This window comes from Olleya sp. KJ81-1, assembly GCF_055808135.1.
Genome location: NZ_CM147854.1, coordinates 1,680,968 through 1,738,638, shown reverse-complemented (window position 1 = coordinate 1,738,638; position 57,671 = coordinate 1,680,968). Strand labels below are relative to the sequence as shown.

At 31.7% G+C, this 57,671-nt stretch carries 55 protein-coding genes and 1 pseudogene (2 of these 56 running past the window's edge); 20 read left to right on the top strand and 36 right to left on the bottom strand.

What is annotated here, in order from left to right; all coding sequences use genetic code 11:
• Together AC0L3M_RS08315 and AC0L3M_RS08310 are read left to right on the top strand one after the other, a co-directional pair.
• Positions 1-1,127, top strand: the 3' portion of a protein-coding gene (locus AC0L3M_RS08315; protein ID WP_473430424.1) for a DUF8202 domain-containing protein. 1,381 nt of this gene lie to the left of the window's left edge; only the last 1,127 of its 2,508 coding nucleotides appear in the window; the start codon falls outside the window, past its left edge; its stop codon occupies positions 1,125-1,127.
• Positions 1,127-1,933 carry a DNA/RNA non-specific endonuclease gene (locus AC0L3M_RS08310; RefSeq protein WP_473430423.1) on the top strand — a complete coding sequence of 269 codons (807 nt, stop codon included), beginning with the start codon at positions 1,127-1,129 and terminating at the stop codon, positions 1,931-1,933. Before AC0L3M_RS08315 ends, AC0L3M_RS08310 begins: the two co-directional genes overlap by 1 nt.
• On the opposite strand, the gene AC0L3M_RS08305 is transcribed toward AC0L3M_RS08310, so the two are convergent.
• The 4 genes from AC0L3M_RS08305 to gcvP all read right to left on the bottom strand — a co-directional run bounded on the left by AC0L3M_RS08305 (position 1,930) and on the right by gcvP (position 7,427).
• Positions 1,930-2,778: a glycosyltransferase family 2 protein gene (locus AC0L3M_RS08305; RefSeq protein ID WP_473430422.1), complete on the bottom strand. Its 849-nt coding sequence runs from the start codon at positions 2,776-2,778 to the stop codon at positions 1,930-1,932. The genes AC0L3M_RS08310 and AC0L3M_RS08305 overlap by 4 nt on opposite strands.
• A gap of 83 nt (positions 2,779-2,861) precedes the next feature.
• Complete coding sequence (locus tag AC0L3M_RS08300; RefSeq protein WP_473430421.1) at positions 2,862-3,383, bottom strand: class I SAM-dependent methyltransferase; 522 nt, start codon at positions 3,381-3,383, stop codon at positions 2,862-2,864.
• A 38-nt stretch (positions 3,384-3,421) separates the two neighbouring features.
• Complete coding sequence (locus tag AC0L3M_RS08295; RefSeq protein WP_339808360.1) at positions 3,422-4,480, bottom strand: 3-oxoacyl-ACP synthase III family protein; 1,059 nt, start codon at positions 4,478-4,480, stop codon at positions 3,422-3,424.
• 94 nt (positions 4,481-4,574) lie between these two features.
• On the bottom strand, positions 4,575-7,427 hold the full coding sequence (gene gcvP / locus AC0L3M_RS08290; protein ID WP_473430420.1) for an aminomethyl-transferring glycine dehydrogenase: 2,853 nt from the start codon (positions 7,425-7,427) through the stop codon (positions 4,575-4,577).
• Between the two features lie 162 nt (positions 7,428-7,589).
• Here gcvP and AC0L3M_RS08285 point away from each other — a divergent pair, with 162 nt between their 5' ends.
• Positions 7,590-8,417 (top strand): UbiA prenyltransferase family protein, encoded by an 828-nt coding sequence (locus AC0L3M_RS08285; protein ID WP_473430419.1) that lies wholly within the window; start codon positions 7,590-7,592, stop codon positions 8,415-8,417.
• A 207-nt stretch (positions 8,418-8,624) separates the two neighbouring features.
• On the opposite strand, the gene AC0L3M_RS08280 is transcribed toward AC0L3M_RS08285, so the two are convergent.
• The 6 genes from AC0L3M_RS08280 to purE form a co-directional block, all read right to left on the bottom strand.
• Positions 8,625-9,212 carry a sigma-70 family RNA polymerase sigma factor gene (locus AC0L3M_RS08280; protein ID WP_473430418.1) on the bottom strand — a complete coding sequence of 196 codons (588 nt, stop codon included), beginning with the start codon at positions 9,210-9,212 and terminating at the stop codon, positions 8,625-8,627.
• Between the two features lie 318 nt (positions 9,213-9,530).
• Entirely contained in the window at positions 9,531-9,866 is a 336-nt protein-coding gene (locus tag AC0L3M_RS08275) for a hypothetical protein (protein WP_473430417.1), read from the bottom strand.
• Positions 9,867-9,871: 5 nt separating this feature from the next.
• A complete protein-coding gene (locus AC0L3M_RS08270; RefSeq protein ID WP_473430416.1) occupies positions 9,872-10,309 on the bottom strand; it encodes a hypothetical protein in 438 nt (145 codons plus the stop codon).
• 387 nt (positions 10,310-10,696) lie between these two features.
• The gene (locus AC0L3M_RS08265) at positions 10,697-11,200 is read right to left on the bottom strand and encodes a GbsR/MarR family transcriptional regulator (RefSeq protein ID WP_028283705.1); all 504 of its coding nucleotides are present in this window, start codon (positions 11,198-11,200) and stop codon (positions 10,697-10,699) included.
• Positions 11,201-11,321: 121 nt separating this feature from the next.
• Positions 11,322-13,352, bottom strand: coding sequence for a M3 family metallopeptidase (locus tag AC0L3M_RS08260; protein ID WP_473430415.1), 2,031 nt, complete (start codon positions 13,350-13,352; stop codon positions 11,322-11,324).
• 545 nt (positions 13,353-13,897) lie between these two features.
• On the bottom strand, positions 13,898-14,380 hold the full coding sequence (gene purE, locus AC0L3M_RS08255; protein ID WP_473430414.1) for a 5-(carboxyamino)imidazole ribonucleotide mutase: 483 nt from the start codon (positions 14,378-14,380) through the stop codon (positions 13,898-13,900).
• Between the two features lie 363 nt (positions 14,381-14,743).
• Between purE and AC0L3M_RS08250 the strand changes: the two genes are divergently transcribed.
• From AC0L3M_RS08250 to AC0L3M_RS08225, 6 genes are all read left to right on the top strand, one after another.
• Positions 14,744-15,187, top strand: coding sequence for a hypothetical protein (locus AC0L3M_RS08250; protein ID WP_341588084.1), 444 nt, complete (start codon positions 14,744-14,746; stop codon positions 15,185-15,187).
• A gap of 4 nt (positions 15,188-15,191) precedes the next feature.
• Positions 15,192-16,763, top strand: a complete 1,572-nt coding sequence (locus AC0L3M_RS08245; protein WP_473430413.1) for a hypothetical protein — start codon at positions 15,192-15,194, stop codon at positions 16,761-16,763.
• A 6-nt stretch (positions 16,764-16,769) separates the two neighbouring features.
• A complete protein-coding gene (locus AC0L3M_RS08240) occupies positions 16,770-17,276 on the top strand; it encodes a hypothetical protein (RefSeq protein ID WP_473430412.1) in 507 nt (168 codons plus the stop codon).
• Between the two features lie 143 nt (positions 17,277-17,419).
• The gene (locus AC0L3M_RS08235) at positions 17,420-17,794 is read left to right on the top strand and encodes a hypothetical protein (protein ID WP_473430411.1); all 375 of its coding nucleotides are present in this window, start codon (positions 17,420-17,422) and stop codon (positions 17,792-17,794) included.
• Positions 17,795-18,319, top strand: a complete 525-nt coding sequence (locus AC0L3M_RS08230) for a hypothetical protein (protein WP_473430410.1) — start codon at positions 17,795-17,797, stop codon at positions 18,317-18,319.
• Positions 18,316-19,218, top strand: a complete 903-nt coding sequence (locus tag AC0L3M_RS08225; protein ID WP_473430409.1) for a LytR/AlgR family response regulator transcription factor — start codon at positions 18,316-18,318, stop codon at positions 19,216-19,218. Before AC0L3M_RS08230 ends, AC0L3M_RS08225 begins: the two co-directional genes overlap by 4 nt.
• Here AC0L3M_RS08225 and AC0L3M_RS08220 read toward each other — a convergent pair whose 3' ends face one another.
• Entirely contained in the window at positions 19,219-20,373 is a 1,155-nt protein-coding gene (locus AC0L3M_RS08220; RefSeq protein WP_473430408.1) for a 5-(carboxyamino)imidazole ribonucleotide synthase, read from the bottom strand.
• Positions 20,374-20,493: 120 nt separating this feature from the next.
• On the opposite strand from AC0L3M_RS08220, the gene AC0L3M_RS08215 reads away from it, so the two are divergent.
• Positions 20,494-21,609, top strand: a complete 1,116-nt coding sequence (locus AC0L3M_RS08215) for an adenylate kinase (protein WP_145002784.1) — start codon at positions 20,494-20,496, stop codon at positions 21,607-21,609.
• A gap of 77 nt (positions 21,610-21,686) precedes the next feature.
• On the top strand, positions 21,687-22,682 hold the full coding sequence (gene obgE, locus AC0L3M_RS08210) for a GTPase ObgE (protein WP_341588091.1): 996 nt from the start codon (positions 21,687-21,689) through the stop codon (positions 22,680-22,682).
• Between the two features lie 375 nt (positions 22,683-23,057).
• On the opposite strand, the gene AC0L3M_RS08205 is transcribed toward obgE, so the two are convergent.
• The 6 genes and pseudogenes from AC0L3M_RS08205 to AC0L3M_RS08180 all read right to left on the bottom strand — a co-directional run bounded on the left by AC0L3M_RS08205 (position 23,058) and on the right by AC0L3M_RS08180 (position 33,424).
• Positions 23,058-24,164, bottom strand: a complete 1,107-nt coding sequence (locus AC0L3M_RS08205) for an alpha/beta hydrolase family protein (protein WP_473430407.1) — start codon at positions 24,162-24,164, stop codon at positions 23,058-23,060.
• 10 nt (positions 24,165-24,174) lie between these two features.
• Positions 24,175-24,807, bottom strand: coding sequence for an SdpI family protein (locus tag AC0L3M_RS08200; protein WP_473430406.1), 633 nt, complete (start codon positions 24,805-24,807; stop codon positions 24,175-24,177).
• Between the two features lie 4 nt (positions 24,808-24,811).
• Positions 24,812-25,065, bottom strand: a pseudogene (locus AC0L3M_RS08195) (autorepressor SdpR family transcription factor).
• Between the two features lie 108 nt (positions 25,066-25,173).
• Entirely contained in the window at positions 25,174-25,650 is a 477-nt protein-coding gene (locus tag AC0L3M_RS08190; protein WP_473430405.1) for a hypothetical protein, read from the bottom strand.
• Between the two features lie 20 nt (positions 25,651-25,670).
• Positions 25,671-26,729, bottom strand: a complete 1,059-nt coding sequence (locus AC0L3M_RS08185; RefSeq protein WP_473430404.1) for a hypothetical protein — start codon at positions 26,727-26,729, stop codon at positions 25,671-25,673.
• Positions 26,730-26,929: 200 nt separating this feature from the next.
• Positions 26,930-33,424: an alpha-2-macroglobulin family protein gene (locus tag AC0L3M_RS08180; RefSeq protein ID WP_473432461.1), complete on the bottom strand. Its 6,495-nt coding sequence runs from the start codon at positions 33,422-33,424 to the stop codon at positions 26,930-26,932.
• A gap of 174 nt (positions 33,425-33,598) precedes the next feature.
• Between AC0L3M_RS08180 and AC0L3M_RS08175 the strand changes: the two genes are divergently transcribed.
• Positions 33,599-34,543, top strand: coding sequence for a tetratricopeptide repeat protein (locus AC0L3M_RS08175; protein WP_473432460.1), 945 nt, complete (start codon positions 33,599-33,601; stop codon positions 34,541-34,543).
• Between the two features lie 2 nt (positions 34,544-34,545).
• On the opposite strand, the gene AC0L3M_RS08170 is transcribed toward AC0L3M_RS08175, so the two are convergent.
• Positions 34,546-35,292, bottom strand: a complete 747-nt coding sequence (locus tag AC0L3M_RS08170; protein ID WP_473432459.1) for a hypothetical protein — start codon at positions 35,290-35,292, stop codon at positions 34,546-34,548.
• 159 nt (positions 35,293-35,451) lie between these two features.
• Here AC0L3M_RS08170 and AC0L3M_RS08165 point away from each other — a divergent pair, with 159 nt between their 5' ends.
• From AC0L3M_RS08165 to AC0L3M_RS08150, 4 genes are all read left to right on the top strand, one after another.
• Positions 35,452-36,807, top strand: coding sequence for a UDP-N-acetylmuramate--L-alanine ligase (locus AC0L3M_RS08165; protein ID WP_473432458.1), 1,356 nt, complete (start codon positions 35,452-35,454; stop codon positions 36,805-36,807).
• A 193-nt stretch (positions 36,808-37,000) separates the two neighbouring features.
• On the top strand, positions 37,001-38,299 hold the full coding sequence (locus AC0L3M_RS08160) for a DEAD/DEAH box helicase (RefSeq protein ID WP_292949927.1): 1,299 nt from the start codon (positions 37,001-37,003) through the stop codon (positions 38,297-38,299).
• Between the two features lie 13 nt (positions 38,300-38,312).
• Positions 38,313-38,528 carry a DUF6500 family protein gene (locus tag AC0L3M_RS08155; protein ID WP_473432457.1) on the top strand — a complete coding sequence of 72 codons (216 nt, stop codon included), beginning with the start codon at positions 38,313-38,315 and terminating at the stop codon, positions 38,526-38,528.
• Positions 38,528-38,758 carry a VF530 family protein gene (locus AC0L3M_RS08150; RefSeq protein ID WP_473432456.1) on the top strand — a complete coding sequence of 77 codons (231 nt, stop codon included), beginning with the start codon at positions 38,528-38,530 and terminating at the stop codon, positions 38,756-38,758. Before AC0L3M_RS08155 ends, AC0L3M_RS08150 begins: the two co-directional genes overlap by 1 nt.
• On the opposite strand, the gene AC0L3M_RS08145 is transcribed toward AC0L3M_RS08150, so the two are convergent.
• The 13 genes from AC0L3M_RS08145 to AC0L3M_RS08085 all read right to left on the bottom strand — a co-directional run bounded on the left by AC0L3M_RS08145 (position 38,755) and on the right by AC0L3M_RS08085 (position 48,421).
• On the bottom strand, positions 38,755-39,669 hold the full coding sequence (locus AC0L3M_RS08145; RefSeq protein WP_473432455.1) for a YitT family protein: 915 nt from the start codon (positions 39,667-39,669) through the stop codon (positions 38,755-38,757). The two genes, AC0L3M_RS08150 and AC0L3M_RS08145, sit on opposite strands and share 4 nt — an antisense overlap.
• A 3-nt stretch (positions 39,670-39,672) precedes the next feature.
• Positions 39,673-40,125 carry a tRNA (cytidine(34)-2'-O)-methyltransferase gene (locus AC0L3M_RS08140; RefSeq protein ID WP_473432454.1) on the bottom strand — a complete coding sequence of 151 codons (453 nt, stop codon included), beginning with the start codon at positions 40,123-40,125 and terminating at the stop codon, positions 39,673-39,675.
• On the bottom strand, positions 40,118-40,342 hold the full coding sequence (locus AC0L3M_RS08135) for a hypothetical protein (protein WP_145002747.1): 225 nt from the start codon (positions 40,340-40,342) through the stop codon (positions 40,118-40,120). The genes AC0L3M_RS08140 and AC0L3M_RS08135 overlap by 8 nt, the downstream gene beginning before the upstream one ends.
• 67 nt (positions 40,343-40,409) lie before the next feature.
• Positions 40,410-40,559, bottom strand: coding sequence for a hypothetical protein (locus AC0L3M_RS08130; protein ID WP_186439202.1), 150 nt, complete (start codon positions 40,557-40,559; stop codon positions 40,410-40,412).
• Between the two features lie 234 nt (positions 40,560-40,793).
• On the bottom strand, positions 40,794-41,129 hold the full coding sequence (locus AC0L3M_RS08125; protein ID WP_473432453.1) for a GNAT family N-acetyltransferase: 336 nt from the start codon (positions 41,127-41,129) through the stop codon (positions 40,794-40,796).
• 9 nt (positions 41,130-41,138) lie between these two features.
• Positions 41,139-41,903: a tryptophan synthase subunit alpha gene (trpA, locus tag AC0L3M_RS08120; RefSeq protein ID WP_473432452.1), complete on the bottom strand. Its 765-nt coding sequence runs from the start codon at positions 41,901-41,903 to the stop codon at positions 41,139-41,141.
• 187 nt (positions 41,904-42,090) lie between these two features.
• The gene (locus AC0L3M_RS08115; protein WP_473432451.1) at positions 42,091-42,369 is read right to left on the bottom strand and encodes a GIY-YIG nuclease family protein; all 279 of its coding nucleotides are present in this window, start codon (positions 42,367-42,369) and stop codon (positions 42,091-42,093) included.
• 507 nt (positions 42,370-42,876) lie between these two features.
• Positions 42,877-44,058 carry a tryptophan synthase subunit beta gene (gene trpB / locus AC0L3M_RS08110; RefSeq protein ID WP_473432450.1) on the bottom strand — a complete coding sequence of 394 codons (1,182 nt, stop codon included), beginning with the start codon at positions 44,056-44,058 and terminating at the stop codon, positions 42,877-42,879.
• Entirely contained in the window at positions 44,048-44,683 is a 636-nt protein-coding gene (locus AC0L3M_RS08105; RefSeq protein ID WP_473432449.1) for a phosphoribosylanthranilate isomerase, read from the bottom strand. Before AC0L3M_RS08105 ends, trpB begins: the two co-directional genes overlap by 11 nt.
• A gap of 4 nt (positions 44,684-44,687) precedes the next feature.
• A complete protein-coding gene (gene trpC / locus AC0L3M_RS08100; protein WP_473432448.1) occupies positions 44,688-45,473 on the bottom strand; it encodes an indole-3-glycerol phosphate synthase TrpC in 786 nt (261 codons plus the stop codon).
• Positions 45,473-46,465, bottom strand: coding sequence for an anthranilate phosphoribosyltransferase (trpD, locus tag AC0L3M_RS08095; RefSeq protein WP_292949905.1), 993 nt, complete (start codon positions 46,463-46,465; stop codon positions 45,473-45,475). Before trpD ends, trpC begins: the two co-directional genes overlap by 1 nt.
• Position 46,466: 1 nt before the next feature.
• The gene (locus AC0L3M_RS08090; RefSeq protein ID WP_145002723.1) at positions 46,467-47,030 is read right to left on the bottom strand and encodes an anthranilate synthase component II; all 564 of its coding nucleotides are present in this window, start codon (positions 47,028-47,030) and stop codon (positions 46,467-46,469) included.
• Entirely contained in the window at positions 47,027-48,421 is a 1,395-nt protein-coding gene (locus AC0L3M_RS08085) for an anthranilate synthase component I family protein (RefSeq protein ID WP_292949902.1), read from the bottom strand. The genes AC0L3M_RS08090 and AC0L3M_RS08085 overlap by 4 nt, the downstream gene beginning before the upstream one ends.
• A gap of 324 nt (positions 48,422-48,745) precedes the next feature.
• Here AC0L3M_RS08085 and AC0L3M_RS08080 point away from each other — a divergent pair, with 324 nt between their 5' ends.
• The 4 genes from AC0L3M_RS08080 to AC0L3M_RS08065 all read left to right on the top strand — a co-directional run bounded on the left by AC0L3M_RS08080 (position 48,746) and on the right by AC0L3M_RS08065 (position 50,734).
• The gene (locus AC0L3M_RS08080; protein ID WP_473432447.1) at positions 48,746-49,282 is read left to right on the top strand and encodes a TlpA family protein disulfide reductase; all 537 of its coding nucleotides are present in this window, start codon (positions 48,746-48,748) and stop codon (positions 49,280-49,282) included.
• A gap of 3 nt (positions 49,283-49,285) precedes the next feature.
• Positions 49,286-49,906 carry a thioredoxin family protein gene (locus AC0L3M_RS08075; protein ID WP_473432446.1) on the top strand — a complete coding sequence of 207 codons (621 nt, stop codon included), beginning with the start codon at positions 49,286-49,288 and terminating at the stop codon, positions 49,904-49,906.
• Between the two features lie 113 nt (positions 49,907-50,019).
• A complete protein-coding gene (locus tag AC0L3M_RS08070; protein WP_145002711.1) occupies positions 50,020-50,328 on the top strand; it encodes a rhodanese-like domain-containing protein in 309 nt (102 codons plus the stop codon).
• A 10-nt stretch (positions 50,329-50,338) separates the two neighbouring features.
• Complete coding sequence (locus AC0L3M_RS08065) at positions 50,339-50,734, top strand: rhodanese-like domain-containing protein (protein WP_292949895.1); 396 nt, start codon at positions 50,339-50,341, stop codon at positions 50,732-50,734.
• A gap of 45 nt (positions 50,735-50,779) precedes the next feature.
• Here the strand turns inward: AC0L3M_RS08065 and AC0L3M_RS08060 are convergent, their stop codons facing one another.
• From AC0L3M_RS08060 to AC0L3M_RS08040, 5 genes are all read right to left on the bottom strand, one after another.
• Positions 50,780-51,757, bottom strand: a complete 978-nt coding sequence (locus AC0L3M_RS08060; protein WP_473432445.1) for a type I phosphomannose isomerase catalytic subunit — start codon at positions 51,755-51,757, stop codon at positions 50,780-50,782.
• 1 nt (position 51,758) lies between these two features.
• Complete coding sequence (locus AC0L3M_RS08055) at positions 51,759-52,892, bottom strand: glycerate kinase (RefSeq protein ID WP_473432444.1); 1,134 nt, start codon at positions 52,890-52,892, stop codon at positions 51,759-51,761.
• 8 nt (positions 52,893-52,900) lie between these two features.
• Complete coding sequence (locus tag AC0L3M_RS08050) at positions 52,901-54,508, bottom strand: sodium:solute symporter family protein (protein WP_292949890.1); 1,608 nt, start codon at positions 54,506-54,508, stop codon at positions 52,901-52,903.
• A 22-nt stretch (positions 54,509-54,530) separates the two neighbouring features.
• A complete protein-coding gene (locus AC0L3M_RS08045; RefSeq protein ID WP_473432443.1) occupies positions 54,531-55,841 on the bottom strand; it encodes an MGH1-like glycoside hydrolase domain-containing protein in 1,311 nt (436 codons plus the stop codon).
• A 102-nt stretch (positions 55,842-55,943) separates the two neighbouring features.
• Positions 55,944-57,671 carry the 3' portion of a TonB-dependent receptor domain-containing protein gene (locus AC0L3M_RS08040; RefSeq protein ID WP_473432442.1) on the bottom strand. The gene runs 939 nt beyond the window's last position, so only the last 1,728 of its 2,667 coding nucleotides appear in the window; the start codon falls outside the window, past its right edge — the gene reads right to left on this strand; it ends in the stop codon at positions 55,944-55,946.

The window sequence follows — 57,671 nt, the reverse complement described above, 5'->3', positions numbered from 1 at the left end:
CATCAGTGGATCAAAATTATGTATTTAGAGGTACAGCTAATGATGGCGATTATAATGTGTCAGCCTTAGGTGGAAATCAAATTTTAATAGGAAATCCTTATCCATCTGCAATTGATGCTGACCAGTTTATTACAGATAATTTATCAGTACTTGACGGAACTTTATATTTTTATGAACATTTTGAATCTAACAACTCTCATATTTTAGCCAATTATAAAGGTGGTTATGCAACTTACAATTTGTTAACGTCTATAGGTAGTCCTGCTCCTCCAACAAATGGAGGTACAACAACTAAAGGTGCTCCAACAAGTAATGTAGCTGTAGCGCAAGGCTTTTTTGTAAAGATTGCCAATTCTGGAACCATAACCTTTAATAATAATCAGCGTATTTTTGCTAAAGAGTCTGCAGGTGAAACTACTTTTTTTAGATCTGCTCAAGCAACTTTAGCAGATAACCGTATTAAATTTTGGCTTAAGTTTAAAGATAATAATGATAACGAGTCTACTATTGCTTTAGGTTATGATACTAATGCTAGTACAGATTTTGATAAAGGTTACGATAGTAAAATGTTTAACGATTTACCTAATGATTTATATTGGGTTATTCCGGATCAAAGATTAAGTATTCAAGGTCTAAATACTTTTGATGTTTCAGATGAGATTCCTTTAGGAATTGATATTTCAAATTCAGGTAATTTTACTTTTGAAATTAGTGAAACTTTGAACTTTCCAACAAATCAGAAAATCTATTTAAAAGATAATCAAACTAATACGTTATACGATATTAAATCTAATCCTGTAACATTAAATTTAGTGTCAGGTGTTGATGAGTCTAGATTCTCTATTGTATATCAATCATCAGAAACTTTATCTACCGAAGATTTTATAACCACACAGTCTTTAGTATACTTTGATAGTTCTAAAAATGCTTTAGTATTTAAAGATATTGAAAACCTGAATAGTATTAAAAGTATAAATGTATTTAACCTATTAGGTCAAAATGTTAAAACTATAAATTCTATTGAATCTCAGGAAGTTGATTTGTCAAACATAAACTCAGGAGTATATATTGCTAAAATCACAAAAGCTAATGGACAGTTGGTTAATCTTAAATTTATTAAACGTTAATGTCTAATAAAACTAAGTATTCTATATTAACAGCTTTAGTCATTATAGCATCGTATGGTGTAAATAATTATTTAGATTCCAAAGATAAAATAGACACTGTAATACAAGGTACAACAGTAAAAACCAATACAAACGAATACTTTTTACCAACAAGCACAACAGGACAAATTATACACCATAATGGTTATAGTTTAAGTTATAGCGAGCCACATGAACAAGCAGAATGGGTAGCTTACGAGCTAAAAAAATCTCATTTAAGTAATGCGGAGTATAAACGTCCTTATTTTGAAGTGGATCATGCTGTAAAAACAGGTGCTGCACATTGGCGTAATTATAAAAAGTCAGGTTACGATCGTGGACACCTTTGTCCAGCAGGAGACAGAAAATATAGTCAAGAAGCACATGACGAAACTTTTTTGACTAGTAATATCGCTCCTCAAAATCACGATTTTAATGCAGGAGTTTGGAATAGATTAGAACAAAAAACACGTTATTGGGCTAGTAAGTACGATGGTGTTTTTGTAGTTACAGGAGGTGTTTTAGAAAATGGATTAAAAACAATAGGAGAGGAAGAGGTGTCTATTCCTAATCAGTTTTATAAAGTACTAATTGACAATAATAATGGAACTACCAAAGTGATTGCTTTTTTATTACCACACCTAGAGTCTGAACAACCTTTATATAAATTTGTAACCTCTGTAGATCATATAGAACAATTAACTGGTATTGATTTCTTTTCAGAATTAGATGATGCTATTGAAGATAGGTTAGAAGCATCAAGCAGTTATAAAGGATGGAGCTTTTAAAATAATTTTTGTTTTACACCTTTCCATCTTAGATCTCTAACAAACCGTCCTTCAGCCTTAGTAATTAAGCGCTCAGGTTTGTTACTTGTGGCTTTTAAATACCCAACAATATAATCTTTAAAGTATCTAAAGCTTTTCTTTTTTACACTCATTTTTAAAGCAGTAATTAACGTCAGTGTAAAACCATAACGCATTTTATACATGGCTTCGCCTTGCAGGTGTTTTGCACCTTTATTGTAGCTAGCTCCTGTGGGTTTTAAATGCTTAACATGTAAACTTTCATCTAAGACAATAGACCAGTTGTTATACTTTGCTAAAAGCTCGTCAATGGTATCCCAACCCATAGATTTTTTTAATTGTCCTATGGCTTCAAAACAATCTTTTCGGTAAGATTTAAGTGCTCCTCTTATGTGATCTTTACCAGTAATAGATTCTAAAACCCAATCGTTATTTTTTTCAATATAACAATAGCCAGCAACCATCCCAATAGATGCATCTTTATTAAAATGAAAGGCTAATGTTTCTAAATAATTTAAAGGAAAAATTAAATCGGCATCAAATTTACAAATCACATCATAATTTTTATTTACGACCTCATAGCCTTTATAAAAGGCATTGATTATTTTAGTGCCTGGCAAGTGTTGGTTTGATGAGGTAACATTAACTAAAGTGATGCAATCGTGTTGTTTCTGAAAGTCTTCTACAATAGTTTTTGTGTTATCTGTAGAATTATCATTAACCACTACAATTTGCTTGGGCAGCAATGTCTGACTAACTAAAGATTGCAGTGTTAATCCAATTGATGAAGCTTCGTTATGTGCAGGAATGATTATACTGAAATTCAAGGTTTAGTAGTTAAAATTCAAAGTTAAATGATTTTAATTTAATGAAAAGATTGCTCCATTATGTTCGCAATGACTAGATTTACTTAAGCCCTTTCAGCATAAATAATATAATATCTAGGTGTAAACCATCTTAAAATAGGTCTGATTCCAATTTTTTTGGTGGGATTAGTCCATTTTTGTCTGTCAATAATTTTCCAACCTGTTTTTTCTAATAACCAATCTAATTGCCAATCTTCAAACTCGTGATAATGTCTATCCCAAGGATCTGTTTTGCTTCGGTAAGCCGAAGAAAACCATAATTTAAGTGGTACGCTAATTACTAATTTGTCCGCTTTTATACTTTGTAAAACAGTAAAGGGGTTTAATAAATGTTCAAAAATTTCAAAAGCTGTAACGACTGTGGTTTCAGAGTTTTTGATACTTGAAACATCAAAATCTAAATCTTCACCTTTAGTGTTTTCAACATTGTAATTATTGTCTTTTAATATTTTAGTAAATGGGTTTTCTACTCCTAAGTCTAAAATTGTTTCAGATTTAGAAATATGTTTTTCTAAAAATTGATACGTTAGTTTAAAGCGTTTATGCGGAAAAGTTTGTTCGTACACAAAAAAATGATTTAGTTTTATAATAAAATGCAGACGTTTTATTGTTTGTAAACTATAGCATTAATGTTCATACCAGCACCAACACTAGCAAAAAGTATAACATCACCTTTATTAATCTCTTGGTCTTTTAGTTTGCCTTTTAAAATTAAATCGTACAAAGTAGGTACAGTTGCTACGCTAGAATTACCTAAAGTATTAATACTCATTGGCATAATGCCTTCTGGCATTTTCATGTCGTGTAGCTTGTAAAAACGTTTTACGATAGCTTCGTCCATTTTTTCGTTAGCTTGATGTATCAATATTTTTTTAACATCATTTATATTGTAGCCACTTTTTTCTAAACATGATTTTAAAGCTAAAGGCACGTTGGTTAAAGCGAATTCGTAAATTTTACGACCATACATTTTAATGTATCTACGTTGACTTGTAGATTCTAAATTATTGGTTTCTCCAAAAAAGATAAAATGAGCTTCATCTAACGCATAAGTAGCGGACTCGTGTGCAATAATTCCACTATCGTCATTGGTTTCTTCGACAATTACAGCTCCAGAGCCATCACTATAAATCATGGAGTCTCTGTCATGTTTATCTACAACGCGAGATAATGTTTCCGTACCAATAACTAAACAGCGTTTTGCTATTCCTGATTTAATAAAAGCATTGGCTTGTATGACACCTTCTATCCAACCTGGACATCCAAATAGTAGGTCGTAACCCACACATTTAGGGTTTTTAATTTGTAATAAATGTTTTACGCGTGAGGCTATACTAGGGACAGTGTCACTTTGTTCTGTATTGTGTTTTATGTCACCATAATTGTGGGCAACAATAATATAGTCTAAAGTTTCTTTGTCGATTTTAGCATCAGCAATTGCTTTTTCAGCTGCATAAAATGCAATGTCAGAGTTTAATAATTCTGATTTTATGTAGCGTCTTTCTTCAATACCTGTAATGGCTTTGAATTTATCAACGATAACTTCATTTGTGCTATTTATTTTAGAACCATCAGCATTTAAAAACTCATGATTATAAAAATCTTCATTTTTTTCAATAGTACTTGGAATGTAACTTCCTGTTCCAATAATCTTAATATTCATAAAAAAAGGATTGCCTTTAATTGTTTAACTGCTAAGATAAGCAGTAAAAAACTAAAGGCAATTTTATTGGTTAATTATTTACGATGTCCAACGTTTAGTTAGCATCCATATAAGCTTCAATTGGAGCGCAAGTACATATTAAATTACGGTCTCCATAAGCATCGTCTACACGACGTACAGAAGGCCAAAACTTGTTGTCTACCACGTAATCCAAAGGATAAGCAGCTTTTTCACGAGTGTATGGTAATAACCATTCGTCACTTGTTAACATAGCTAATGTATGAGGTGCATTTTTTAAAGGATTATTATCGTCATCCTTAGTTGCAGCATCAATTTCTTTTCTAATAGAAATCATAGCGTCACAAAAACGATCCATTTCTGCTTTACTTTCACTTTCTGTAGGTTCAATCATCATAGTTCCTGCAACTGGAAAAGATACTGTTGGAGCATGAAAACCATAGTCCATTAAACGTTTTGCAATATCCACAACCTCAATACCATGCTCTTTAAATGGACGACAATCTATAATCATCTCATGCGCAGCACGACCTTGTTCTCCGGAGTATAAAGTTTCAAAAGCACCTTGTAATCTGTGTTTGATATAATTAGCGTTAAGTATAGCTATTTCGGTTGATTTTTTTAATCCTTCAGCACCTAACATTTTTATGTAACCATAAGATATTAAACATGCTAAAGCAGATCCAAAAGGAGCAGCAGAAATAGCAGTTATAGCTTGGTCACCACCAGTTTTTACAACAGGGTTACCAGGTAAAAATGGCACTAATTGTTTAGCAACACAAATTGGTCCAACACCAGGTCCACCACCACCATGAGGAATAGCAAAGGTTTTGTGTAAGTTTAAGTGACAAACGTCTGCACCAATATTTCCAGGATTAGTTAATCCAACTTGAGCATTCATGTTGGCTCCATCCATATAGACTTGACCACCATTATCGTGTATTAATTGTGTGATAGCTTTAATTCCAGACTCATAAACACCATGAGTAGATGGGTAAGTTACCATTAAAGCAGCTAGATTGTCTTTATGCAATTCTGCTTTTTCGCGTAAATCCTCTACATCAATATTACCATCTTCATCAGCTTTAGTAACCACAACTTTCATTCCAGCCATTACTGCACTTGCAGGATTGGTTCCGTGAGCAGAACTTGGTATTAAACAGATGTTTCTGTGATGATCGTTTCTAGATTCGTGATACGCTCTAATAACCATTAATCCAGCATACTCACCTTGAGCTCCAGAGTTAGGTTGTAAAGAGGTACCTGCAAAACCAGTAATTTCAGTTAATTGATCTTCTAATGCTTTTAACATTTGTTGGTAACCTTCAGCTTGATCTAAAGGAACAAATGGATGGATGCTTCCCCAATTTGGAGAACTTAATGGTAACATCTCTGAAGCAGCATTAAGCTTCATTGTGCAAGATCCAAGAGAAATCATGGAGTGGTTTAATGCTAAATCCTTACGTTCTAAACCTTTTATGTAACGCATTAATTCGGTTTCAGAATGATGCGTGTTAAATACGTCTAAAGTTAAAAACTCAGATTGACGTTGTATGCTGTTTTGTATATTGTTTGCTTCTGTAAAACTATCGATTGTTGTAGTCGGCTTTGTTTCCGCTTCAGCGAAAATTGCTATAATTTGATTGATATCTTTAACAGAAGTTGTCTCGTTGATTGAGATTGTAACTGTATTGTCATTAGGATAATAGAAGTTAACCTCGTGCTTTTCTGCAATTGTTTTTACAGCTGAAGCATTAGCCTTAACCTGAAGCGTATCAAAAAATGAAGTATTTAATTGCTCAACACCCATTTTAGTTAAGGCATTGGCTAATGTTGACGTTGCATTATGTACTTGATTTGCAATAAAAGTCAACCCTTTAGGTCCATGATACACAGCATACATACCAGCCATAACTGCTAATAATACTTGCGCTGTACAAATGTTAGAGGTTGCTTTGTCACGTTTAATGTGTTGCTCTCTGGTTTGTAAAGCCATACGTAAAGCTCTGTTACCATTTGCATCTTTGGTTACACCAATAATACGTCCAGGAATATCACGTTTGTAAGCCTCTTTTGTAGCAAAATAAGCTGCATGTGGTCCTCCATAACCCATTGGGATACCAAAGCGTTGTGTAGTACCAACGACAACATCTGCACCAAATTTACCAGGAGCTTCTAATTTTACTAAGCTTAAAATGTCTGCAGCAACTGCTACTTTAATGTTATTTGCGTTAGCTTTTTCTATAAAGGTTTTGATGTCTGTAATTTGTCCATCTTTACCTGGATACTGTAGTATTGCTCCAAAAAAGTCTGTAGAAAAATCAAACGTATTTTCATCACCTATTACTAACTCTACACCAATTGGAGTAGCACGTGTTTGTAATAAAGATAGGGTTTGAGGTAAAATAGTATCGCTAACAAAAAATTTAGAAACACCAGCTTTTTTCTGATCACGTTCTCTAACAGCAAATAGTAAGCTCATTGCTTCTGCAGCAGCAGTACTTTCGTCTAATAAAGACGCATTTGCTAACTCCATTCCAGTTAGGTCAGTAACCATAGTTTGGAAATTTAGTAATGCTTCTAAACGACCTTGAGCAATCTCGGCTTGGTAAGGCGTGTAAGCAGTATACCAACCTGGATTTTCTAGTATGTTACGTTGTATAACAGCAGGTAGAATAGTTGGATGGTATCCTAAACCAATATAGGTTTTGTAAGTTTTGTTAAGTTTTGACAGGTTATTAATATGATTTGAATACTCATATTCTGTCATAGCTTCATCTAGCTGTAAGTCTTTTTCAAGACGAATTGGAGCAGGAACAGTCTCAGATATTAATTGTTCAATGGTATCTGCGTTTACTGTTTGAAGCATTAGTTTTTGATCATTTTCTCTTGGACCAATGTGACGTAATGCGAATGCGTTTGTGTTCATTTGTGTTGTGTTGTTATTAACCTTTTTTACAAGGTTTGAGAAAAAATATAGTTGTTTTTTAATGTTTGCAAAATTAACGAAAACTAATAGTAAAATTTTGTTAAAAATTGAAAGTTTTCAACTAATCGGCTGCTTTATTAACAGATTAATTATTTTTGTCTAATGAAGGTCCTAAAACAGCTTTTAGATTTTTACATAAATAGTAGCATTCATGTTGCTTTAGCAGTCTATGCGTTAAGTTGGATTACTTTAAAAAAGTTGAACATAAATTATGACGCTACCATCCTTTATTTTAATTTTTTTGCCACTATAACGGGTTATAATTTTGTAAAATATTTTGGTATTGCTAAATGGCACCATCGTAGTTTGGCTAATTGGTTAAAAGTTATACAACTGTTCTCTTTTATATGCTTTAGTTTGATGTTGTATTTTGGGTTGCAATTACAACAAAACACTGTCTTGTTAATTTTAGGTTTTGGTGTTGTTACATTTTTGTACGCGATACCTTTTTTACCAAAAAAATGGTATTTAGATACGCAACAAAACTTAAGGGATATTAGTGGTTTAAAGGTGTATGTTATTGCTTTGGTCTGGAGTGGTGTTACGGTAGTCTTACCACTATTAGATAGCAATGGAGTATTTAATCAAGATGCTATTATTACAATTTGTCAAAATTTTATTTTGGTTATAGCATTAATGCTGCCTTTTGAAATAAGAGATTTAAGCTATGATAGTTTAAAGTTGGCTACCATACCACAGAAAATAGGTGTAAAACGCACGAAGTTATTAGGTTTTACTTTTATTTTAATTTTCTATTTTTCAGAATTTTTTAAGGACAGTATCTCTGTTTTAGGATTGCTACTGCAAGGTGTTGTAAGTGTAAGTTTGTGCTTTTTTATCTACTTTGCTAATCAAAATAGAAACACCTATTATACATCGTTTTGGGTAGAAGCCTTACCCATATTTTGGATGTTATTTATGCTTTTGTAATTCTTTGTCAAAAGAAGATTTAAGTTCTTTTTTTCGGTTACCGATAATTGGTTTCCTTTTATGCTATTTATTAAATGCGTTAACTTGGTATTGTTTTTAGAGTGTTGTCTACAAACCGCACACATAAATGTGTGAAATTTAAACTTCACTTTTTCTAAAATACTAGCTTCGTGATACTGAGCTTTATCGCAGATATGACTTGATTCCTCACAAGAAATCATAAATTTTTTCATAAACATAATTAAAACCAATTTTTTCTAAACAACCTGCCATAGCAGTTCTTGCTCTGTGGATTATTACCCAAAGATTAGACGCAGTTATTTCTAATTCATTACAAATTGTTTCGGTTTCATAATTTAAAATGGTTTTCATTTCAAATATTTGAGCTTGTTTTTTTGGTAATTTAGACAGGCAATCATCAATTGCGCTGGCTAATTCAGTATTTTCAATTTGGTCTTCTGCAGTTTTATCAAAAGGATCTGCAACGCGCTCTTCTAACCAATCACCTTCTGTTTCGCTGTCAGAATTGTAAGACATTCTAACTTCAGCTTTACCTTTATTAGAATTAGATTTACGGTAATGGTCAATGACTTTTCTTTTTAAAATAGATACTAGCCAAGTACGCTCACTAGCTTCTCCTTTAAAGTTTTTCATGCTTTTTAGACCAGCTAGAAAAGTGTCAGAAACTAAGTCTTGCGCTATTGCTCTGTCATTTACACGTGTTATGGTGTAATTAAAGAGGTAATCGCTGTATAAATCTATCCATTTATTAGGATTAATTGTGTGATCTGACATGTTTAAGATTTCTTTTTCGTGCTAAAAATACTAAAATTACAATTAAGTAATTACGTTTTTTTACATCTAAATAATGGAATACCTAAAACTTTGATATGTAAACTAGATAGCAAAGGGTTGAAAGAACCGTTATAATAGTTCGTTTTAAAAGGTGAGGAATAGTCAAAATGAATAATATTAGCTTTACTCCAAAACATGTATTCTTCTTTTGCCTGATTTTAAAAATCTACTATTCTAACTTATTTTGCTATGCATTTTTGGTTGTGCTAAAAGGGATAGTTTTATTATAATTGCCTTTTAAATTTTAAAATGTATTGACTATTCTGTGGTATTATATTTTGAAATAAAATGTGTTATTGTTAAATGAAATCCAGCCAATATGATAGCCATTAATGACCAAATAAAAAAGATTAGTAATTGATTTAATACTATTATTTTGATGACAATTAATGCAATTACGACGCTAAGTAAATAGATAAAGCTTGATATTTTAATTGACTTAGGTAGTTGTTTAAAATTAATTCCAATTTTTACACTTATAATAATTTGAATAATGCCTAATATGGGTAATGCTATTATTGCTCCATAAATAGTAAAGCTAATCAAAACACAAATTATAAACGCCCAACTATTAATAGTATATAGATTTTTCATTGTAATTAGTTTATAATTGTCTGTAGGTTTAAGATAAATAGCCACGTGTAAATTATTGCAAAGCTTACAAATAGTGTATTCATAAAATAACTTCCTATTTTAAAAATTATTTTCTGAGGAATTTGATACATAGGGTAATATGCAATTTGAGTGGCCACTTTACCTACCCAATACATACCTATTAAAGCGGTTAGTGCTAATGCTAAATGACTTCCGTTTTTTAAATCTGTAGGTATTAGTATTGCAATCAATCCAAAACAAAAATTTAATCCTTGTATATAACGACCATAAGTTTTTGCTATTTCTTGATTTAATGGTTTAAGTTGTTTAACATCATTATACCAATCAAATACTTGGTGTCTTATATATGGATAAATTAATGCTGTAAATATTTGACCACATCCACCAAGTATTATTAACCAATTAGGAATTTGATATTTCATAGTTCAGTTTTTTTAAGATTATTTAATATCCATGTGAAATAATATGCAAGACTCAATGGCATTATGATTATAAGTAAAATAAATAGGAATAATCCATTTAAATCTTTAACGATTAACCAACCTAAACCATAGCACAGTGTTAAAATCCAATACAGTGTAATATGCTTTTGTTGTTTATTATTATACTGTTTCCACAGAAAAAGGATGCCTAACGCACTTATTATTTGAACAGCACCTAGTAATATTTGAGCATATAATCCTAGATAAAGAGTTAAGTATAAAATGGTAGTAGCAATGACTAGAAATTTGTTGATGTTAAATACTGTTTTCATAATTATTAAGTGTTTAAAACTTTCAATAATTATTGAAAGTTAATTTTAAATTTTTTTATTTAAATAGTTTAAGTAAAGATTTAGTAATCCAGTTTTGTTTTTGATTTACTAATTTATTTATCATCACGTCCATAGTTTCTGTTAACTCGTGAAGTGCTTTTGTCTGTTTGATTAGCTCTTTAGTTTTTGCAGTGCCATCATCTTTAATGCTTGAAACTTCATCTAAAACTTTGACTACAGGTTTAATTTCTCTTCTGCTACGTTCCACAGCAACAATCCTAGCTAATTCTTGTACATCTTTTTCAGTAGTAAAAAACTCTTTACGTTCTCCAGCCACTAATGTTTTGGTTACAATTCCCCAATCCATCAATTGTCTTAAATTCATACTAGTATTTCCTCTAGAGATTTTAAGATCTTCCATAATCTCTTCCATAGATAATGGTTTGGTAGAAATAAAAAGAAGTGCTTGTATTTGCGCCATTGCTTTATTGATTCCCCAAAGTGAACCTAAACTTCCCCATGTGCTAATAAATTTATCTTTTGCTTCTTGATATTCCATGACACAAATATATTAATAATTTCCAAACTTTCAATAATTATTGAAAGTTTATTTTTTAAACAAAAAAAAGCCATTCTTAAACGTAATCAAGAATGGCAGATTTTAAATTATGATAACTAAATTACTTTATTAGTCCTGCGCGTTTTAATAGTGCCTCAGGTTTAGGTTCTTGACCTCTAAAGCGTTTGTATAATACCATTGGGTTATCTGTACCACCTTGAGATAATACATTGTCCTTAAATTTTGTTGCTACTTCTTTATTAAATATACCTTTTTCTTTAAAGTAGTCAAACGCATCTGCATCTAAGACTTCTGCCCATTTGTAGCTATAATATCCAGAGGAGTAACCACCTTGAAAAATATGCGCAAAAGCAGTACTCATACAATTCTGTTTAACATCAGGATACAGGTTTGTGTCTTTAAAAGTTTTGTTTTCATGTTGTTTAACGTTAGTAATACCTGTTGGGTTTATACCATGCCAACTCATGTCTAATAAACCAAAACTTAGTTGTCTAAGGGTTTGCATTCCTTCTTGAAATGTGGCGCTTTCTTTAATTTTTTGGACTAAGTCCATTGGAATGATTTCTCCAGTTTGGTAATGTTTAGCAAATAATTCTAAAGCTTCTTTCTCATAACACCAGTTTTCTAAAACTTGGCTAGGTAGCTCTACAAAATCCCAAAACACACTTGTACCAGATAAACTTGGGTAAGTTGTGTTAGCTAACATACCATGTAATCCATGACCAAACTCGTGAAATAATGTAGTAACTTCATTAAACGTTAGTAATGACGGTTTGCTTTTAGTTGGTTTTGTAAAGTTACATACGTTAGATATTTGTGGTCTTTGGTTTATGCCATTTTTAATAAATTGTGGTTTAAAGGATGTCATCCATGCGCCATTTCTTTTTCCTGCTCTAGGGAAAAAATCAGCATAAAATATGGAAACTAATTGATTGTCTTCATCTAAAACTTCATAGGTCATGACATCTTCATGGTACTTATCTATTGTATCAATTTTTTTAAACTGAAGTCCAAATAATTTATTTGCAACTTGAAAGGCACCATCAATAACATTTTCTAATTTAAAGTAAGGTTTAAGTTGCTCGTCATCTAAATTAAATAGTTTTTGTTTTAATTTTTCAGAATAGTAAGCGGAATCCCATTTTTCTAATCGATCTAAGTTATCAAGTTCTTTTGCAAAATCTTCTAATTCTGTAAACTCACGTAAAGCAGCAGGTTTTGCTTTAACTAATAAGTCTTCTAAAAAGGTATTTACTTTTTCCGGTGTTTGAGCCATGCGTTCTTCTAAAACAAAATGTGCATGTGTGTCATAACCTAATAAATTAGCACGTTCAAAACGCAGTCTAGCAATGTCTAAAACGTTTTGTTGGTTATCTAATTTGTCATTATTAAATCCTTTGGCTCCAAAAGCTAGCGCTAATTTTTTACGTAATGCTCTATTATCTGCATACGTCATAAATGGTATATAACTTGGGTAATCTAAAGTTATTAAATAACCCGCTTTGTTTTTAGACTCAGCTAATTGTTTTGCAGCTTCAATTGCACCTTCTGGTAATCCTGATAAATCAGCTTCATTGGTGATTAGCATTTCAAAAGCATTGGTTTCTGCTAAAATATTTTCTCCAAACTTTAATTTTAAACTAGCTAATTGTTTGTCAATAGCTCTTAGTTTTTGCTTTTTATCTTCAGGAAGATTTGCTCCATTTCTAGAAAAGCTTTTATATTTTTTATCCAATAATGTAGTCTGTTCTATATTTAAATCAAGACTATCTTTATTGTCGTAAACGTGTTTTACTTTTTTAAATAACGCTTCGTTTAATGTTATATCATTACCAAACTCGGTTAAAATAGGAGAGATGTCTTGTGCTATTTTTTGAAGGTCATCATTAGTCTCTGCCGAGTTAAGATTAAAAAATATACTGGTTACACGGTCTAGTTGTTGTCCAGAAAACTCTAAAGCTTCGATTGTGTTTTTAAAAGTAGGAGCGTCAGTAGTGTTTATAATTGTCTCTATCTCTAATTTAGTATCCTCAATTAGTTTTAAAATTGCAGGTTTAAAGTCCTCATTTTTTATAGATTGAAAAGGTGGAGTGTTAAATTTTGTGCTAAAATTGTTTAAAAGTGTATTCATTATAACGTTATAGTAAAATTTTTGATGTTAAAATTAATATTTTTATTGCATATTAATTATTTAAATGATTATTTTTGCAAATGATTTTTTCCCGTGAGTTGGTTACTCACATAAAAATTATTGATTAATAGCGATAAAAAGCCTCAGACATGTCTGAGGCTTTTTTTTACATCTTGTTATTTAACGATTTATTAAGACTCTTTAACTAATATTCTAAAATAATACAAAATGTTGGTTGGTTTTGTAAGAAAACATACTTTTTTGCAACTGTTTTTTGGATATGAGTATACATTCTCATAAATAGAAAATAATAGCGATGGAAGCCTCAGACTTATGTTTGGGGCTTTTTTTTATTATAAATTATCGTTAAACCGATAAAAGTGTTGTTTGTCGAAACCTCTAATATTATTGGCTGTTAATTGTACATATAGAGGCTTAAGTTGCAACTTTGACATAAGTTTTTTTGATGTGAGAATATATGTCCACATATAGAAAGATTAATAGCGATTGAAAACCCCAACCTAGTTGGGGTTTTCTGTTTTTGACTATTTAATATCTTTTGAAGCTTGCTCTACTTTTACTTTTAAAGCTTCTTTGTAAGCTATAATTTTATCCAATACTGATGCATCAGATGTTCCTATAATTTGTGCAGCTAATATTCCTGCGTTTTTTGCTCCATTTAATGCAACAGTAGCAACAGGAACACCTCCTGGCATTTGCAGTATGGATAATACCGAGTCCCATCCATCTATAGAATTACTACTTTTTACTGGTACTCCAATAATTGGTAATGGACTTAAAGAGGCTACCATACCTGGTAAATGTGCTGCACCACCTGCACCAGCAATAATGACGCTAATGCCTCTTTTATGAGCGTTTTTACTAAAATCAAATAGTTTTTCTGGTGTACGATGTGCTGATACAATATCAACTTCTATATCTATTTTAAATTCTTTTAATATATCAATAGCGTCTTGCATGACTGGCATATCACTATTGCTTCCCATTATTACTGCTACTTTGCTCATAAATTGTGTTGTTTCAAAATTTAGTTGTTTTGCAAAAGTACGTTTTTTAGTACTTTAAATTAATGTCAAATTTATGATTATTTCCGCTTCTTAATCATTTACAAAAAGTGTGTCTACTATTCATGACATATAACATGCATTTCACGACATTTATTTTTATACACCTTGATTTTATTGCAGTTTTGGATTGCTATTAATCAATAATAATAAAACCCTTTACTTGATTTCTGGTATTGGGTTTTATTTAAAATAGTTAAAAATCTGATTCTAAAATTTCTTTTAGAAATCGCCAAAACCAAATGTCCCATCATAATTAAATCTAACACACTACAATAAATAACTATCAACCTTAAAACAAGAAAAATGAAAAAATTAATTTTAATAGGATTAACGCTTTTTACTATTACAGCTGCAATTGGACAAGAGCCTACAATGGAGCAAACACTTAGTTATTTAAATGCTAATATAACCGACTTGCCTTGTATGAGTGATTGGAAGTATAAAAACATAGCTTATAATGAGTCTAAAAATGCTATTGAAATATTTTTTGATGTTGAAAATGGTGTCTTAAAATATTCTGTCAATATGAATAAAGAGTATACGATAACTGACCATAAAGAAAAAAATTATGTTAAAGTGAAATTTAAAACAGAATCTATCACTTGTGTAGGTTCTGATGATGAAACTTTTTATAGAAATTACTTTTTATTTAGTAGCGCTATTCCTAAAACTGTAAGAGCAGTAAAGCATTTATTAAAATTAGGATATGCTAATAGAGATACAACCTTTGATGATATTAAATTTTAGGAAGATGAAAGAGCTAAAAATACTAAATCTAATATCATTTGTTTTCTTTTATGGTGCTTTTGCTTTTGCGCAAGACAATAATAATACACCTATCGAAAACGTAAAATTATATAAAATACCACTTACCAATACTGTTGTTTCTACATATGAAAAACTGTTACTTTTTAAAGTTTCAGAATATGATTTTGGTAAAAACTCTAACGGTATTGCTATACAACCTCAATTGTTAAATGAAAATATTAATAAAATATTTAATACAGTTGTACTTGCTAATTCGGATGTAGCTTCAAATGGATCTGCTATAGGTTACCAAAAAAATGACTCTAAAGAAACAGTGTCTGTTAATAGTATTTCTAAAATAAGTGCATCATATAGTCATTTCTTAAAAGTAGGTATTCATGCAAAGGGATCATCATCTCCATTTAACTTGTATGATGATAATACTTGGAGTAGTGGTGTTGGTGCAACCTTGGGTTACATTTATAAGCCTCAAAACTCTTCGACTTCTTATATTGATAATGAAGCAGAAAAAGTTAGCTTAAAGCGATTAAAATTTGTTGATTCTTTAATAAAGATTAAGATATCCTATGCTAAAAAATTAGAATCTATTGAATCTTTAATTAGTGAATTAGATAAAAGTAAAGCAACTTATTATCACAAAAAAGATAGTTTAAATGCTATTAAAAATGAAATAGAGACATTTAATTCTGTGTTTAAAAATGTGAATCCAAATTTTACTTTAACGGATTACTACAATAAGTTACTTTATAATCCAAACGTTTTACCTGATTCTGTATTTATTTTGGAAAACCAAAGAGCTTTAAACGAGTTAGAAAAATCAGGAAGTACTGCGTTTAATAAAGCTATAGATTATATTATTGAAGAGTTAACAGCTTTTGATAAAAAACATGACATTACTTATGGTTATTCATTGCATTGGTTTGATGGAGATTTTACTTTAACTAATGCAACCTATAAGTTTGAAGAAGCTAATATCGATAATACATTATATGCAACCTTAAATGATAGTTTAAAGTTTGATAAATCTCAAAATAAATTAAAACTCTCTACACAGATTAATTATAATTATACTAAAAAAAGTAGGAGAAATTTAACGTTTTTTAAAGCGGGAACAGCATTGCATAGTGGATCATTTTTAAGTTCTAATTTATTAAATGGAACACCTAAAATAGATGAAAACCAAAATGTAATTGATGAAAGTAATAGTGAAGAGAACACGTTAAAAGGTGATTTTAATGCAATAGATAAAACACTTACTTATGGAAGTTTTAGTGCTTATGGAGCTATGTTTTTTGGATCAAACCAAAAGTTTGGAATAAATTTAAATCTTAGCCATAATTACTTAATAAATAAACCGGAAAATGTTTTTTATAAAAACAATTTTACAGCTTTAGTAGGACCAATTTTTAAAGCGACAGGAAAAGAAGGCAAAGGTGTTGTACTAGGTATTGATATCGGTTTTGACAATGCTATTTACAATACTAAAATAAACAACGATTTTACCGCCAGATTACGCGTTGGAATACCTTTTGAAATATACACAAAATCAAAATAATTAACTATGAAAACTATTAAACTATTTGCAACATTATTTATACTTACTTTAAGTTTTGTTAGTATCGCACAATCTAAGCAAGAGACAGGTAGTGCCATGTTTCCATGGACTGACGGTCAAAAAGAAATTACAGCGTTTTACGGAATGAAAATATATGTTAAGGATAATACAGAATACTTATTTATTACAGATGCTATCAAATTATGTAATAGTGTTGAAAAATCTGATTCTTTTAAGTTTAATGAAGATTTTGAAGCTTACATAGAAGCTAATTATGCAGGTACAATTAAAGGCGCTAATAAGTTTGTCAATTATGGTGGTTTAAGCGGTTTTACACACATGTGTTATTTTTTTAATAAAAAAAATGATACAGCTTCAGAAAATTATAGTGATGCTAAACGTGGTATAACAAATGCTATGGCAGTGTTTAATAACACAAATCATAACAACAGAGAAAAGAAAATTATAAAAATAAGTCGTTTAGATTTTGACTTTAATCTGCCTTGTTATTAATAAAACATAGTACTAATTGGGTTACAATTAAAAAGTACTGTTGTTACCTCAAAAGTGTAGCTAAAATATTGTAAATAAGTCACAAGCGTGATAAAAAAGCAAATATTTATTATATTTAAAATCTAACCATCAAAACTAAAAAAATGACTCAATTTAAAGCAAAAGTAGAAGTATGTTTAAAAGATAGTGATGTTAATTTTACAATTGAACTGAATATCCCAATCGAAGTTGATATAAACTGTAAAGAGTATATTACTTTTTTAGACAGTAAAAATCAAAGACACCTAGTGCTTTTTATTGAAACAATGGATGGAAGTAGAATAGGTGTTGGTGGTAATATCAAAAAAACAATTAATAGCACATTTGTCAATAAAGATTTAAAGGAAGGAATGGACGTTGATATAGCACTTTATAACGATAACTCACTTTTCAAAGCTAAAAACAGTAGTGTGAATTTTGAGGAGCCTAGAGAGTCTGGTAATGGAGGAGTAGTTGGAGTGATAAGTTGTTCTAATTAATTGAAAAAACTAATTTTCATACTATTCGCACAATTTGTTTTAGCACAACAAAATCCACAAGATTCTATTTCATACGAGTATTTTTATGAGAAAGAATTACAACAAATAGTGTCTTTAAAACAACAACAAATAGGACGTTCTTTTAATCCTAAAAAGCAGCTTGAAATTGCCGACATTTATAAAAGAATTAACTGCGAGGATTCTGCTTATGCAGCTTATTACAAGGTTTTTGATAAAGAATTTAAAAAGCTAACGTTATCCGACGATGCTTTTAATGAGTTATTATTCTCGTTACACACAACCGAGTCTAGTAAGCATAATTATAACAAAGATAGACGCTACTTTCTAGAACTTTTAAAACAACGAACCATTAAGGGAACTAACGATAAATGGTTAGCTAAAATAGAAAACGAACGATTTAAAGACTATTTTATTGATAGCTTAAAATTAGACAAAGCAAAAGAAATAATTTACGGTATAAAAAAACAAATTATTACCAATCAAACAGCACGTTTAGGTCTGTGATTTTATTAAATGAAGGTAACCTAAACACCAAAATAAATAATTTTAAGATTGCAGAAAGTAATTTATTTCATGCCTTAGACTTGGCTAAACAAAATAAAGATTATCTGAGACAAGTGTATTGTCTTATTAATCTTGGAGTAAATGAAAATAAACAGAAAAATTATACAAAAGCATTAAGTTACTTTGATCAAATTAAAAGTATACCTAATAGCAAATACAATATCAAAATAGCCAGAATTATAGCAAGTAATAAAGGTAATGCCTACTATGGGTTAAAAGATTCTGTAAATTTAAAACACCAAGATGATTTGTATTATAAGTTAGATAATGTAATAAGTGATTTTAGTAAAAACAGTAATTTTTACGAGATTGACGTTGCCTACCAAACTAAAGAAAAAGATAAAAAAATACAGGAGTTGTCATCTTTTAAAAAGACATTTAATACTAACAAAATAGTCTATAGTGTTTTATTGTTTTTAGTGTTTTTGTTAGCGCTTTATTCTTTTGTACGATGGAAAAAATCAGACAAAACAAAAAAGCTGCTAAATAAAGAAAATCAATCTCTAAGTATAGAAAATAAAAAGACAAAACACGAGTTAGAAACCGTAAAGTCTATCGTTACTAATGACTTTATTTTACTTAAAAACAAATCCAAAGTTTATCTTGAAGCATTAATTTACGTCAAATCTGATGGGCATTATCTTAACCTTTACACAACTTCCAAAAAGGAATTTGTAAGAGGTAAAATTTCGGAAATTGAAAAACAATTACCACCTAACTTTGTTAAATGTCATCGCTCTTATATAATTAATAAAAATTATATCAAGCAGTATAATAGCATGGAGGTTATTATGACAAATGGTCAAGATATTCCGCTTTCTCGTGGGTTTAAATTTTAGTTATAAACTTATCACTTCAATACTATTTTTAACCTTTTCAGCAATTTGACGTGCTGTATTTAAGTCCTCATCTACAATGGTAACATGACCCATTTTTCTAAATGGTCGCGTTTCTTTTTTACCATAAATATGAGGTGTCACACCATCCATAGCCATTATAGATTCTATGTTTTTGTAGTGTACTTGACCTGTATAGCCTTCAGCACCAACAAGATTAACCATAACACTTGCCACTTTATTCTCAGTTTTACCTAAAGGTAATCCTAAAATAGCACGAATATGTTGCTCAAATTGAGACGTGTAACTCCCTTCAATCGTTTGGTGACCAGAATTATGTGGTCTTGGTGCAACTTCGTTAATTAGTATTTTATCATCTTCGGTTTGAAATAACTCAACAGCTAATAAACCAACGTGATTAAAAGCTTCAGATGTTTTTAATGCAATATCTTGCGCTTTTTTAGCAACTTCTGCACTTATTCTTGCAGGACAAATAACATATTCTACTTGGTTAGCTTCTGGATGAAACTCCATTTCTACCACAGGATAGGTTTTCATTTCGCCATTAGCACTTCTAGCAACAATTACAGCTAATTCATTTTTAAACGGAATTAATTGTTCTGCTATGCATTCGCCTTTAGGCAAATCTTTTAAATCCGCAATGGATCTTACTATTTTCACACCATTACCATCATAACCAAATTGTGCAGCTTTCCATACAAATGGTAAGTTTAAACCACCATTATCAATAGCATCTTCAATCTCAGACACATAAGCAAACCTGCTAAAAGGTGCAGTTGGTAAATTATGGTCTTGATAAAATAATTTTTGAGTCGCTTTATTTTGTATGCGTCTTAATGTTTTTGACGATGGGTAAACGGTTATACCTTCATTCTCTAATTTTTCAAGTGCAGCGACATTTACATTTTCAATCTCGATGGTTAAGACATTGACCTGTTTACCAAAATTATAAACAGTATCAAAATCCATCAAGTCACCTTTAGTAAACTCATTACAAGCCATACGACTTGGTGCCTCATTACTATTATCTAAAATACAAGTGTAAATATCAAATTTTCTAGTATTATAAAGTAGCATTTTGCCTAATTGGCCACCACCTAAAATACCTAATTTAAAGTCTGAAGAAAAATAATTCATTGGTCATAAATCGTGTTAGCCACAAAAATACATTTTAAAACCAAAACAGGACCTAAAAATCGAATTCAAATATCTGTTAAGCAGTCACAAATGCGTATATTTGCGCTTTAAATTTATAAAATGCAAACTATTACGCTTCACGACAAACAGTTTAAGCCATTTATTTCTGAACAAGAATTAGATGATGCTGTAACAAGAATGGCTAATCAAGTCGCTCACGATTTAGGAGACGAAGTCCCAGTTTTTGTTGGGATTTTAAATGGATCGTTTATGATTGTAAGTGATTTTGTGAAAAAATATCCAAAACCATGTGAGGTAACTTTTATTAAGCTTGCCTCTTATGAAGGTGTAAAATCTACAGAGGATATACAACGCTTAATTGGTTTAACACAAGATTTAACAGGACGCACTGTAGTTATCCTAGAAGATATTATTGATACAGGAAACACGTTAGAAGAAGTACACCGCATTTTTAAATCCGAAAACGTAAAACAATTGTTAATCGCAACACTGTTTTACAAACCGGAAGCTTATAAAAAAGACTTTAAATTACACTATGTTGGTATAGAGATTCCTAATAAATTTATAGTAGGCTACGGTCTAGATTATGATGGGTTAGGTCGCGATTTACCAGCAGTATACCAACTAAAAACAACACAACACATGACTAATTTAGTGCTATTTGGACCTCCAGGAGCAGGAAAAGGAACGCAAGCTAATTTTTTAAAAGAAAAATATGATCTAGTCCATATATCTACAGGAGATGTATTTAGATACAATATCAAAAACGAAACTGCTTTAGGTACGTTGGCTAAGTCTTACATGGACAAAGGTCATTTAGTACCAGATCAAGTAACTATTGATATGTTAGAGGCAGAGGTAGAGCGTAATGCTGGAGCTAAAGGATTTATTTTTGATGGTTTTCCAAGAAACGAAACGCAAGCGATAGCATTAGATAAAATTATGTCAGATAAAGACTCTGAAGTTAGCGCAATGGTAGCTTTAGAAGTAGAGGATGAGGTGTTAGTACAACGTTTGTTAGAACGTGGTAAAACTAGTGGAAGAAAAGACGACTCTGACGAGGCTATTATTAGAAACAGAATTAAAGTTTATTATAACGAAACTGCAATTTTAAAAGACTACTACGCAGCACAAAATAAATATTTTGGAGTAGATGGTATTGGTGGTATAGAAGATATTACCAAACGCTTAAACACTGTAATTGACAAATTGTAATACAAACAAACGTGTTTGAGTTAATAAGTATTAGTGAAAACTTTTAACTATTAACGTTTTAACTTTTTAACTAAATTATGACTGAGGGAAATTTTGTAGACTACGTAAAAATGCATGTCTCTTCCGGTAACGGAGGAAAAGGATCTGTGCATTTACATCGCGAAAAATTTATTACAAAAGGTGGACCAGATGGAGGAGATGGTGGACGTGGAGGACACGTTATATTAAGAGGTAACTCTAACCTTTGGACACTATTGCATCTAAAATTTAAAAGACATATTAGAGCAGGACATGGTGGACATGGTAGTAAAAGTAGAAGCTCTGGAGAAGATGGAGAAGACATGTACGCAGACGTACCTTTAGGTACCGTCGTTAGAGATACAGAAACTAACGAGATCCTTTTTGAAATCACTGAGGATGGAGAAGAGCGTATTGTGGCAGAAGGTGGAAAAGGTGGTCTAGGTAACTGGCACTTTAAAACATCTACTAACCAAACACCACGATATGCACAACCAGGAATACCTTTAGAAGAAAAATTTATAACCCTAGAACTTAAAGTTTTAGCAGATGTAGGTTTAGTTGGATTTCCAAATGCAGGAAAATCCACATTACTATCTGTAGTAACCTCAGCAAAACCAAAAATTGCAGATTACGAGTTTACAACTCTTAAACCTAACCTTGGAATTGTAAAATACAGAGACTTTCAAACCTTTGTAATGGCTGATATTCCTGGGATTATTGAAGGTGCAGCAGAAGGTAAAGGATTAGGGTATTACTTTTTACGTCACATAGAGCGTAACTCGATTTTACTATTTTTAATACCAGCAGATGCGCCAGATATTAAGGCACAGTATGAGATTTTGTTGGACGAGTTAAGACGTTACAATCCAGAAATGTTAGACAAAGATCGTATGATTGCCATCTCTAAGTCAGACATGTTGGACGACGAGCTTAAAGCAGAACTGAAAGCCGAATTGGATAAAACACTTCCAATTCCTTACCAATTTATATCAAGTGTAGCACAACAAGGTTTAACCGAGTTGAAAGACACACTATGGAAAATGCTTAACTAAATTATTTTGGGCGTTACCCACTTTTGATTTTAAGTAGCAAAAGTGGGTCAGGCTGTCCATTATATCTTTTTTTGCCATATATGGCAGCAAAAAAAGGATGTCATTTCCATCCTTAACGCAAAGCCAACCATTACCATAACAGCCAAGTATACTTTAAACGAATAGTAATTATTTAATGAATATAATTAAAAATTTAGCCATTCGTTTTTTTATTAGCCTTTTGGTTGCAGGACTAATATCCAAACAATTTCCGCAATTCGAGTTTATCCTATTAATAACAATAACCATTGCAATGTTTTTGTTATTAAGCAAAATGGCAAATAAATTTTAGAATCCTAAAATGGGTTTTGTGCTATGATGCAAAATTAATAGTCACTAAAATCTAGCATGAATCCAATCTGATATTAATTTTAAAGCAACAGGAGAAAAAGTTTCCTCAATTTTAGCATACTCATTAATATTTCCCGTTTTTGCAGTTTGAAACAAGTGATTTAAACCTTCAATTTCGTGTATAGTTACATCATTATTCTTAGCAGTCTCAAGGTGTTTTTTAATGGCAGGTAAATTTATTTCTGGTAATACTTGTACATCTTTAGTTCCGTTAAGGACCAAAACAGGACACGTTACTTTTTCTAAATATGCTTTAGGGTCTAATGTAATAAACGCATAAAGCCAAGGATTAGTTAATTGTGAAGCTAATTGCTTAATTACTATATTATTTACATAAACCGCAAACGGACTTTGATCTGCTTCTAATTGTTTTTTATAGTTTTCTAAAGCTAAAGTTATAGCAGCTTTTTGTTTATCCATTTCAGTTTCAGAATGTAAAGCATCATAAGCTATAGTTGTTAATTGGTGATTAAAAGCAATACCTTCTTTAGTAGTCCCTTGTAATTCTGCAATTTTTTTGCTTTGTGACTGTAGTACTTCTTGTCCATTAACACCTGTACCAGCAAGCATGACAATAAAAGCGACGTTTGTATTGGTAGATGCTACTATTGGTGCAATTAATCCGCCTTCGCTATGACCAATTAATCCAATTTTTGATGCATCAATATCTGTGCGTGATTTTAAAAAATTAATACCAGCTTCAACATCTTTAGCTAAATCAAAAGTGGTAGCTGTACTAAAATCACCTTGGGATTGTGCTGTACCACGTTCGTCATAACGTAAAACAGCAATTCCGTTATTAGTTAAATAATCTGCAATTACCCAAAAGGATTTGTGACCCATGATGTTGCAATCTCTATCATGTGCTCCAGACCCATTAATTAAAATGGCAACAGAAGGATTGATAGTATCTTTAGGTAACGTTAACGTACCAGCTAATACTATGCTGTCTGCTGCTGTGTTAATAAAAGTAACGTCTTCAATTTTATAGTTAAAAGGTCCTTTTGGTGTCTGAGGTTTTTCGGTTTGTGCAACAGTCAAACTTGTAAATAATATAAACAGCGCAACTGATAGGTTATTTAAATACTTCATAATAACTATTTTATTTTTTAAATTCAATATAAGAATGCACTAATGGTATTATGGTAATTAATACTGCAATTATGACAAACAACGTAGCAGCTGTTTGTGCATCAAAGATTAAACTCATGCAAACAATTAGTAAACCACCAACAAACCATATTTTACCACCTAAAAGATGCGTTTTTTTCCAGACGGTTTCGTTTTCTAAAGTCCAAGGTGTTTTGATACCAATAAAGTAATTTGGTTTTACCGTTTTCATAAAATTACCAAGACCAGCAAATAATAATCCTAGTAGTATGTATATAATGTTTGGGCTAGAAAAGCTTTGTGTTTTTGAGCTGTAAATTATAAATAAGGCTAGTACAGACATAAACAAGACTAAGAAAAATTTTAATTGCTCATACTTTTTTCCCATTGTAGCAATCTTATTTTTTGGATCAATTTTGGGTGCAATAGTCATAATAATATAAACTAAAACAGGTAACATAAACGGAATTAATAGTAACGTGTTTTTACTATTATAACCATCAATTTCTCCGCTAGCATTCCAGTGGGTTGGTACTGTTTCTGGTAATGCATTCCAGATGTAAGCTAAATATATAAAAGGCAAAGCTATTAATAATATATACGGAAATTCTTTTTTAAGATTCATAATTCTATTGTTTTAAAGTTATAATCCATTGGAGTACATCTTCTAGGATGGTTGTATTTATGGCATATTCTACAAACTGACCTTTTTTTCACTGGTTACTAAATCTGCACGTTTTAAAATATCTAAATGATGTGATATGCTAGGTTTGCTAATATTAAAGGCGTCAGCAATTTGTCCTGCTGTAAGATTATCTTCTTTTAAAAGTTCTAAAATTTGACGTCTTGTGTCGTCGTTTAATGCTTTAAATAATAAATTCACTAATTAGGTATTTAGACAAATATCTAAATATTATTTTAAATAGCAAAAAAAGCTTCCTAGAGTGGAAGCTTTTAATCTGCATCTTTTAAAAAAATTAAAACTTAATTTTTAAAATTCGTGTATTTTTTTCTTTTTACCTGGTAAAATAACTGTGCGATCATTAAGGTTTACAACACCATCATTAACCTTGTAATAGACTTTAGAGTCTTTATCGTCGATTAATTTTTCAAAATCAAAAGCACCATTTTGATCAATAGATATCATGTAAAGGTTGGACTTTTTAGCTTTAGTTTGTTTAAAAGCAATACGGTCTGCACTAAGTTTTTTAATATTGTCAGAACAGTTTATAAAAAAGTAAGTTGTTTCGCCTACTGGAATTGAAGTGTAAGAGCTGTTAGTAAGCCCTGTTTGTGCTTTGTTGATGTTTCTTGCCCATTTTAAGCCTCCATCTTTATCTAATCTAACGCTCATAATATCATTAAAATGATAGATGGTATAAGTAGACATTCCACCACTACCATTCATGGAAGTATGTGTGGTAATAAAAAACTCTTCTGCGTTTACAATAATGTCACCATTATCCATTGTAAAAATGCCTTTAAAATCTATGTTTTTAATACCCTTTTTCTGTTTTCTTTTTTTCTATTTTCTTTATTACCATATTTATCAGTCATAAACTCATCAGAGAAAGGTGTAAATTTTTCAGTCTCCATAGCAAGCGTATCTGGATTTAAATTAAACAAACAAACACCATTATAATTACCTTGATCTTTAACTCCGTAAAAACCAACACATGATAATCTGTCCTCTGTTTTGATTAACTCCATTGACGAGATAAATTTATCTGCCTTCTTAAACGCTGTTGTTTTTTGCCCATTTGCATTTACTTTTAGCAATTCGAAGTGGTAATTAGCTTCGCCTTTTTTCTTAGATTTTCTAGAGTTGTTTTCAAAAGCTTTACCTAAAAAGTAAACGGTTCCGTCTTTGTCATCGACATCAATACTATTGTATTCAAACAATTTGTCCTTAATATCTTTTTCTATTAATTTATCATATACACTTTCAAAATTAGTATTAAAAACAAATATTTTGTGGGTCTCTTTATCTTTATTGTTAAAGTCAAAGTTGATAGCAAAAAACGCATTGTTTTTAGACATAATTACTTCTCCCATATGGTTTCCATCCATTTGAGAAAAGTTATTTATAAAAATGGGAAAAATGCCTATTCCAAAATACTTTTGCATGTTGTCTTCAGAGAAGGATAACAGTTCTTTTTTGCTAAATTTTAGGTCTTTAAGATTAGAAGACACCACATTAAATACGATTTTATCTGCTTTTTTGTCGTGGTCAAATTCTATGATATGCAATTGTCCATCTTTAATAAAAGCATTTTGAATAAAATTATTGTCTACCTCATATTCAACCTCTTTGATTAGCTTTAATTTAGCGTCAAAGTGCTGGATGTAATACCCTTTTAATTTAGGTATAAAGCCACCTATAAAAGATCTGATAGTAATTAGTCCTCCATTATCATCTTCTAAAGAAAAGACTAATGAGCTGTTTTTTTTGGAGTCTTTAAAAATTTCACTTTTAGTTAAAGACACGGTTTGTGCGCTTATTGAAAATGCAAAAAGCAAAGCAATAAGTAATACTGATTTTTTCATTATGGTTAGTTTAGTTTGGCCTAAAAATATAATTTTTAACCCTTTTGTAAACTATTATATCTATTTTTTATAGTCAAAAGTAGGTTGGTTAAATGCCTAAATCATTTTTTAGCCACTGTAGTTTATTGTGGTTAAGTGAGTTATATGTATAAAAAAAGCTTTCAAATTATTGAAAGCTTTTTTGTTTATTTAAGCTAAATTTATTCGACCTTAATACGTACACCTTCACTATGACTACTAAATTCTGGAGCATACATACTTTGTATAGTTGTAATACCATTACTCATATTACCAGCATTATTAACACGTAAATCATATTCAAAGACAAAAACACCTTTTGGTAAATAGTCAAAAAAGAAGTTGGTAGATGCATCTTTAGTCGCTTCGTAATACCCTAAACCATCTTGGTATTTATATTGACTAAGTACATTAATAGGTTCTAATCCTGCTGCACGCATATCTTTCATGTGTACAAATTCCATTGCGCGATCGCTTCGTAATTCTATACGTACTCTTATTAAATTTCCAACTTTAAGTTTAGTGTTTTTAGTAATAGCAGTAATGACTTCACCTTTATCTGTATTGGTTTTTAAGTATAATTGTTTTTTTAGTTTTAAAGGCGTTTCTGCTGATGTAATTTTATCTAAATCCTCAAAATATTGCCAGTATAAACTTCCCCAAGCAATGCCATTTCCTTTTTTAGTTAGTTTAACTTCAGCCATTTTAGGAGTAATGTCTTCTCCTGACCAAGAGGTTTTGTAGTAACCTGTTCCTGCTTCTACTTTTATATCTTCTAAAGTAGCAGGTGTTATTTTTTCGTCACCTAAAACCACATCAACCATTTCTGTTACACTTAGCCAATCGTTACCTTGTAATAATAAAGCATAGACAGCATCTGTGGTTGCTTTTGTTGTTTTCCATTGGTTGGTCTGTTTGTTTTTAAGTAACCATATTTTAAGGTTATCAATCGTTTCAATGTTTTTAGCTTCGGTTTGTAGTATTGTACCAACTTCAGCAAAAGCTTCAATCATTAAGGCTTGTGTTTCAATGGATGCTTGATACCAATAGTAAGAGTTTGTGTTTTCTTTCCAATACATACCTAACTCGTCAGACGTAATACTGTTTTCGCTAACCGATTTTAAAATGGCTTTAGCTGTTGTCGTATCGTCATTACGTTTCATTATTAAAGCCATCATCCCTTTAGCATATAATGGACGCTGTAACCAGTAATTTCTAATTTGTGACAAGTAATAGTTGTGTATCTCTTGTTGTTTTTTAGACAACTTAAATTCTGGAAAAAAGCTTCGCATGTATAAATAATGTAACTGCGTATAACTTAAATGGTCTTTGGTGTAATCTATAGTGTTACTATATTTTGTTAAGTCGTTGTATTCTTTTTCAAATTCATCATCCAAATACTGTAATGCATTTTCCACCATATCTGTAATGTCTTCATCTTTATCACTTACCACATTTAGTTTTTTAAGATGTCCAAAACCTGTAATAATATGTTGTGTGATGTAACGGTTAACACGATAATCTCCAAACCAAGACCAACCACCATTATTCATTTGGTTGTTTTTTAATTTTGTTTTAGCACGTGCTAGCTCATTATTCATTTTATTTAAATCAAACAGTAAAGCAATACGTTTTTTCTGTTCTGTCTCTGACTGTGCATCACGTAACCAAGGTGTTTCTTGTATTAAAATAGATTTTAATTCTTGGTTTTTTTCAAGATTACTTAATAACGCATCTGTATTTTTCCATTGGTTAAACACTTCTTTAACGCGTGGATTACTATTAACAATATGGCTAGCTAATGCGTTGGCGTAAAACCTGCTAAAGGTTTGCTCATTACACTCATATGGATATTCCATTAAATAGGGTAATGCTTGTATAGCATACCAAGCAGGATTGCTAGTCATCTCTAATGTTAATTTGTGATGCTTTAAAGTAGCCGACGTATTGGTCTTTAATTTATCCAATGTAAAGGTTTTGGTTTGGTTGCTTTTAATCCACATTGGAAGGGTTTCAGTCACCAACATTCTATTGGTTAAAACAGGTAAGGCATTTTGTTCACCATCACTAAAATCTCCAGATTTTGCTAATATTTTATATTGAATCGCACTAACGTTATCCGGAATGGAAAGTGCCCATGTGACTTGTGTGTTACCTTTTGCTTTCGCGGAAAACGATTGCTGGTTTAAAGTATTGGCTAATTCCGAATCTATAGCTTTTCCAGTCAATGCATCAAACAACTGAAGCACTGCTGTACCTGTTAAATCCTTTGTACTAAGATTTGCAATTTTTGTGCTAATCTGTATTTGGTCACCTTGACGCAAAAAACGTGGCACATTTGGTAACACCATCAAGTCTTTTTGTGTAACGGTTTGCAGCGTGTTTTGAGCATAATTACCTTGTTTGTCATGTGCAAACACATTAAGATTCCATCTAGTTAATGCTTCTGGTGTTGTAAAGTTAAAGGACACATTACCGTCTTTGTCTGTAGCTAATTGCGGAAAGAAAAAGGCAGTTTCTTGTAAATTTGTTCTTGCTTTAACTTGAGAGAAATCCACATCTGGTGAAATGATAGCACTTGGTAAATTTCTTGCAATTATTTTTCCGTTAGGTAAAGTATCGTATATTATTTCATTGCTTTCAATTGTTTTAACAGTGCCATCTTCATTTAAAGCTTTCTTTGTGTAATCATTTCCTCTATAATAATCGGATTCAATTTGAAGTCCACTTGCTTTATCAGACAAGCTTTGTACTACATTTGGGTTTGATGCTTGATCAAGGTATTCTGTAGACATTATTGGAGTTGCACCTGTAAGTTCATCAGCCTTTCTCTCAACACCTAATGCAGTAATAACCACTTCATCTAAAGTGTTGTCAGGTTTTAGGGATATGTTAATGACGTTATCAACTCCAATGGTTTTTTGGATAGTTCCATAGCCAACATAACTAAAAGTTAAAATAGCGCCAGTTTTTGCTTTGATAATAAAGTTACCATCAAAGTCAGTCGTTGTACTTTCTGTACTACCTTTAACTGCAATTGCAGCAGTGGGTAATGGTAATCCGTTCTCGTCAATTACGGTTCCTTTTACATAACCATCTTTTACATTACCATCGTAAGAGGTTCTAGTTTTGCTTACTCGAAGTGAATTGATGTAATTGTTATAAAACCAACCGTTATTATTAATAGAAAACCCAAAATAATTAAATTGATCAAAGCTTTTTAAATTATTAAAACTATGGTATTCATAAACCCTATCTACTCTAAAATGGGTTACTCCAAAACTGTTCCCATTATTTTTTCTAAAAGACATGTAATAGGTTAGCGGTTTAAATGGTAAGTAATTCCAGTTGTGTGATTTAAACTGATCAAGAGACGCATCATACATGCTAGCTAAAAACTCGGATGCAATTTTTTCGCCTTTTGTTCCTTTAACTTTAAAGCTCCAAGTTTCGTCTGTTCCTGGTTGAAGTTTGTCTCTAAACGTAAGTGTTTCAATCTCTAAGTCTGTTTGAGGATAAGGCACATTTATGGTTAGACTACCATCTGAGTAACTGTTAAATGCTGCCAAACTATAATGAACACCAAAACCGCCTAAATCGTTTTTGTCAATAGGTATACTTATCGTTTTTTTATTTTGGTTTAAAGTAACAGTATAGTTTTTTGTGATTTGATAATCACGTTCTATACTAACTGTAACAGTTATGTTTTTGGCAGCGCTTGCAAAGGTTAAAATTGCTTTGTCACCAACATTATAACTGCTTTTATCTGTTGTAACTGTAATTAATTGCTGGTCTGCAAGGGTTTTATCCTTATCCGAAAACAACATGGTTTTAGCAATATCCTTAACCTCTTGACCAAACTTGTCTTTAGTTTCTAGTTCTAAAATGTAGGCTCCAGACAGCCATTTTTTGGTGTTTTTTAAGTCTATAGTTTTAGATTTTTCTGTGTCAAACGTTTTGGATAAAACTAAGTCGCCTTTTTCCCAATGTTCTGGATTATCCTCATTGGTGTAAGCATCATGCGGAAAGTAGTTTTTAAATTCTGTTTTGGTAAAACCTTCATAATCCGGAATGCTCCATGGTCGTGGTCTTAACACATTATCAGGAGCTTGTAATTTGTAAATTTTTATAGTTCCTTTGGCTGCTACAAATTGACCATTTAAGTTTTGTGTAGTTATAGTAATTTGATTGTCTTTTTTTGTTTTGTCAAGGGTAGACCCAATGTCAATAGTCGCTGTTAAGGCATGATATCCTACTTTTACAATTGTTGAGGTGCTTCTAGTTTCGCCATTAATGTCTGTAACGTCTGCTGTGACTTTATAACTAAAAATTGGTAAGCCAGATTTATCAACTTTTTCGTCTGGAATAGCTTTAAATACAAGCTCATAATTACCATCTGCATTTGTTGTTGTTTCGCCATGTGTTATTTCTTGCGATTCACTAGTATAACTTGGTCTATACCATCTATACCAAGCAGGATATTGTACGTTTCTAACCACACGATATACGACTTTTGCATCTGTGATTTTACTACCTGCAAAAGCAATAGCTTCACCTTTTACAGTAATGCTGTCATTAACTTTAAACGTTTCGGTAATGGGATTAAAATTGGTTTCAAATTTAGGACGCTTATATTCTTCAACCGAAATAGAAGTCTGACCATAAAGATCCGCATCGTTAATTTGTATGCTGTAATTACCTGTTAATCCATCGTTAGGTAAAATAAATTCGCCAGAAACAGATCCAAAATCATTAGTAATTAAATCTAATGTGCTTGCTTTTTCGCCATTAGTATTATATAAAATGACTTGTATTTTTTTATTAGTATATACCTCAGTTTTGTTGTTTTTGTTTTTTAAAGCAATTGCTTTAAAGTAAACGGTTTGGGATGGTCTGTAGATACTACGATCGGTAAAAACAAAAGCTTGATAATTGGTGTCATTATCTTCACGACTACGTTTGTAATTATACATGTAATAGCTGCCAAAATAGGCAGTATCATCATTAGATTTTACCGTTAAATTAATATTACTGCGATTATAATTATTGGTTTTGCTTAAAGCAATAATACCTTTTGAGTCAGTGGTTGTGGTTTTAGTGTGTATTTTCTCGTTACGGTAGGTATAGTCAAGGTCTACTTTTGTGTTTGCTAATGGTGCTCCGTTATTACGATTAATGACTTGGAAAAAATCTTGATTATTATCTTGGTAGTTTACAATAGCTATATCAGTTACTTGGGTTAAGGCTGTTGCAAAAAAATCTGATTTTAAATCTGTAGTTTGTCCTACAATAAGATATAATCCATTATCTAATTGAGGTACTAAAGTTTCAATGGTGTGTTGTTGGTAATCATTTTCATCCTTTAAGGTAGACGACCAAGTTTTTGTTGTGCTTAGTTTTTTGATAAAGTCTTTTTTATCTTCCTCTTTGTATAATTTTAAATACGCATCATATTGTTTTTTGCTGATTATATAAGCGTTAAAGGTTAAGTTTTGAATGTTTTTATAGCTAATTAAAAAACGCGAATACGTATTAATTGGTATATTTTGTTCGGTTTGAATGGTTAAATTGGGCTCTAAAATTTGAGCTTGTAAAGCATTGCATAAGCCAGCACCTTTACTATCAGGAAACTTAGCAGTAACTTGTTTGCAAATGGCTAAAGCCTCTTTAATTTTAAATCTTACATCAGCATTTGTGTCCTTATCATAGTTATAACCTTGTGTGTTATAAAGCGTGGCAATTTTAAAAAGGTACAGCCCAGAAACTTCATGATTTTTATATTTTTCAGCTTCGGTTTGTAGTGCTTTTAAATATTGGTCGTCTTTATTTTCAAAAGTCGCATTGTAGTAGACGTAGTCTAATCGCTCAGTATTTAATTCCGTTAAGGCATAAGGTGTTTTATCTTTTAAGTGAAATTTAATTAAATCCTGATATACTTTTAAAGTTTGTAATTGTAATGATGTCGAATCTTTAGAGGTGATTTTTAAGTCAGAAAACTGTTTAGAGTCCGTTAAAAATTGATCATCATCAATATTAAATTTATAGGCTGGTTGCGTGATTCTGTTTTCTGGTGTTTTATAAAATTCTAAAGCATTATGACTTAAAAAGTCAAATAAAGTTGGTCTGTAAACTTCAGCGTCTTTTCCTTTAGTAATTATAGCTTCAAATTGAAGTGTTGGCGTTTGTTGAAGTATTAATCCATTTTGTAATGAGCTATCAAAAAGTGTTTGGATTTCTGTAAAAAGCGTTTCTAAATCCCAAGTTCTAAAATCAATAGCATCTGATTTTTGTGCAGTTTTTGTGCGTCTATAAAATTGATATCTGTTTTGCTGAAAGTATTGCCAATACAACGTTGCCAACATGTTTTCTAGTACGTTTTTTGTAGGTGCTACTGTTTTAGCAATTTCTGCTTTAAAATCGTTGATAATGCTAAGTTGTGCATCTTCCTCTAGCAATAATGCAAACTTGCTTTTAAACAGTAAAACTTTTATACGTTGCTCTGTGTTATTGTCTGCTAAGGCTCTGTCGTGTATGGTATTAACAACTTCTAGCGCACTTTTTGGAAGACCATTAATTTCGTGATTTTCTACAGTTTCCCAAAGTTTGGAATAGTTGTTGGTTTGTGAGTGGGACGTTGCAAAAAGTAATACCATTAATAGCGATAATATATGTTTCATTTTATTAATTTTTAAACAAGTTACTTTGCTTTTTACGATTTTAATAGCATAAATGTGTAAAGTAAACGTTTCAATGAGTGACGCGTGATAAATTTAAAGTTAAATAATATTTAACCAAATTAATCAAAAACAATACCAAGAGAATACTATTTTTGTAAACCTTTAACATTCAATATGAAATCATTTTTAGTAACCTTATTATTACCGTTAACTATTTTTGCTCAGACCTCAATAGAGAAAGGGAAGACCTATATTGATAGTAAACAATTTGCTAAAGCAGAACAAGAATTATCTGCATATGTAAATTATCATTCTGCAAATCTAGAAGCTATTGAGTTGTTAGGTGATGCGTATGGTCATCAAAAAAAATGGGATGAAGCTGCTGCAGAATATAAAAAGCTAGTAAATACTAAACCTAATACAGCAAACTACCATTATAAACTAGGAGGCGCTTTAGGGATGAAAGCCTTATCTGTAAGCAAAATATCTGCTTTAGGAATTATAGGAGACGTAAAATCGTCTTTTTTAAAAGCTGCAGAATTAGATCCAAATCATATTGAAGCACGTTGGGCTTTAGTAGAGTTATACATGCAATTACCAGGTATTATTGGAGGAAGTAAAAGTAAGTCCTTTAAGTATGCAAATGAGCTTGAAAACTTATCTAAAGTAGATGGCTATTTGGCTAAAGGTTATATTTATGAATATGACGATGAGCCAGAATTAGCAGAAGAATATTACCTAAAAGCAATAAAAGTTGGAGGCTCTTTAACGTGCTACGATAAGTTAACAGCGCTTTACGAAAAAGAAAAGCAACCAGAAAAAGCAGTCTCTAATTTAGAAGCAGCTCAAATAAAACACCAACGCAACAGTTTGCATTACCAAATAGGTAAGGTGTGTGCAGATTATAACGTGCAATTGGATAAAGGAGAGCGATGTTTAATAGTTTATATTCAAAATTATTCGGCTAAAGATGGTGTTCCAAAAGCTTGGGCAAATTACAGATTAGCGCAAATATATAAGCATAAGCAAGACTTGACAAATGCTAAAAAATATATTGATTTGGCTATAGCCGAATTACCAAGTATTGATGTATTTAAAACGTTTAAGCAAGGATTGTAAATTTATCCCATGCGTCTAAATAGTTTAAATAAAAAATAGGTAATACCTAAAGCGATTAAGGCGTAATAACCAACGCCACGCTTTTTAACTTTTTTCTCTAATATTGGCTTTTGACCTCTAAATGTTGCGTTATCTTTACCTTTTTTTGAAGCTAAGTAAATGTGGCTTTCTGAAGGAGAATAACTATCTATTTTCTGAAGATATTTTAAAATGTCCTCTCTAGCAACATAAATATCTTTATAATGTTTAGGACTAATGTCTTCTAAAACATCACAGATATATAAGCAATATGCAATAAGTTGATTTTTATCTTTTTTTATAATTTCAGAGCTGTCCAAACGGTTACAGATATTTAAAATAGTAACGTTTAGAGCATTTTTAACCAACGGAACATTAAAGTTTTCTGGCTTTTTATCTACTGTTTCTTTAGCATGTTTTAAAACGTCTAAAGTTTTAACTAGTTCTGGATGGTACTGGATTGCAATAACATCAATTGCTTTTTTTGTGGCTAAAAATTGGGTAGACCTTAAAAAAGCATTTGTTTTTGCAGTGTTACTAGATTGTACTGCATAGGTATTGTAAATAGTTTTAAAGCTTTCAATATATTGGTTTTCGATATATGTTTTAAAAGCTTCATCAGCAAAATCAATTTTTGAAAAATCCGAAAAACCCGTAATTTCATTCTCATTTAAAAGTAAATGTAATGCTTTATCATTATTTATCAAGGTACTAAACGTCTCCGAAGTCATAGGGTATATCTAAAATTATTAAACAATAATACCCTTAATATCATTTAACCACAAATTAATTTGCCATAAGTAATTAAAAAAAGATATTAAAAAGGGCATTTGCAATCCGTGATTTTTGTTGGCAATCACTATCTTTGAGTACTCTACAAAATAAGGATAATGAAAGTACATTTTATAGCTATTGGCGGAAGCGCAATGCACAATTTAGCGTTAGCATTATATAACAAAGGTTACCAAATTACAGGAAGTGATGATACCATTTTTGAGCCCTCTAAATCTAGATTAGAAGCAAAGGGATTATTGCCAGAACAATTTGGTTGGTTTCCGGAAAAAATTAGTGATAATCTGGATGCCATAGTTTTAGGTATGCATGCTAAAGCGGATAATCCTGAGTTGCTAAAAGCACAAGATTTAAGATTAAAAATTTATAGCTATCCAGAGTTTTTGTATGAACAATCTAAGCATAAAACTAGAGTAGTTATTGGCGGAAGTCATGGTAAAACCACAATAACATCCATGATTTTACACGTCATGCATTACCATGATCGTGATGTGGATTACATGGTTGGTGCACAATTAGAAGGATTTGATGTTATGGTAAAACTAACAGACGATAACGACTTTATTGTGTTAGAAGGTGATGAGTATTTAAGTAGCCCAATTGATAGGAGACCAAAATTTCATTTATACAAACCAAATATTGCTTTGTTAAGCGGAATTGCTTGGGACCATATTAACGTGTTTCCTACCTATGAAAATTATGTAGAGCAGTTTAGCATTTTTGTAGATAGCATTGTAAAAGGAGGAAGCATAAATTATAACGAAGAAGACGTAGAGGTTAAGCGCGTAGTTGAAGCATCTGCAAATCCAATACGTAAGATTGTTTACCATACACCAGAATATACAGTGGAAGATGGCGAAACGTTATTAGAAACTCCTGAAGGACCAATGCCAATTGAAATTTTTGGAAAACATAACTTAAATAATTTAGCAGGTGCTAAGTGGATTTGTCAACATATGGGAATTGATGAAGACGATTTTTATGAAGCCATTTCTACTTTTAAAGGCGCAAGTAAACGTTTAGAGAAAATTGCCGAAAGTAAAACTAGCGTTGCCTTTAAAGATTTTGCGCACTCACCAAGTAAAGTAGAGGCGACTACTAACGCTGTTAAAGAGCAATATCAAAACCGTACGTTAGTGGCTTGTTTAGAGTTACATACTTATAGTAGTTTAAATGCCGAATTTTTAAAAGAATATAAAGGCGCATTAGATGCTGCAGATGTAGCAGTAGTGTTTTATAGTCCACATGCTGTAGAAATTAAAAAATTAGATGCAGTATCTCATGAGCAAATAGCCAACGCTTTTCAACGTGAGGATTTAATTATTTACACTAATGCAGAAGCGTTTAAAGACTTTGTCTTTAAACAAAATTTTGATAACAAAGCCTTGTTATTAATGAGTTCTGGAAATTATGGTGGTTTAGATTTTGATGAGGTTAAAGGGTTGATAAAGTAAAGTTTAGATAGACTTACTTTGTTGTTTAGGTATATAAAGTAAGTCTATTTTGATTTTGTTTTAAGCGATGTAAATCCACTAAAACACAAACAAAACCTAATAAAAATATTAAAACCATAATTTAGCAGTACCTTTGCATTAAATTAAAAGAGGTAGCCTAACTAAATAGTGTTTATCTCAATAAACAGTATTTATGTCATTTCAATCTTTAGGCCTATCCGAAGCCTTACTAAAAGCAATTAGTAAAAAAGGGTACACTACACCAAGTCCAATTCAAGCAAAAGCAATTCCACCAGTATTACAAGGTCATGATGTTTTAGCATCTGCCCAAACTGGAACAGGAAAAACAGCTGGTTTTACACTACCATTATTACATATTCTATCGGAAAACCCGAAAGAAAAATATAGACCTATTCGTGCTTTAATTTTAACGCCAACGCGTGAGTTAGCAGCACAAGTTTATGCTAATGTAAAAGAGTATAGTGAATTTTTAAACTTGCGTAGTGCAGTAATTTTTGGAGGAGTTAATCAAAAGCCTCAAGCAGCAACCATCCGTCAAGGTGTTGATGTATTAGTAGCAACTCCAGGTCGTTTAATTGATTTAGAAAGTCAAGGATTATTGTCTTTAAAACGTGTTGAGATTTTTGTTTTAGATGAAGCAGACCGCATGTTAGATATGGGTTTTTTGCGTGATATAGAACGTGTCATGAAACTTATGCCTGATAAGAGACAAAACTTAATGTTTTCTGCAACGTTTTCTAAAGATATTAGAAAATTAGCAAACGGGATTTTAAATCGTCCAGTTCAAGTTGAAGCTACACCAGAAAACACGACTGTAGAAGCAATTACACAAAAGATTTTTAGAGTAGCTAAAGGAAAAAAAACCGACTTAATTATTAAGTTAATTACAGATGGTAATTGGAAGCAAGTATTAGTTTTTACGCGTACTAAGCATGGTGCAAATAAGTTAGTAGAAAAAATGATTAAAGCTGGTATTAAAGCAGCTGCAATACATGGTAATAAAAGTCAAGGTGCACGAACAAAAGCTTTAGCTGGTTTTAAAAGCGGAAGCGTTAGTGTATTAGTAGCAACAGATATTGCTGCACGTGGACTAGACATACCATTATTACCACACGTTATTAACTTTGAAATTCCTAATATCTCTGAAGATTATGTACATCGTATTGGTCGTACAGGTCGTGCAGGAGCAAATGGAGAGGCCATTAGTTTAGTAAGTGCAGATGAAACTACTTTTTTACGCGATATAGAAAAGTTAATTGGTATGAAACTACCAGTAGAGATTCTGGAAGGTTTTGAGCCTGATCCAAACGCATCAACTGCACCAATTAAACCAGGTCAAAATAGAAGACAACAACCTAGAAATAATAAGCCTAAAGGCGAAAAAGGCAAATCTAAAAGTAATACGTCATCTAATTCAGGTGGTCGTAATAGGTCAAGAACTAAAAGCAGAAACAACGACAGTAGACGTTAATTAATTACAAATTATGACTAGTGCTTTAAAAGATAAAATAATTGAAGTTTGTAATAAAAAAATAGCTCAAAAAGGAGACACTGTTGGTGTCTCTTTTTATGCTTTTTTTAAAAATAAAAATGATAATCCAAAGTTATTAATGGAAGCAGCAACTTGGTGGATACAAACACACCAATTAGATCATTTTGAAAAAGCAGTCAAAATTAAAAGCTTAATAGAAAATAGTTAGTGGAAACACAAAAGAATAATCCTTTACACGGAATTAAGTTAGAACAAATCATAACGGATTTACAATCACATTATGGATGGGAATATATGGGTCATGTTGTGAAAATTAAATGCTTTACAGATAATCCTTCTATTAAATCTAGTCTTAAATTTTTGCGTCGTACACCTTGGGCTAGGACTAAGGTAGAAAATATGTATTTAAGCTATTTGAAAAAAACAAATAGTTATTAAAAAGGATTTTGCGACAAAAAGTTTGCTAGTTTTTCTCCCTTTTTTCGGTCTAAATAGCGTCTTAAAACGCCACCTTTTACGTTGTTTACATCAAACTCGACAATAAAAGCATCATCATCTATATCAGATATAATGCGGTACATTTTTTTGATATCAATACGGTTAATAATCGTATGAATAATATCTAATTCTTCGTTTTCATTTTTATTTACAAACCCTTTTTTTCCTTTGTAAATGGTCATTCCAGCACCAAGCTCTTTAATAATTGCAACTTTAATCTTTTCGTAATCTTTAGATACAATGGATACACCTATAAAGTCTTCAAAACCTTCAATAACCATATCAGTTACTTTAGCAGTTACAATATAAGTAAGTATAGAATACATGGCTATTTCTTTTGAAATAACAAAAGCTGTAATTGTAAACAATATGACATTAAAAAGTAGGATGACTTTTCCAATACTTATTCCAAATCGGTCGTTAATAAAAACACCTAAAATTTCTGATCCATCTAAAACAGATCCATTTCTAATGGCTATTCCAATTCCTGCTCCTAAAAACAGACCACCAAAAATGGATATTAAAAACTTGTCTTCTGTAATTATTTCGAAATTTTCAAAATGAATAAATAGTGCTAATCCAATTATACTAATAACAGACTTTAAAATAATGCGTCTTGAAACCGTAAAATAACCAATAATTAAAAACGGAATACTTAGCACAACTAATAATAAAGATATGTTTATATCTACTAGTCTACTTATTAATAATGCTATTCCAGTTACACCACCATCCAAGAAACGGTTTGGAAGTAAAAAAGCTTTTAATCCAATACTAGCCAATATAATACCAAGTGCAATTTGAGCATATTCTGACAGTGATTTAATTATTTTACTTCTTTTTGAATCCATAAGTTATTTTTGTAGTTTTCTTAAGCCTTCATACACAACAATCCCAACAGAATTTGCTAAGTTTAAACTTCTTATATGCTCACTGTACAGAGGGATTTTATATAATGATGTTTTGTGCTTTTCTATTATAGTGCCTCCTAGTCCAACGGACTCTTTCCCGAAAACTAAAAATTGATTGTCTTTAAAAGGAATGTCCCAATGAGATTTTGTTCCATGACTGGAAAAAAATGCAAAATCTGCGTCTTTATTAGTCTCAAAAAAGTCATCAACCGAGTCGTACATCACGACGTTTAAATGTTTCCAGTAATCTAATCCAGCACGTTTTAAACGTTTGTCACTTAGCTCAAAACCAAAAGGTTTTACTAAGTGTAATGTGCTTCCGGAAGCTAGTGCTAATCTGCCAATATTCCCTGTGTTATTTGGTATTTCTGGTTCTATTAAAACAATGTTAAGCATTGGATTTGGTTGTTAATTTAACAATTATTACTCTAACTAAAAGTATCCAAGGGAATCCATGTAAAAGTACATCAAACCAATCTTTAAGTTGCATACCTTTTGCACCACCTGCAATCCATTGTAATTTTCCCCAGATATGAGGTTCTGGAAAAAAAGGCGCTAAACCTAGGGTTAAACAGAGTAATATAATTAGTCGGAAGTCGTTGAGTAGTTTCATGAAATTGAATAAAAAAATGCCTATTCAAATATACTGAATAGGCATTTAATAAATAGGCTAATTTGGATTAGCTATTTGTTTTATTTTGCTGTTTTTTAATTGTCGATTTATCGATATCAAAATCATTTGTTTCCAACTTTGTATTTGCAGTTGGATTTGTAGGATTTGTTTGTCTAACCTTAGTTTCAAATTTCTTTCTATCTTTTATCATTCCCATAATTGTATTGTTTTTTTGGTTCGTAATAAAGATACTATTAACTTAAGTTGTTGTCTCACAAGGCTTAGTTAAAGTCTTGCCTCTAAGTGTTAAACTCTCTTAAAAGGTTTATTTAAGATCCATTTTCATTTCAATCATTCTGTTTTTAAACCCTTTTTTAAGATATGCTTTTATTGCAGATTCGTTATCACTATAAACTTCTAATCTAGTTTCAAAAATATTTAAACTAATTGATCATTGTTTTAATTGCTCGATTATATTTTGAATGACACCTTGACCTCTAAATTCTGGAACTACATACATAAAACCCATATAAGTATATCTGTCGATGGTATGATACGGTTTTGCTTTTATAATTTTGGCGTATCCACACGCTATTAAATGGTTATTAGCTGTGGCTACAATTAATTTTGCTTCATTAGATTGTATTAAATAATCTAAGTCATAATATGTGCAATCTTCTTTTAAAATGGAATCAAATGGACGCTCATAGGCAATTAATTGTTGTTCAAATTGTAATAGTTTTGGTTTGTCTTCCAAAGTTGCTTCTCTAAACGTAATTGCAGCCATACTTGATTTTTATTTTAAAATTGAATTTGTAAAAGTGTCAATTTTAGTATTACCGTGTTTAGTTAAATGTTTTATAAAAGCACTTCCAATAATTGCTCCTTTGGCATATGTTGTGGCTTGCGTAAATGTTGTATTGTCCGAAATACCAAAACCTACAATTTGAGGATTGTTTAACTTCATGTCTGCAATACGTTTAAAGTACTCTGTCTGCTCTGTTCCAAAACCAGAATTACCTCCTGTTACACTCGCGCTACTTACCATGTAAATAAAGCCATTAGATATAGAGTCAATAAAGTTAATACGCTCTACGCTAGTTTGTGGTGTGATTAAAAAGACATTTATTAAACCATATTTTTCAAATGTAGCTTTGTATTGGTCATTGTAAACGTCTACTGGTAAATCAGGAATAATTAAACCATCTATTCCGATGTCTTGACATTTTTTACAAAACGCCTCAACACCATATTGTAACATAGGGTTAAAATAACCCATAATTATTAAAGGAATAGATACCGTTTTTCTAATGTCTTTTAGTTGGGTGAATAACGTCTCTGTTGTCATTCCGTTTTTTAATGCTTGTGTAGAGCTAGCCTGTATTGTTGGTCCATCTGCCAGAGGATCACTAAACGGAAGTCCTATTTCAATCATGTCAACTCCGTTTTTTTCTAGGTTTTGTATTATTGAAACGGTATCGTTAAGTGTTGGGTAACCTGCGGAGAAGTATATGCTTAATAGCTTTTTGTCTTCTTTTAGTTTTTGATTTATTCTGTTCATTTTTAAATGAATTTATTTTTTGTTTAGGGATACCGAAGTTAGTTCAGTATGACTTTTTGGTTGTGTTTTATTCTCTTGTGCGATGCTGAAACGAGTTCAGCATGACGTTGTGGTTGCAATTAACGTGGTTACGTCGATATTACGATTAGTTGTTATTACGTTACGTCAATCTGAACTTGTTTCAGATTCACATTATTAGTGTTTTTAGAGTTGGATTCTGTTCTTTAATTAAATTTAGTTTCCATTCCTTTTTCCAATTATTAATTTGCTTTTCTCTTGCTATAGCTTGATTAATGTCAGTAAATTCTTCGAAATAAATTAAATCTTTCAAGTCATATTTTTTAGTAAACTCAGAGCCAACTCCGTTTTGATGTTCAGTGATTCTTTTGCGTAAGTGTGACGTTACACCAATATAAAATGTTGTTCTGTACTTATTTGTTGTTATGTAAGTATAGCTTGTTTTCATTTTTATGTGCTGCTGAAACTGGTTTGCTGTTTTTCTTTTACTTGTGTGATGCTGAAACGAGTTCGGCATGACGTTGCGGTTGTGACTTAATTTGTTATAACGTTATGTCAATCTGAACTTGTTTCAGATTCTCATTATTTTGGTGTTTCTAGTGCTAGGTTCTTCATGACGTTTTTTTCTTGTGCGATGCTGAAACGAGTTCAGCATGACGTTGCGACTGTGTTTTCTTTTACTTGTGTGATGCTGAAACGAGTTCAGCATGACGTTGTGGTTGTGACTTAATTTGTTATAACGTTACGTCAATCTGAACTTGTTTCAGATTCTCATCAGTTTTGCTAACTGCTAACTGCTAACTGCTAACTTTGGTGTTATCCCGCGTTAAGGATTACTCACAGATTAATATTTTAAAATATTGATTTCGTGAACCTAAAGGTTTGAAAAGGTTTGTTTGAGCGCCTCGCAGAGCGCGAGCCTTGAAAGCCTGACCCTTGTGGTAACGCCCAAATATTACAGTTTAAAATAGTCGATATAATTTTGTAAATCTTTATCACCACGACCTGATAAATTAATTACGACGATGTCTTCTGGGTTAAACTTTTTGTCCTCAAAAATGGCGAATGCATGCGAGCTTTCGATAGCCGGAATAATCCCTTCTAATTGACTTAATTCTAATCCAGCATTCATGGCTTGATCATCCGTAATTGAGATAAACTCGGCACGACCAGTGGTATACAGGTTAGCGTGCATTGGTCCAACACCTGGATAATCTAATCCTGCTGAAATCGAATACGGTTCTGTAATCTGCCCATCTTGCGTTTGCATTAATAGGGTTTTACTTCCGTGAATAATTCCTTCTTTTCCTAGTACAGATGTTGCTGCGCTCTCTCCAGAATGAATTCCTTTTCCGGCAGCTTCTACTGCTACTAATTTAACATCTGTGTCGTCTAAATAATGGTAAAAAGCTCCTGCTGCATTACTACCACCACCAACACAAGCAATGACATAGTCAGGTTTTTCTCGACCTTCTTTGTCTTTTAATTGCCATTTAATTTCTTCAGAAACGACTGCTTGAAAACGCGCTACCATATCTGGGTAAGGGTGTGGTCCAACCACACTACCAATAATATAATGTGTATCCACAGGATTGTTAATCCAATCTCTAATGGCCTCGTTAGTGGCATCTTTTAAGGTGCGACTTCCTGATAATGCTGGGCGTACTTCTGCGCCTAACATTTTCATTCTTGCCACGTTTGGTGCTTGACGTGCAATGTCAATTTCGCCCATATAAACAATACATTCCATGCCCATTAAAGCACATACAGTTGCTGTTGCTACACCGTGTTGTCCAGCGCCAGTTTCGGCAATAATGCGTGTTTTGCCTAAACGTTGTGCCATTAAAATTTGACCAATGGTATTGTTTACTTTGTGTGCACCTGTATGGTTTAAATCTTCGCGTTTAAGATAGATTTTAGTATTGTATTTTTTGCTTAATCGTTTTGCGAAATAGAGAGGAGAAGGACGTCCAACATAATCTTTTAATAAGTGGTCAAACTCTTTTTTAAAAGATGGTTCTGCCATTATTTTTAAATAATTTTGGCGTAACTCTTCTACATTTGGATATAGCATTTCTGGGATATATGCACCTCCAAAGTCTCCGTAATATCCTTTGTCGTTAATATTAAAACTCATAATTGTGTGCTATCAATTTTTGTTTAAAATCGTTTAATTTTGTAGTGTCTTTTAATCCAGCTGCAGTTTCGAATTTACTATTTAAATCAAATCCAAAGCATAAGTAAGATTCTGGTCTCTTTAAAAATAAAAGAATAGCATCTATTTCGTTTAATCCAATACCACCACTTAAAAAGTAAGGTTTTGAAGACGGGTAGCTTTTTAAAACATTCCAGTTAAATGTGTAACCATTACCTCCTGGTTCTTTTCCTTTTGTGTCAAACAAATAATTATCGCAAACGTCCTCATACGGTTCTAGAACAGAGAAGTCGAATTGGTTTTTTATTGAAAACACTTTAATTACAGTAATGTCCAAATCTTTTAAACGTTGACATAGTTCTGGTGTTTCTTGACCGTGTAATTGCACTCCTTGTAAGTTGTGTTTATCTACTTTTCCTTTTATATACTCGAAAGTTGCATTTACAAATACACCAATTTTTTTGATGCTTTCTGGTAATTCTGGAATGACTCCGTTGAAATAGCGAGATGATTTTTCGTAAAAAATGAAACCCATATAATTTGGATTAAGATCTGCAACATCTAGGATGTTGTTTTCGTTTTTCATTCCGCATACTTTTAGTTTCATAGTCTTAGTTGTTTAATGTTTTGATAAATTGTTTGGCACTTAAACCTGCATTGTCCGTTTTCATAAAATTTTCGCCAATTAAAAACCCTTTATAACCAAATGGTTGTAGTGTTTTTATGGCTTCTATATTGCTTATTCCACTTTCCGATACTTTTACAAAGTCGTCAGGGATTAAATTACTTAATTGTTTGCTTGTGTCTAAACTAACCTCAAATGTTTTTAAATTACGGTTGTTTACCCCAAGCATGTCTAAACTTGGCATTATTGATTTGTGTAATTCGGCTTCATTATGTACTTCTAAAAGTACATCAAGATTTAGGCTTTTAGCTAGTTCTGAAAAGGTTTTTACTTCTTCTTTAGTTAAAATAGCTGCAATCAATAAAATAACATCTGCACCATAAGCTTTGGCTTCAATAATTTGGTACGTGTCTATTATAAACTCTTTTCTTAATAAAGGTAAATTGCAACTTGCTCTTGCAGTTAGTAAATCGTCTAAACTTCCTCCAAAATATTTTCCGTCGGTTAACACAGACATTCCGCAAACACCAGCATCTTGATAACCTTTAGCAACATCAAAGACATTTAAATCGTGATTGATGACTTGTTTTGAAGGTGAGCGTCTTTTATGCTCTGCAATGATACCTGTAGTACTGTTTTTTAATTTTTCGGCTAGTGAAACGGTCTCACGTATAAACAAAATGGATTGTTCTAATTGTTTGATTGGGATTAATTGCTTGCGTAAGTTAACTTCAATACGTTTGTCGTTAACTATTTTAGTTAAAATATCCATTACTTACTTAATTCGATTAATTTTTCCAAACTCGTTTTTGCACGTCCGCTTTCCAAACTTTCTTTAGCAAGTTCAAAACCTTCTAAATGTGATATTTGTTTGGCTGTTGCAATTGCTAAACCTGCATTAGCACAAACCACATTGTTTTGCGCGTCTGTACCTTTACCATTTATAATGTTTTTGAAAATTTTGGCAGCTTCTTTAACTGTGTTTCCACCAAATAGTTCGGATTGTTCAAGTTGTTTTAGACCCAAGTCGCAAGGGTTAAATATCGTTTCAGCTGTATTGGAAATTATCTTAGTATTTCCAGTTAATGAAATTTCATCATATCCATCTAATGCGTGTACGATGCTATAATTTTTATCTGTATTTTGGTATAAGTAACCATATATGCGTTGTAGCTCTAAGCTAAATACACCTACCATTTGATTGTTTGGAAATGCTGGATTTACCATTGGTCCAAGCATATTAAAAAATGTTTTTACACCCAATTCTTTTCTAATAGGAGCAACGTTTTTCATAGCAGGATGAAACAGAGGTGCGTGTAAAACACAGATTCCTGCTTTTTCTAAGGCGTATTTTAAAAAATCTGTTTTATTAGAAAAATGAATGCCTAAAGCCTCCATAACATTGGAAGATCCAGAAGCTGATGACACACCATAGTTACCATGTTTTGCCACATTAACTCCAGCACCAGCAGTTACAAATGATGCCAAGGTTGAAATATTAAAAGTGTCCTTTCCGTCACCTCCAGTTCCGCATAAATCGATTGGATCAAATTCTGATAAGTTTACAGGAATACATAATTCTAACAATGCATCACGAAACCCTTGAAGCTCTTCTAGAGTTATACTTCGCATCATATAAACCGTTAAGAAAGAGGCTACCTGACTTTGATTATATGCGCCTTCAGATATGTTGACTAAAAGGTATTTAGCTTCTTCCGCAGTGATGCTTTCTTGATTAATTAGTCTGTTTAGTATTTGTTTCATATTAACTCTTAATCCAGTTTTCTAAAATTTGTTTTCCGTTTGGTGTCAGTACGCTTTCTGGATGGTATTGCACACCTCTTACGTCGTAAAATTTGTGTCTTAACGACATGACTTGTCCATTTTGGTCAAAGGATGTTGCTTCTAAAACCTCAGGTAAATTAGGATCTACAACCCATGAATGGTAACGTCCGACTTCAATAGTTTTGTTCATGTTTTTAAACAGTACCTCATCGTCAACCACAATATCTACATTTGTAGATACACCATGATATACATTGTCTAAATTAATTAAACTACCACCAAAAACTTCTCCAATAGCTTGTTGTCCTAAACATACGCCTAAAATACTTTTAGTAGGAGCATAAGTTTTAATTATTGCTTTAAGTAAACCAGCTTCGTCAGGTATTCCTGGACCTGGAGAAAGTACAATTTTATCAAAAGCTTCGACTTCGTCCAAGGTTAATTTGTCATTTCTTTTTACAGTAACTTCACAATCTAAGTCTTCTAAATAGTGAACTAAGTTATAAGTAAAACTATCGTAATTATCTATTACTAAAACTCTCATATCTCTTTGGCTAATTCTATAGCATTTGTTAATGCTCCTAATTTGTTATATACTTCTTGTAACTCACTTTCTGGGTTTGATCTAGAGACTAGACCTGCTCCAGCTTGCCAATGTAAATGATGGTTTTTACTCATAAATGTCCTAATCATAATTGCGTGATTATAATTGCCATCAAAATCCATAAAACCAATTGCTCCTCCATAGAAGGCTCTACTAGTTTTTTCGTATTTTTCAATAAGTTGCATGGCTTTGTGTTTTGGAGCACCACTTAAAGTTCCTGCAGGAAAGGTATCTGCAACTACCTGCATTGTTGGTGTATTGTCGTGTACTTTTCCGGTTACCTTACTAACTAAGTGAATAACATGAGAAAAAAATTGTGCTTCCCTATAGGTTACAACTTTGACTTCGCTACCATGTCTGCTTAAATCATTTCTGGCAAGGTCAACTAGCATGACGTGTTCTGCATTTTCCTTATCATCTTCGGCTAGTTGTTTAGCTAGCTTTTGGTCTTCCTCATCATTTCCAGTCCTTTTAAATGTTCCGGCAATTGGATGTATTTCGGCTTGACCGTTATTAACGACTAATTGTGCTTCTGGTGAGCTTCCAAAAATCTTGAAGTCACCATAGTCAAAGTAAAATAGGTATGGTGATGGGTTTATGCTGCGTAAGGCACGATAGACATTAAACTCGTCACCTTTAAAACCTTGCGAGAATTTTTTAGATAATACTAACTGGAACACATCACCTCTAGCACAATGTTGTTTGGCCAATAGGACCTGATCTTTATACTCGTCATCCGTTAAATTTGATTGTATTTCAGAGTTTGTTGTAAACTTATAAGTCGCAAAGTTTTTAGAGCTTATTAGTTGTAAAACTTCGTCTATATTGTTTTCTGTTTCAAAACAATGTGCAAAAATATAGGCTTCGTTTTTAAAGTGGTTTATAGCAATTATATTTTGGTAAACTGCGTAGTAAACGTCAGGAATCTCTAGAGAATCTGGTTTTTTAGAAATCTCTACATCTTCAAAGTGTTTAACAGCATCATAAGCTGTGTAGCCAAATATTCCGTTGTTGATAAACTTAAAATCCTCGTCCGATTTTACTTTAAAGCGTTTGGTAAACTTATGTATCATCTCGGTTACATTACGCACCTTGTTTTTCATCTCACTACCATCCGGAAATGTTTGTGTAATTGCTTTATCGTCAACTTTAATTGAGGCAATTGGGTTAAAGCAGATGTAAGAAAAACTATTATCATTAGCGTGATAATCGCTACTTTCTAACAAAATACTATTAGGATATTTATCTCTAATTTTTAAATAGATACTAACAGGGGTAATGGTGTCTGCTAGTATTTTTTTGTAATGTGTGTATAAACTGAATGTTTTCATTTTTATTATGCTGAATTTATTTCAGTATCTCCATTATTAGAGATATTATTAATTTTGTTTGTGTTTTCTGAAACAAGTTCAGAAATAAAAAAAGGCTTGTCGTGAATGACAAGCCTTTTTTGTATAGTTACTTAAATAATACGTATAGCGTTAGTTCACGAAGTTTGATTTCGATTATTCCACCACCAAGTATGATTTAAAATTGTGTTCATGTTTATTATAAAGTTCAAAGATATAAATCAAAAGTTAGTTTTCAAATTATTTTCCCCTTTAATTATTTGTTAAAACTGAAAAGATGAAAACAATAAATATTAAATTTACTTTATGAAACACTTATTTTTAATATTGACCTTTACTTTTTTTGCTTTTGGAAACCAGTATATTAGTTTATTAAATAGTAATCAAATAAAAATAGTAGACGCACCTTATTTAAAGCAAGATTTAAAAATAGTCGATTTTGACGGTTTGGAGCAATACCTTGCTGCTAAGGATAAAAGTAAAACTTATGTTATAAATTTTTGGGCGACTTGGTGTGCACCATGCGTTAAAGAATTACCTTATTTTGAACAGTTAAATACAACGTATGCAGACAAAAAGGTAGAAGTTATTTTGGTGAGTTTAGATTTTCCAAAGCAGATTGAAAGTAAATTAAAACCTTTTTTATTGAAAAATAAATTAAAAAGTGAGGTTATAGTTTTAAACGACGTTGATGCTAATACATGGATACCTAAAGTAGATAAAAATTGGTCAGGAGCAATTCCTGCAACATTAATTTACAATACCCAAAAGACAGTTTTTTATGAACAATCATTTGATTATATAGAGTTAGAAACAGAATTAAAACAATTTTTAAAACAATAAATTATGAAAAAAATTTTTAAATTAACCTTAGTGTTGGTCGTTTTAATAACGGTTAGTGCTTTTACAACAAAGACTAATAGTACTGATTCAGGATATAAAATAGGTGATGTGGCAACAGATTTTGAACTTGAAAATATTGATGGTAATGTGGTGTCTTTGTCAGATTTTGAAGATGCTAAAGGGTTTATAGTTGTATTTACCTGCAATACTTGTCCCTACGCTGTAGCTTATGAGGATAGAGTACAAGGTTTAAATAAAAAGTATGCAGATCTAGGTTATCCAGTAATTGCCATTATGCCTAATAATACAACCGTTAAACCAGGAGATAATATGGAAGCTATGAAAACTAGAGCTAAGGAAAAAGGATTTACTTTTCCTTATTTGATGGATGCTGGTCAGGATATTTATCCGCAATATGGAGCAACAAAAACACCACATGTGTATGTTTTGCAAAAAGAGCAAAAAGGAAATGTAGTTAAATATATTGGTGCAATTGATGATAATTATCAAGATGCAAATGCTGTAAAAACTAAGTATGTAGAAGATGCGGTTGATGCCCTATTAAATAATAAAGAAGTGAAAATTAACGAAACTAAAGCTATAGGTTGTTCTATTAAAGTTTAAAAAAAATAATCAATTATAATAAATAAAAATCCGAGATGTAACATTTCGGATTTTTTTACGTCTATATACTATATAAGTGTTAATTTTGTGCTAAAATAAATTGTATAAATATTATGGCAGATTTAATTCAATCGGATTGGGTAAACCAATTAGAAAAAGACGATAACGCAGTCATCCTTGATGTAAGAACAGATGAAGAGGTTGCAGAAGGAAAAATACCTAATGCAATACATATTGACATTTATAAAGGACAGGGTTTTATTTATGCTGTCGAGGAGTTAGATAAATCTAAGAATTTTTATGTGTATTGTAGATCAGGTGGAAGAAGTGCCCAAGCATGCGCAATAATGAATCAATTAGGATTTGATACTACTTATAATCTTCTAGGAGGATTTAGTGAGTGGTCAGGACCAGTTGAATAATAAAAAAGGTATGAAAAAAATAGCATTAGTATTAAGTTTGTGTTTAGTTTTTGTTGCACTGAGTTGTAAAAAAAATGTTGAAGGTGAAATAAAGGTTGTCTCTCCAGAGGAAATGCAAACACTATTGACTCTTGATAATGTTCAGTTTATAGATGTTAGGACACCAGCGGAATACAATTCTGGATATATTGCATCAGCACAGAATATAGATTTTATGTCGCCTACATTTGAGGATGATATTAAAACCTTAGATAGGGAAAAACCTGTACTATTGTATTGTCAAAAAGGCGGTAGAAGTGCTAAGTGTGCCGAAAAAATGATAGACTTAGGATTTAAAAAAATATATGATATGCAAGGTGGTTTCTCTAAATGGAAACATGATGGATTACCTTATAAAAAGAATTAACTAAAAATCCCAATCTGAAAAGATTGGGATTTTTTTTGCTAGATGTTACAAATGGACTTCAATTAGTTTAGCCGAATTTGCATGAATTGTTATTAGATTAATACAGGCAGGAATAATAATAGTTTGTCCCATTTTTAAGTTATAATTAGTAGCGTCGTCAGTCGTATTAATTATAACCTCTCCAAGAACACATATATAAATTATAAACGAATCTATTGCTGTAACATCCCTTGTTAACTTGGTGTTTAATTCGATTATATTAGTTTTAAAATACTCGGAAGTTACCAATTGACTTGGTGTGTTTAATATCTGATTGTAATCCGTTTTATATTTTTTGTAAAAATTGTAGTCTATAGCGTCTAAAGCTAGATTGGTGTGTAGCTCTCTTTTTTGTCCTGTTTTTTTGTCAACCCTATCATAATCATATATACGATAAGTAATATTTGAGGTTTGTTGGATTTCGGCAAGTAAAACACCTGCTCCAATTGCATGTACGCGTCCAGTAGGAATATAAAAGGTATCTCCAGATGTTACTGTTTCAGTATTTAAAATATCTTTTAAGGTGTTGTTTTTAAGGTGATTTACGTAGTCTTCTTTTTTGATTTTTTGATTAAAACCTACAATTAATTCGGCTTCATTTTCAGCTTGCATAACGTACCACATTTCATTTTTACCAAATGAATTATGTCTTTTTTCAGCTAACTGATTACTAGGATGGACTTGTATGGATAAAGGTGTTTTGGCATCAATAAATTTTATTAGCAACGGAAAGTTGTTGCCAAAGGTTTGATACACTTTGTGTCCTAGAAAATCACCTTTAAATGTCTTAATTAAATCTTTTAGCGTATTCCCTTTTAAATTGCCATTATTTACAATGGTTTGGTTATCCTCAACATCAGAAATCTCCCAAGATTCGCCTATGCTGTCTTGGGAGTAACTCTTATTTAATACCGACTTTAATTTGTTTCCTCCCCAAATACGGTAACTAAAAACTGGATTGAAAGTTAAGGGATATAATTTCATTTTATTTAAGTTGTTTGATGTGACCAATAAATTTTTTAGTCATAGTTTTAAGATGTATGTTAGTGTTTTGCATGGCGTCATCTAAGTTTTTTGCTTCGTTTATTATTTGTGAAGCATAATTAATTCCCATGTTTTTTAGTGCTTTTTCGTTAATGTCAATCGCACCACAAAAGACTGCTACATTAATATTATTTTTAGTTGAGGTATCTAAAACACCTTGAATGGTTTTTCCGGATAACGTTTGATTATCCAATTTGCCTTCTCCAGTTATAATCCAGTCTGCATTTGAAATTTGATTATCAAAATTTGATAACTGTTTAATTAATTTATTTCCGCTTTCAAGAGTTCCGTTTAAAAATATTTTAGAAGCAATTCCCATACCTCCTGCAGCTCCAGAGCCAGGTATGGACTGTGGATCTATTTTAAAGATTTGACTGATTAATTTTGAAAAATCTTTAAGTCCTTTATTAAGTAATAAAATATCTTGATGATTAGCTCCTTTTTGAGCAGCGTAAACGTAAGCAGCGCCTTTTTTACCATATAATGGATTAGTAACATCACAGGCTATTTTAAAATCTGTTGAAAAAATTTGTGGATTTGCTTGACTAACGTCAATGGATTTTATAGATGACAGGTTTTTGCCAATAGGGTTTACTGTTTCACCTTTTTTATCCAAAAAACGGTATCCTAATGCAGTTGCCATGCCAATACCACAATCGTTTGTAGCACTTCCACCAATACCAAGTATTATTTTTTTTGCACCTTTGTTTAAAGCGTCCAAAATAAGCTGGCCAGTTCCAAATGTGGAAGTTATTTTACAATCTAATTGCTCTGGTTTTAAAAGCTTTAAGCCTGAGGCTTCTGCCATTTCTATAAATGCAGTTTCATATTTAGGCGCATAAATATAGCTAGCCTCAATTGCTGTAAATAAAGGGTTGCACACTGTAGTCTTGATAGTTTCTCCATCTAAATAATGTTTGACAATGTCAATGGTACCATCTCCACCATCTGCTAATGGTAGTTTTACGATATTGGCATAAGGCAACTCTTTTTTAAGCTGTTTTTCAACGATATTACAAAACTCTAAACTGGTTAGCGAATTTTTAAACTTATCTGGAGCAATTACTATTTTCATGTTAACTTTTAATTTAAAATTTCACCAATAAAAATTGCAAACAGCACAATTAAAACAAAGTATGATAATAGTATAATGACTTCTTTTTTACCTGCTTTATAGACTTCAATATCTAAACCTGGTTTGGTTTCTTTTTTAATAACATAGCTTACAATTAAAGCTATTATAACAGTTACTAAACAACCTATTGCATTCCACCAAAACCAAAATATACTTGGTACATATAGCCATAAATACATATTGAATAACACACCTATAACGATACCAATATTAGCACCTAAAGCGTGCGTTTTTTTAGTTAGAATAGCTAATATGAAAGCAGCTAAAATGGGACCATAAAAAATTGAGCTTATTTTGTTAATAACCTCAATAACAGTTCCTTCTATACTTCCAGCGAAAAACGCAAAAAACAAACATACTAATCCCCAAAATACAGATAATAAACGTGAGTATTGTACGTATTTTTTGTCTGGCATATCAGGTTTAAATCGTTTTATAAAGTCTTCTAAGGTTACTGCAGATAATGAATTTACTGTGCTGCTTAAAGAGGACATTGCGGCAGACATTATTGCAACTATTAAAATACCGATGACACCATTTGGTAAGTATTTAATTATAAAAACAGGTACCATTAAGTCGGCTTTTTTACCTTCTAAACTTGTAATATTAGATTGGTAAACTGTATTTAATAACTCTTGAAAACTAGCGTCTTGTAGTAATAATGTTCCTAAAATTAATCCCATTATACAATAGGTTAATGTAATTGGGAATCTAAACAATCCATTAGCTAGTAATAATTTTTTTATGGTAGGTAATCCTTTTGCAGATAGCAGTCTTTGTGATTGTGTTTGATCTGTACCATAATAGGAAGCATACAAAAAGAAACCTCCAATTACCATTGGCCAAAAACCAAATTCGTCATTTTTATCAGCATTATTAAATCCCCATTTAGAAAAATCTACTGCAGTTAATCTGTCTTTATCAACAAGATTTATAAAATTATCATAACCACCTAGCTCGCTTAAACCATAAAATAAGCAAATAATTATACCAAAAAAGAGAATACACATTTGTATAACGTCTCCCCAAATTACAGCCTTCATTCCACCTTGAAAGGAGTATACCATGGTTATAACACCAATAATTAATATCGAAATCCAAAAGTCTATACCAATGGTAGCTTGTAAAATAAGTGCCATAGTATATACCATAACACCTGTTGCTACAGAGCGACTAATTTGAAAAACAAAACTAATAAGTAACCTTGAAGAGGCATCAAAACGACGTTCTAGATATTCATAAACACTAACAATACCAGAATTATATAAGGTAGGTATTATGGCAATTAGTAAAAACGCCATAGCTAAAGGTACACCAAACTCATAGGTTAACCATTGCAATCCACCACCTTCTTTTAAACCAACAAATGCTGGTGCAGATATAAAGCTAATAGCAGATAATTGGGTAGCCATAGTTGATAAACTTAACGGAAACCATCCCATTGATTGACCTCCAAGGAAGTAATCTTTAGAGTTTTTATTTTCTTTAAAGAAATACCCTATTCCTAAAAATCCTATTAAATATAATATGATAATGATGTAGTCTATATAATTCATGTGGTTAAAGCTAGTGGGTTATTTATTCATTTAATAAATCTATAAATAATGCAGCACTCCATGAAAAATTATGACCTCCATAACCTGCGTTACCATTTTTATGTTCTTCTTTTCTAGAATCAAAATACTCATAAAACCCATTGTTTTCAATAATCTCAATGGTATCTTGTTTCATTCTTTTGGCGATGTCATAAAAACCATATTGTTTTAACCCATAATATAACATCCAATTTAAATTAACCCAAACTGGACCTCTCCAATATTTTTTAGGATTAAACCTATCGCTAGTTGGATCAAATGATGCACACAGATATTGATCTGGGTTACCAAATTTTTCCATCATTATATCTACCATTTTTTCTGCTCTAACCTCACTTGGTAGATTAGCAAAAAGTGGTGCAAAAGAAGAGGATGATATGTGTTTTAATAATTTTTCGTTTCTTAAATCATAATGTACGTAAACACCTAGTTCTTCATCATAGAGTTTATTATTAAATGATTTAGTCCCTTTGTCTTGCCATTTTTGAAGTTGGTGTATCTTATCGTTATTATTTTTATTTCCTATAATACGATATAAATCTATTAGGCTTTGATTAGATTTTAAAAGTACTGCGTTAAATAATGGATCTTGAACTAAAAAGGGAGAAAGCTCTGCTATTTTTTGATCATTATAATTGTTTTGTTTGGCAATTTCAATAATGTGTAAATAATGGTCGTATTCTCTTTTAGAAGGTCTTTGTGCGGCATCAACATGTGTTGTGTCACGTCTTTCAAAAGTATATTCAGGAGGATTCATAGTGTCCCAAATATCATCCCAAATAGGAGAGTTGTCTGTACCTGATTCCCAGTTATGATATATGTAAACTAGACCTTCATCTTGAGGATCACGTTGGTTGTAAAAATATTCGTGATTTTTATACACTTTATCTATTACAGACTCTATAAATTTTAAAGTAGCGTCTCTATCCTTGCTAATACGGTATAAATCCTCTAAAACAAAACCAGTAACAGGAGGTTGAGTCATACCTGTAGATTTATATTTTTTGGAAGATTCTGGATGTAAATCTGAACGATGAAAATCAGGTCCAGGAAAATAGGTGTCCGTTTCGGTATGAAAAATAATATGAGGAATAAAACCATTACTCCATTGTGCATCAAGCAGTGTTTCTATTTCTTTTTCGGCTTTAGGCATGTCAAAATGAGCGAAACCAATTGCGATTAATCCAGAATCCCAGAACCATTGAAAAGGGTAAAGCTTTGCGCAGGGAATGCTAAATTTATCTTTCCAGTTATTGTTTAATACTGTAATAGCGTTGTTTTGTAAATCCTTCATATATATTAAAGATTGTAAGTTTTTTTGATTTTAAAAAAATAACCCATCACTTTACTTAGCAAAAAAAATGATGAGTTATATGACTAATTAAATTATTATAAATTAAAAGTTGAATGTTGCTGTTAAGAACATACGTCTAGGTAAGATTGGTCGTCCAACAAAAAACTCGCCATCTCCAGATTGACCAGCAATACCAGCTCTTGGGTTTCCTTCTGTAATTCCAGAACTATCAAATAAGTTAAATACAGATAATCCAAAACGTAAAGACGTATCTTCATTAGTTTGTATTGTGTAACCAGCACCTAATCTTGCAATTGTAATAGCATCTAACTCTACATTATTAGTGTCGTCAGTAAACTTTTTCCCTGTGTGGTTAACAGCAAAGCTTGCATCAAAAACTTTGTTATCGTAGTTAAGACCTAAGTTTCCTAAAAGGTTTGGTTGTCTTGCAATTTCATTACCTTCATTAATAGTACTTGTTGTACCATTGACTAAATCTTCAGTTTGATTAGTTGTAATTTCATGATCTTGGTATGTTAGCGTCCCAGAAACATTTAAATGCTCAGTAAATTTATATCTACCAGTTGCTTCAAGACCTAATGTTTGTGTTGATTGCTCACTTCTAGCTTGATCGACTAATTGACCTCCAGAAATAGCTTGATCTATGCGTATACGGTCGCTTAACCCAACATAGTATGCAGCCACAGAACCAGAAAATTTATCTGTTCCAAATTTGGCTCCCATTTCACCTTGTAAAATCGTTTCAGCCTCGTAATTGGTATCTCTTATTCCTGGAGTTGGACCAAAACCACGTTGTTGCGGAAAAAAGTATCCTTTTGAGAAGTTAGCATATAAGTTTGTGGCATCAGTTAGTTTGTATAAACCTGCTAATGATAATGCCCAATCTGTATCTTTAATTTCGCCAGTGGTAAAAGTACCATCAGCAAATTGAACGTTTTGTAAGTTAGTTGTTAAGTCAGCATTTTCATAAACTTGAGAGGTTTCTAATCCACCTCTTCTAAAGGTACCTGTTGTAGACTCTATACGGAATCCAACGTCAAAACGCCATCTGTCAAAAACCATTTCGTCTGTAAGGTAAAAGGCAGTTCTGCTTTGTGTTAGGAAATTATTGGCAGTCATACCAATTCTGTTATATAAACCACCTTCAGAATATATTACATTATTTCCTCCAGCGTCAGTGTAGCTTAAGTTTACTAATTGTGGATTATTATTAAATTCTGAAAGGACTCTATATTGATAGTTAACATCTTCAGCTTCTGTTCTGGCTAAGAATGTTCCAGCAGTATAGGTGTGTATTCCATCATCAGAATTTAATATAAAGCTAGCCTCTCCAGAATAATCTGTCATTGGTCTTAACCTATCTACGTGTAGGTTTTCTACCACTAAATCATTACCGTTAATTTGGTTACCAGCTCCACCTTGGTATGTTGCACTAAATGCGGTATTATCTGGTGCAATAGCAGCTACATAATCATTAATAGTAATTGGATTACCATAATCACCACTACCACCTACGTATAAAGCAAAATTGTGTTGGTAGTTGGCATATTTTACTTTTGATTTAAATTTTAGGTTGTCATTTAGGTTATAGTTAAAATCTGCTAAAATGTAACCACCTTTTGTGTAGACACCATCTTCAATAGGACTTTCATATACACCTCCTGGAGTTAAAAATGAAGTGTTTGCCAGTTCACCAGACAATAGTTGGCTTACTTCTTCACCATCGTTACCATTTAATCGTTCTCTAGACGCTCCATCTAATGGTAATGGTAAGTAAAATTGAGCTCTATCATTAATATATTGTCCATG

Excerpts from the sequence above, each read along its gene's own strand:
- trpC (WP_473432448.1), bottom strand. The coding sequence starts at position 45,473 with ATGGATATTTTAACTAAAATAGTTAACGACAAACGTATTGAAGTTAAC.
- AC0L3M_RS08220 (WP_473430408.1), bottom strand. The coding sequence starts at position 20,373 with ATGAATTATTTTTCTTCAGACTTTAAATTAGGTATTTTAGGTGGTGGC.
- gcvP (WP_473430420.1), bottom strand. The coding sequence starts at position 7,427 with ATGAACACAAACGCATTCGCATTACGTCACATTGGTCCAAGAGAAAAT.
- AC0L3M_RS08105 (WP_473432449.1), bottom strand. The coding sequence starts at position 44,683 with ATGAAACTAAAAGTATGCGGAATGAAAAACGAAAACAACATCCTAGAT.
- AC0L3M_RS08055 (WP_473432444.1), bottom strand. The coding sequence starts at position 52,892 with ATGAAAATAGTAATTGCTCCAGATAAGTTTAAAAATTCGCTAACCAGT.
- AC0L3M_RS08190 (WP_473430405.1), bottom strand. The coding sequence starts at position 25,650 with ATGGATAATGGTGACATTATTGTAAACGCAGAAGAGTTTTTTATTACC.
- AC0L3M_RS08270 (WP_473430416.1), bottom strand. The coding sequence starts at position 10,309 with ATGAAATATCAAATTCCTAATTGGTTAATAATACTTGGTGGATGTGGT.
- AC0L3M_RS08135 (WP_145002747.1), bottom strand. The coding sequence starts at position 40,342 with ATGAAACTACTCAACGACTTCCGACTAATTATATTACTCTGTTTAACC.
- AC0L3M_RS08265 (WP_028283705.1), bottom strand. The coding sequence starts at position 11,200 with ATGGAATATCAAGAAGCAAAAGATAAATTTATTAGCACATGGGGAAGT.
- AC0L3M_RS08045 (WP_473432443.1), bottom strand. The coding sequence starts at position 55,841 with ATGAAGGATTTACAAAACAACGCTATTACAGTATTAAACAATAACTGG.
- AC0L3M_RS08050 (WP_292949890.1), bottom strand. The coding sequence starts at position 54,508 with ATGAATTATATAGACTACATCATTATCATATTATATTTAATAGGATTT.
- AC0L3M_RS08065 (WP_292949895.1), top strand. The coding sequence starts at position 50,339 with ATGAAAAAAATAGCATTAGTATTAAGTTTGTGTTTAGTTTTTGTTGCA.
- AC0L3M_RS08250 (WP_341588084.1), top strand. The coding sequence starts at position 14,744 with ATGAAAAAATTAATTTTAATAGGATTAACGCTTTTTACTATTACAGCT.
- AC0L3M_RS08175 (WP_473432460.1), top strand. The coding sequence starts at position 33,599 with ATGAAATCATTTTTAGTAACCTTATTATTACCGTTAACTATTTTTGCT.
- trpB (WP_473432450.1), bottom strand. The coding sequence starts at position 44,058 with ATGAGTTTTAATATTAACGACAAAGGATATTACGGAGACTTTGGAGGT.
- obgE (WP_341588091.1), top strand. The coding sequence starts at position 21,687 with ATGACTGAGGGAAATTTTGTAGACTACGTAAAAATGCATGTCTCTTCC.
- AC0L3M_RS08200 (WP_473430406.1), bottom strand. The coding sequence starts at position 24,807 with ATGAATCTTAAAAAAGAATTTCCGTATATATTATTAATAGCTTTGCCT.
- AC0L3M_RS08165 (WP_473432458.1), top strand. The coding sequence starts at position 35,452 with ATGAAAGTACATTTTATAGCTATTGGCGGAAGCGCAATGCACAATTTA.
- AC0L3M_RS08295 (WP_339808360.1), bottom strand. The coding sequence starts at position 4,480 with ATGAATATTAAGATTATTGGAACAGGAAGTTACATTCCAAGTACTATT.
- purE (WP_473430414.1), bottom strand. The coding sequence starts at position 14,380 with ATGAGCAAAGTAGCAGTAATAATGGGAAGCAATAGTGATATGCCAGTC.
- AC0L3M_RS08235 (WP_473430411.1), top strand. The coding sequence starts at position 17,420 with ATGACTCAATTTAAAGCAAAAGTAGAAGTATGTTTAAAAGATAGTGAT.
- AC0L3M_RS08310 (WP_473430423.1), top strand. The coding sequence starts at position 1,127 with ATGTCTAATAAAACTAAGTATTCTATATTAACAGCTTTAGTCATTATA.
- AC0L3M_RS08080 (WP_473432447.1), top strand. The coding sequence starts at position 48,746 with ATGAAACACTTATTTTTAATATTGACCTTTACTTTTTTTGCTTTTGGA.
- AC0L3M_RS08155 (WP_473432457.1), top strand. The coding sequence starts at position 38,313 with ATGACTAGTGCTTTAAAAGATAAAATAATTGAAGTTTGTAATAAAAAA.
- AC0L3M_RS08090 (WP_145002723.1), bottom strand. The coding sequence starts at position 47,030 with ATGAGAGTTTTAGTAATAGATAATTACGATAGTTTTACTTATAACTTA.
- AC0L3M_RS08240 (WP_473430412.1), top strand. The coding sequence starts at position 16,770 with ATGAAAACTATTAAACTATTTGCAACATTATTTATACTTACTTTAAGT.
- AC0L3M_RS08275 (WP_473430417.1), bottom strand. The coding sequence starts at position 9,866 with ATGAAAAATCTATATACTATTAATAGTTGGGCGTTTATAATTTGTGTT.
- AC0L3M_RS08280 (WP_473430418.1), bottom strand. The coding sequence starts at position 9,212 with ATGTCAGATCACACAATTAATCCTAATAAATGGATAGATTTATACAGC.
- AC0L3M_RS08085 (WP_292949902.1), bottom strand. The coding sequence starts at position 48,421 with ATGAAAACATTCAGTTTATACACACATTACAAAAAAATACTAGCAGAC.
- AC0L3M_RS08205 (WP_473430407.1), bottom strand. The coding sequence starts at position 24,164 with ATGAAGTATTTAAATAACCTATCAGTTGCGCTGTTTATATTATTTACA.
- AC0L3M_RS08115 (WP_473432451.1), bottom strand. The coding sequence starts at position 42,369 with ATGAAAACAAGCTATACTTACATAACAACAAATAAGTACAGAACAACA.
- AC0L3M_RS08215 (WP_145002784.1), top strand. The coding sequence starts at position 20,494 with ATGCAAACTATTACGCTTCACGACAAACAGTTTAAGCCATTTATTTCT.
- trpD (WP_292949905.1), bottom strand. The coding sequence starts at position 46,465 with ATGAAACAAATACTAAACAGACTAATTAATCAAGAAAGCATCACTGCG.
- AC0L3M_RS08245 (WP_473430413.1), top strand. The coding sequence starts at position 15,192 with ATGAAAGAGCTAAAAATACTAAATCTAATATCATTTGTTTTCTTTTAT.
- AC0L3M_RS08140 (WP_473432454.1), bottom strand. The coding sequence starts at position 40,125 with ATGCTTAACATTGTTTTAATAGAACCAGAAATACCAAATAACACAGGG.
- AC0L3M_RS08260 (WP_473430415.1), bottom strand. The coding sequence starts at position 13,352 with ATGAATACACTTTTAAACAATTTTAGCACAAAATTTAACACTCCACCT.
- AC0L3M_RS08170 (WP_473432459.1), bottom strand. The coding sequence starts at position 35,292 with ATGACTTCGGAGACGTTTAGTACCTTGATAAATAATGATAAAGCATTA.
- AC0L3M_RS08285 (WP_473430419.1), top strand. The coding sequence starts at position 7,590 with ATGAAGGTCCTAAAACAGCTTTTAGATTTTTACATAAATAGTAGCATT.
- AC0L3M_RS08180 (WP_473432461.1), bottom strand. The coding sequence starts at position 33,424 with ATGAAACATATATTATCGCTATTAATGGTATTACTTTTTGCAACGTCC.
- trpA (WP_473432452.1), bottom strand. The coding sequence starts at position 41,903 with ATGAACAGAATAAATCAAAAACTAAAAGAAGACAAAAAGCTATTAAGC.
- AC0L3M_RS08130 (WP_186439202.1), bottom strand. The coding sequence starts at position 40,559 with ATGGGAATGATAAAAGATAGAAAGAAATTTGAAACTAAGGTTAGACAA.
- AC0L3M_RS08060 (WP_473432445.1), bottom strand. The coding sequence starts at position 51,757 with ATGAAATTATATCCCTTAACTTTCAATCCAGTTTTTAGTTACCGTATT.
- AC0L3M_RS08145 (WP_473432455.1), bottom strand. The coding sequence starts at position 39,669 with ATGGATTCAAAAAGAAGTAAAATAATTAAATCACTGTCAGAATATGCT.
- AC0L3M_RS08185 (WP_473430404.1), bottom strand. The coding sequence starts at position 26,729 with ATGAAAAAATCAGTATTACTTATTGCTTTGCTTTTTGCATTTTCAATA.
- AC0L3M_RS08160 (WP_292949927.1), top strand. The coding sequence starts at position 37,001 with ATGTCATTTCAATCTTTAGGCCTATCCGAAGCCTTACTAAAAGCAATT.
- AC0L3M_RS08070 (WP_145002711.1), top strand. The coding sequence starts at position 50,020 with ATGGCAGATTTAATTCAATCGGATTGGGTAAACCAATTAGAAAAAGAC.
- AC0L3M_RS08075 (WP_473432446.1), top strand. The coding sequence starts at position 49,286 with ATGAAAAAAATTTTTAAATTAACCTTAGTGTTGGTCGTTTTAATAACG.
- AC0L3M_RS08125 (WP_473432453.1), bottom strand. The coding sequence starts at position 41,129 with ATGGCTGCAATTACGTTTAGAGAAGCAACTTTGGAAGACAAACCAAAA.